Origin of the sequence: Caballeronia humi (assembly GCF_001544475.1) — a bacterium.
GTDB classification, from domain to species: domain Bacteria; phylum Pseudomonadota; class Gammaproteobacteria; order Burkholderiales; family Burkholderiaceae; genus Caballeronia; species Caballeronia humi.
This window is the reverse complement of record NZ_FCNW02000032.1, coordinates 1-56,176: the sequence shown is the minus strand read 5'-3', so window position 1 is coordinate 56,176 and position 56,176 is coordinate 1. Positions and strand designations below refer to the sequence as shown.

Below are 56,176 nucleotides of genomic sequence, written 5' to 3'. Positions count from 1 at the left end.
TGCGATCGACCGGCAGAAGCGGCAGCATCGCGGAGCCGACGAGTGCCTTGCCAAGCTTCGCCATCGCGCCGCGCCGCGAACTGCGTTGCGCGACGCCCCGCGCGGAGTGCTCAAAGAATGAATCCAGCCATTTCATGGACGCTCACCTGTTCGATTGAATGATTGTTGTGCCGCTTCAGGCGTGCTGCCCGGCATGCGCTTCGTGGCCTTCGTGATGGTCATGATGTTCGTGGTGGTCCTGCTTTCCGTGCACGAACTCCTGCAACGAAGCGACGCCACGCTCCTTCGCTTCAAACAGACTTTCCAGATGCTCACGCGTATTGACGAGACCCTTTGCGCGCACCTTGCCTTCGTCGTCGAGCAGTACCGCGTAAGGCAGCTTGCCGATCTGATAGGTGAGCCCCAGTTCCTGCGACAGCACATACGGATACCTGGAGAGACCCGTCTTGCGATAGAACGCCGCGTGTTCGGTGATGTCGCCATCGCTTGCAAGCACGATGTCGGTCGCGTTTTCGCGCGCCTGGATTGAAGGGAGAAGCGGCAGCAGCTTCTTGCAGACGGGGCACGTCGGCGAGAGGAAGAACACCAGCGTGTTGCGTTTTTGCGCGGAGAGACCGCCGACTTTCACCGGACGTTCCGCGATGTCCAGCAATTCGAACGTCGGTGCGATCGTGCCGACAGCCGGGCCTTTATCGATCATCAGCGCGCCCGCGGGCATCATGCGTTCGTAGAGAATCCCGACTTGGCGAACGAGAGCGAGACAGATCGCGCCGAGCGCGAGAAGTGCGGCCCACGAGAGCGCGGCCGAAATCATCAGGGTGGTTTGCATCATGAATTCCTCAGAGAATCAAGCTTGGGAAGATTGACAAGCAGCACGTCGAGCGTGAACCACGCAGCGACGGCGAAGAGCGTGCAGGCGCCTGCACTGACGTAGTCGAACCAGACGAGCGAGCGGCCCGTCGATGGCATCAGGGTGCTTGCCACGAGCAACGCGAGCACCGCCGCGCGACCCGCGTGCCACCAGCCGATAGACTTGGGCGCGGTCTTGTCAGCCTGAGAGGCGAAGAGTCCCGAGCAACCGCAATCGATATCGGTATGCCCGCGCCATACGTTGATCGCGAGCGCCAACGCAAAGCCGCTGAAGACCACGATCAACATGCAGGCGCTCGGCGTGCGCGTACCGGCGAACAAGAGGCCGATGGCGCCCGCCGCTTCGAGCACCGGCAACAGGTAAGACAGAGGCGCGACTGCAAATGAAGGCAGCAGCGCAAACGCCTCCAGCGACTCGCGAAAGCGCGACGGCTCACGCCATTTCGGCGCCGCGCTCGACAGCGCGATGATCGCCGCGAGCGCGATGCACACCATGAGAACAACAGGATCGATCATGGCGTCACCTCAGGGATTGACGATCAGCGTGGACGTGGTGCCTAACTGCTTGCTCACGTGACGCAACTTGCCGGTGGCCGCATCCATCACGACGAGATCCGAAGTCGGCGTGAGGCCGTAGAGCAACGGCTTTTCGTCCGCGCTGACTTCGATAGAGAGAAACGGATCGATCTTCTGCTTGGCGAGCTTCCAGCGCGCAACGCGCTTCTTGCTCTCGGTATCGAAGACCCAGATCTCGGTGGCGGGGTCCTTGTGCGAACCGTCCGCGCCCTGATGCATCGCCACATACAGACGATGGTTCTTCGCGTGCAGTGCCGTTTGCTGCAAGCCGCCCGGACGCCAGCCCGCCTTGCGATCGGCCGCGCCGACCAACGACCAGGACTCACCGAAGACCGCCTTGTCGCCGGAGAAATCAGCGCTGCGAACGTTACCGTTGAACGTGGTGAACACGTAGCCCTGGCCGTTGCGTACGCCGTTGACGAAGGCCGGGTCGTGATCGACATCGATGAAGGCTTCGGACAATTGGCGGCTCGCTTCCTTGCCAGCTGTATCGAGCTTCACGGTCAATGCCTTGCCGCTTTCGCAGAGCGACGTGAACCGGTCGTTGCCGCTCGGGTACGCGAGCACGCAGGCGTCCGTGTCGATTTCGCTGAGGACTTTCTTCGTCGCCGTGTCGATCACCGTGACCGAGGTCGAAGGCGTGATGTTCGATACGTAGAGGCGGCTGCCATCGACGGAAAGCGTCGTGTTGTAGGGCGTCGGCACGGCTTGCGCGTGCTTGGGCGGAATCACGATTTCGCCGGTGACGTCGAGCGTCGTGTTGTCGATGATCTCGACCACGTCGGTGCGCTCGCCGTGTCCGCCGCGCGCGAAGTATGTCGTCGCCACGTAGCTGGTCTTGTGATCCGGCGACACGGCGAAGCCCGGCGCGAAGCCCGCATCGATCTGGCCCAGGAAACGTCCGGCGTCCGCATCGAACACGTGAACGCGCGCATCGGTCATGCTGCCGAACGAGACGTCCGTCACGAAAACGCGATGCGGGCTGTACGCGGGCAGCTTCGCTATGGTGAGTTCTTCCGGCTTTTCCGCGGCGATCGCTTGCGATTGGCTCGCGAGCAATCCGTACGTCAAGGCCAATATCGCGGCCGCCGTCGCAGCGGCCCTCCGTCGATGCTTCATGTGTGCTCCTCCTCGTTTATCGTCGAACCGACTCTAAAGAGGTCAATAAAAAAGAGCACTTCGGAACCGGCAACCCGTGCGTGCCGATTTGGAGTAGTCGAAAGCGCGCAGACAGGCGCTTTCGGAAGGCGTGCGAATACAGCCGCCGGAAAGCAGGAAAACGCTTGTTTTAAGGGGATTTAATACGGGTTAACGAGCGCGCAAGGTCTGCGAAGGAAGCTCGCCGAAATGGCTTTTGTAATCGCTCGCGAAGTGGCCAAGGTTCGAAAATCCCCAGCGCATGGCGGCTTCGCGTACCGGAACTTCCTGTTGCGATGTCGCGATGAGAAGCCGCCGAACCTGTGCAAGACGTACCGCGCGAAGATACGCGACAGGGTTCATCTGCGTGACGGACTGAAAGCTGTTCTGTATCGTGCGCCGGCTCACACGCAGCGCCACGCACAGATCCATCACGGAGACGGGCTGCTCAGGCCGCGACAGTACGAGCTCATGGCTGCGCTGAACGATCTCGGAGCGGCACGCGTGCGTGAGCCGATCCTCCCGATCCGGCACATGGAACATCAGAAGTTCCAGAATGCTCTCTGTGACGGTGTTGGCAAAGCGCCGTTCCGCATCGGGGCCCACATGTTCCAAGGGCCTCGCGAGCGCCGCTTCGACGGCCTCCACGATGCGCCGTCCCACCCGCGCGCCCGCTGCGGCCGGAATACTCAGGACTTGCTGGGCGTGCGCGTCGCGCGGGAAGTCGAAGCCTTGCACGTCGGCCAACGATTCGAGCAAATCCGTATCGACGGCGATGCCGAGCAGCGACATGTGCGGCGGTGTATGAAGCAGGAATTCCTCGGCGCCGTCGCTGAAGATGAGCGCGCTTTGATCGACCTTCACGCCCTGAAACGAGAACGGCGCACCACCGGAGAGCGCGAGGCCGAACGTGGCGCGGCCCGGCGGCAATTGTCCGCGCTGAACGACACGAACGTTCGCGGATTCCTGAAAAACCTGCACGCCGCCTGCTGAAACCTGCTTGACGGTGCTGCGAAAAACGCCCTCGCCGACCTGGTCGTAGCGTTGATCCCAGCCGGACAGCGCATGCGCGTGCCGGTCGGCATCCTCGAAAGTTTCGTAATTGACGTACATGCGTTCTCCAGCAATGCGCGTCGCGTCAGACGGCTTCTTCTTTAGCGCATCGACGCGACGAATCATTGAGTTTTTATATTTCGTAGCGTCAAGCTTGTAAATTTTGCTTTGTATTAGGGTTTGCGCGCAATACCAATAATGCACGATTGCAAAATGTGCGTGAGCGTGTATAGGCAAGTTCAACGCCTGTTGATGGACGCAATTCTGCGACCACGCGTTAGAGAAGGCAAATCAACCAATAAGCGAGCGAATATCCACCGCACTGATAAGCGCCCTGCATTTCGGCGAATTTGACGCCGATATCCGACAACTCGACACTGCCTCCCACGCCCCATACCGGAGACAAGGAATGAACCCGTCGAACGCAGTGAAGCCCGTGGGCAAGCGTTACGCCTACGAATGGTACGTCGTGTTGATCTGCATGCTGGCTTATGTGTTCTCGTTCATCGACCGGCAGGTCCTCGCGCTGATGATCGAGCCCATCAAGCGCGATCTCAATCTCACCGATACGCAATTCAGCCTGCTTCACGGCTTCGCGTTCTCGCTCTTCTATGCGGTGATGGGCATGCCGCTCGCGTATCTCGCCGACCGCTTCGCGCGTCCGCGCATCATCGCGGGCGGCATCGCGCTGTGGAGCATTGCGACCGCCGCGTGCGGCACGAGCCAGAGCTTCGCGCAGATGTTCGTCGCACGCATGAGCGTGGGCGTGGGCGAGGCAGCGCTCTCGCCGGGAACGTACTCGATGCTCGCGGACCTCTTTCCGAAATCGAAGCTCGGACGCGCGGTGGGCATCTACTCGCTCGGCTCATTCATCGGCGGCGGCATTGCGTTTCTGGTCGGCGGTTATGTGATCGCGTTGCTGAAGCACGCGAGCGCGTTCACGCTGCCCGTGCTCGGCGAAGTGCGCGCGTGGCAGATCACGTTCTTCATCGTCGGCTTGCCTGGGCTGCTGATTGCGCTCGTCTTCAGGCTGACCGTACGCGACCCGGCACGCAAAGGCCTCGCGCAAGATGGCGCAGGGCAGGTGAAGCGCGTCTCGATGACCGATTCACTGCGCTTCATCGGCGCGCATCGCAAGACGTTCTCTTGCCATTACCTGGGCTTCTCCTTCTATGCGATGGCGCTCTACTGCCTCATGAGCTGGACGCCCGCGTTCTATATGCGCCGCTTCGGCCTCACACCGGTCGAAGCGGGCTACACGCTCGGCACGGTGATGCTCGTCGCGAACACGGCGGGCGTGTTCTGCGGCGGCTGGTTGAGCGACTGGCTGCTGCGCCGCGGCCACGCCGATGCCCCGATGCGCGCAGCCTGCATCGGCGCTGCCTGCATGTTCCTGCCCGCCATCGCGTTCGCGCAGACCACGAGCCTTGGTGCTTCGCTTGCATGGCTCGTCGCGGCGATGTTCTTCGCATCGTTCCCGCTGCCCACATCGGCCACGGCAATGCAGATGCTCGCGCCCAACCAGATCCGCGCGCAGGTCTCGGCGTTGTTCCTGCTCGTCTCGAACCTGATCGGTCTCGGTCTTGGCACGACCCTCGTCGCGCTTATCACCGACAAGCTGTTTGGCTCGCCGCTCGCCGTCGGCCATTCGATGACCGCCGTGAACGCAGTTTCGACCTTGCTCGCCGCCCTGCTGCTCTTCTTCGGATGCAGGCAGTTCAGTGCGAGTCTAGAGCGCGAAGCGCTTCATGCGCGCGTGAGCGCCGATAGCGTCGAAGCACCGCAAGCGTCTCTGCCGAACGCCCCGCAAACCGCGCAATAAATCCACCGCGCTGATATGTCCCACGATTTTTAATCGATTTCCCTTATCCGTACGACGACGCTAACCTCAGCGCATCGTCCTTTAGCAACGCACTGGAAAGCATCATGCAAGCTCAAACGCTCAGAGTTCGGGTGGACGCCTTGCGCGAGGAAGCGCACGGCGTCCGGTCATTCAGCATCTCGCGCCTCGACGGCCTGCCGTTCGAGCGCTACGAGCCGGGTGCGCATATCGACGTCACGAGTCCGGCGGGCATCACGCGTCAATACTCGTTGTGCGGCGACCCCGAGTGCCGCGACTCGCAAATCTTCGCGGTCAAGAAGGAAGCAGAGTCGCGCGGCGGATCGCGCTGGCTGCATGACGAAGTGAACGTCGGCAGCGAACTTTCGATCGGCGCGCCACGCAATCTGTTCCGGCTGGAAGAAAACGCAAGCGAGCACATTTTGATCGGCGCGGGCATCGGCATCACGCCGCTGCTTTCGATGGCGTATCGGCTGGTCGCAAGAAACGCGCGCTTCACGCTGCACCACTTCGCGCGCGGCGAGAGTCATGCGGCCTTCATGACGCTGCTCACGCAAGCACCGTTCGACCGCCACGTGAGGCTGCACTTCGGCGTGCAGCGCGAGGACCTGTCAGCGGCACTCGATGCCTGCCTGCGCGAAGCAAGCACCGGCGCGCACGTCTACACGTGCGGTCCGGCGCCGTTCATGGATCGCGTGGTCGAACGCGCGGAGAAGCGCTTGTCCGCCGATGCCATTCATCTTGAGCGCTTCAAAGCGGAGCCTGTCACCGCCGCCGATGCCCCGCTCGAAAGCTTCGACGTCAAGCTCGCGAGCAGCGGAAAAACCGTTCGCGTCGATGCAAAGACTTCGATCGTGGATGCGCTCGCCTCCATCGGCATCGAAGTCGATACATCCTGCGGCGAAGGTGTATGCGGCACGTGCATGGTCGATGTGGTCAGCGGCGAACCCGAGCATCGCGATCATTGTCTGAGCAAAGCCGAACGCGCGAGCAACAGCGTGATCTGCTGCTGCGTTTCGCGTTCGCGCTCTCCCGTGCTCGTGCTCGACCTCTGACGAGCCTTAGGGCTCACATCTTTTCGAAGCTTGCGAGGATGTCGGTCATGAGACCGCGCATCCACGCGATGCCTTCGTCTTCATGAAAGTGCTCGTGCCAGTGCATCGTCACGGCGGCTTTCGGCAGCGCTACCGGTAGCGCATAGATGTGAAACGTGTCGCCGCGATTGAGGATATGCGCGAGCCTTTCCGGCAGCGTGGCAAACAGATCCGTCACGGCCAGCACACCCGGTACCGCGACGAAATGCGGCAACGCGAGCGATATGTTGCGGCCGACGCTCTGCGCGCGCAGTGCATCGTCGAGCGCATGATGACTGTGTTCGATCGAGCGCACCTGTAGGTGCGACGCGGCGAGAAACTGATCGAGGCTAAGCGTGTTGCCAGCAGGCAAGCCCTTGCGTTTGCGCGTCATGCACACATACGCCTCTTCAAATAGCAGAGCATGACGCGTGCGCGGCAACAGCGAGGGCAGATTGCCGATGGCGAAGTCGAGCCGGCTGGAACGCAGCGCCTCTTCGATTTCCTCCACGGGCAACGGCTCGACGACGAGCTTCACGCGCGGCGCGGCGTCGTGCAGCGCCGCGCATATCGCGGGCAAATACGCCATCTCACCCGCATCCGAAAGTGAAAGACGAAACGTGCGCGTGCTCGTCGTTGCGTCGAAACGCTCTGCGTAACGCAACGCTTCGCGCACGGTATCGAGTGCGCGCCCGACGATTTCCGCGAGTTCCAATGCAACCGGCGTCGGCTGCATACCGGAGCGCGTGCGGATGAAGAGCGGATCGTCGAACAAGGTGCGCAAGCGTCCCAGCGAATAGCTGACCGCCGGCTGCGACAACGCCAGGCGCTCACCCGCTTTCGTGAGACTGCGCTCTTCCACGATGGCCTGAAAAACGCGCAACAGATTGAGATCGACGTGGTCGATGGATGTCATGGCGAACTCTTCGAGATATCGGCCGGGCTTATTCACTACCCGTTTTTTAATCGATTTGACGCATGATCTTCGCAAAGCGAGACTGATGTCAACGAGAGGATGTGCTGAACATGTCGTCCTCGTGTTGCGCCGATCAACCTACCCCCAAATCGAAGATGAGTACGCCCACTTACCAAACCATCGATACGAGCGCGCTCGGCAGGCGCGCAGAGGCCGACCGCATCGCGCCCTCGCTCTACTACGACCGCGATCTGTTCGAAGCCGAACTCGACCGCATCTTCTACAAGACGTGGATCTGGGTCGCGCACGAAAGCGAATTGCCGAAGCCCGGCGACTTCGTGACGACGACCATCGGCCGCCAGCCGGTGATCGTCGTGCGCGACAAGACCGGCGCGGTGAACGTGCTGCAAAACCGCTGCCGCCATCGTGGCGCGACTGTCTGCGAAGAGCACAAGGGCAACGCCAAGGGCTTCACGTGTCCCTACCATAGCTGGTCTTACGCGCTCGACGGCACGCTGCGCGCGCTGCCCTATGGCGACGGCTACGAAGGCGTCTGCGAGAAAGGCGATCTGCCGCTCAAGAAGCTGCGCGTCGGCGTCTATCAAGGCTTGATCTTCGCGAGCTTCAACGAAACGATCGAACCGCTCGAAGATTTTCTCGGCGGCGCGAAGCCGTGGATCGATCTCTTCATGAAACAAGGCGCGGGCTATCCGATCAAGGCCAACGGTGAGCACAAGTTCAAGTTCAAGGGCAACTGGAAGATTCAACTGGAGAACACGACGGACCTGTATCACTTTCCCGTTGTGCACAAGTCGTGGATGAAATCCATCGACGATGAAACCGCCGCCGCCATCACGAGCTTCATGACGAGCGAAGACGCGTTCTGCCGCTCGCTCGGCAACGGCCATAGCCTCGCGGTGCTCGTGCCCGAGATCGTCGATCTGGACAAGGACGACGGCGCGCCGCTGCCCGAGCGCTTCAACGAGCTCGCCGCACAACTCTCGGAGAAGCACACGCCGGAAGAAGTGCGCCGCATCGTGCGCTCGCTGATGGGCGTCGGCTTCAACCTGAACCTCTTTCCGAATCTCGCGCTTTCGATGGCGTTCTTCCGCGTGCTGCGTCCGATCTCGGCGGAAGAGACCGAGATTCGCCACGTGGCACTTGCAATGGACGGCGGCCCGGAGGAAGCGAATCGCGTGCGTCTTCGCATTCACGAACACTTCCAGGGCCCGTTCGGCTTCGGCAGCCCCGACGATGCGGAAGCCTGGGAGCGCGTGCAGCGCGGCTCACACGCGGGCCCCGACGTACCGATTCTCGTGAACCGAGGACTCAATCGCGAAACGACCGCTCCGAACGGAGAGAAGACCGCGCACGCCACCGACGAAACGGGCATGCGCGAAGCCTACAAGCAATGGCGCGCAATGATGGAGCAGGCATGATGGACGATCGCAACGCACTTTTTTCTCACCAGACCTTCACGCGCGCCATCGAGTTCATCTGGCGCGAGGCCGAACTGCTCGATCGCCGCGACTATCGGGCGTGGCTCGATTTGTGGGAACCGTCGGGCTTCTATGTCGTACCGATCGACCCGGACACGACCGATTTCGCGGCTTCGCTGAACTACGCTTACGACGATCACGACATGCGCGAAAAGCGCGTCCAGCGCATGACGTCGGGATATTCGGCGTCCGCATCGGACGCGGCTCGCACTGTACGGACGGTGTCGCGCTTCACGCTCTCGAGCGACAGCGCGGACCTCGTCGAAGTGAAGTCGTCGCAGATCATCATCGCTTACAAGCGCGGCGTGTCGACCATCTTCGCCGCCGATCTCACGCACAAGATCAGCATGGCGAGCGGCGAGCCGCGTCTCGTCGAGAAGGTCATTCGTCTGATCGATTCGACCGAAGCGCTGAGTGCGATCGGCTTCCTGCTTTAATGGATTCGCGGGCGTGGAAACAGCGGCAACGCGAAGCAGCATTCGAGTCCGTCCGTTTCCGCACGCCGCGCCCAGATGCGCCCGTCATGACGCGAAACGATGTTCTTGCACAACGACAAGCCGATACCGTTGCCGCCTGCCTTCGACGAGGAGAAACCATCGAACAGGCGTTCGAGCGCATCGGCGGGAACGCCGGGGCCGTTGTCGATCACGTGCAGTTCCGCTGTATCGCCGTTGATCGACGTAGCCAGTGTGACCCCGCCCGCAGTCGCACCCGACAAGGCCTCCAGTGCGTTGAAGGCGAGGTTCAATATCACCTGCCCGATCAGGACGCGTTCGCAACGTATCGGCAACGGCTCGGGGCATTGATCGATCTTGACGAGCACCCCTTCGTCGCGCGCGCGCAGTTCGATGAAGTACGCAACATCCGCGAGCACGTCGCGCAAGTCCGCTTGCGTTTCGACAGGATCGCGCTTCACGATGAACTCGCGCACGCTCTTGATGATGTGCGCCGCATGCTCCGCCTGCCGATCCGCGGCGCGCAGGCCCCAGATGGCGCTTTCGACCGCGTTCGGCTGGTTCAGGCGCTGGATCGCGCCTTCGATGAAATTGCGCACGGCCGCGAGCGGCTGGCTCAACTCGTGCGCGATGGCCGTCGACATCTCACCCATCGCGTTGTAGCGGCCCGCGTATTCGAGCATGCGCGCCTCGACGCGGCGCGCTTCTTCCATCGCGTGTTCGTCGCTGATATCGCGGAAGTGTACGAGCACGCCATTCAGCTCGTCGTCGATCTCGACGCGCCTGCATGTGATGCGCAGCCAGCGCTCGACGCCATCGCGACGCACGATGCGATAGCGCTCTGCCGATGTCGATTGCCTGCTCGTCGCGCTGCTCAACTGGGCAACGAGGCGATCGCGATCAGTTGGGGTGCAGTAGTTGAGCACCGTGCCGAGCGGGGCGTCCGATGCGAGGCCGAGCACGCGGCGCCCCGACTCGCTGATATAGCCCACCTTGCCGCGCGGCGTAATGACGGCGACGCCCTCGCCGAGGTCCTGCATGTATTCGCGCAAACGCGTTTCGTAGCCGCGCAGCTTCTGACGCATCGCGTCTTCCGCGCTGATGTCGCGGAACTGCACCATGACGACCGCGCGCTCGCGAAGCGGCACGTACGTAGCTATTGCTTCCGACAGCATGTCGATGCCCGCGCGCGAGCGATAGCACCATTCGTACGACTGCGGCCCTTGCGCGACCGATCGATCCATCGCGCTCACGGCGATCTCGCGGCGGTACTTGAGGTCGTCGCGCGTCATGTCGTGTGCCTTGAGCGGCAGCAGCTCCTCGACCGTAAAGCCCAGCGCGACGCACGCCGCGCGATTGGCCCAGACAATGGCCTTCGTTTGCGCATCGTGCAGCAGCACGCAATGCGTCAGCGCATCGAGCAACAGGCGGAAATCTTCTTGAGCGGGAAATTCCATGATTCGACGGAAAGCAAGCGTGAGTGCGTTGCCTAACCATAGCATCGGCTCGCGTGTCGCGCCCCTAAAGATTTCTTTAGACCACCGGGAGGCTTCACTGATCATCGCGCACGCCTTCCCAATTGTCTTCATATTTTTGCGTTTCTAGACTGGCATCGCCATCCACCGATCAAAGCCATTCGAACAAAACAGGAGACGTCCCATGTCCGCTACCGCCCTCGTACGCAAAGACGAATGCACTCTTCAAACCGACGCGCTCACGCTCGACGACGTCATCGCGGAAATCGCGGAGCGCCGTGAAGAATTCGAGCGCCTGTCGCACGTTCCGCGCGATGTCATCGCCAGGCTCAAGCGCGTGGGCATCTATCGCGCCGCCACGCCGAAGCGCTTCGGCGGTGATGCGCGCGCCCCCGGCGAGTTCCTCGCGATGATTGAACGCATCGCAACCGCCGACGGTTCCGCCGCGTGGGTGGCGAGCTTTGGGTCGGCGAATCTCTATCTCGCGGCATTGCCGGTCGCGACGCAAGCTGCCATCTACGCCGACGGCCCCGATCAGGTGTTCGCGGGTGGACTCTTTCCCGTGCAGAATGCCGCGCCCGAGACCGGCGGATATCGCGTGAACGGCACGTGGAAGTTCGCGAGCGGCTGCAAGGGCGCGGACTGGCTCGGCGTGGGCATTGGCACCGGCAAGCCTGGTGAAGCGCCGGGCAAGCCGCGTACGGCCGTGTTCAGGCCGAGCCAGGTGGAGATCGTGGAGAACTGGAACGTGGTCGGCATGCAGGGCACGGGCAGTCACGATCTGCGCGTGACGAATCAGTTCGTAGCGGAAGACTGGACCTTCGTGCGCGGCGGCGCATCCACGATCGACGAACCGCTCTATCGCTATCCGACCATCGCTTACGCGGCGCAAGTGCTTGCCGTGGTGAACCTCGGACTCGCGCGCGCCGCGCTCGATGTCGCGAACAACATGGCAGGCGGGCGCAAGACAACCACCGGCGCGCCGCAACTCGCGGACCGCGCGTACTACCGCATCGAACTCGCGAAGGCCGAAGCGCAACTGCGCTCCGCACGCGCGTTCTTCTACGAATCGACCGACAGCGTCTGGCAATCGATTCTCGCGGGCAACGACGTGACTCCGGAGCAAGTGAGCCTGTTGCGCCTGTCGGCCACGCAGATCGCGCACGAAGGCGCGGACGTGGTGAATCGCGCCTATCGCCTGGGTGGCACGATGGCGATCTATCGCACGCACCCGCTGCAACGCCTGATGCGCGACGCGATGGTCGTCACGCAGCATGCCTTCCTCGGCGAAGGCAATTACGACGGAGCGGGCGCCGTGTTTGTCGGCGTGCCGCCGATTCCCGGCTATCTCTGATTCAATCTTTAACGCTTGAAACAAGGAGTTTTCTTCATGAACGACAATCGATCCCTGCCCTTGCGCGTGCTGTTCTGCTGCGGCGTCACGCAGAACTTCTTCGACTTGCCGCGCGAGCATATCGGCGAAGTGTGGCAGGCGTACGGCAAGATGCTGAGCGCCATCGAAGCGATGGAAAACGTGCGCGTGCTCGGCGTGATGGACGACGACCGGCTCGTCGTCGGCCAGTCGGACGGTGCGCCGTGGACCTTCTACATCATGGCCGACGTCGCTGATTTCGATACGGCGGTCGCCGTATGCAATCTGTATCGCACGACGCCCGTCGGCGAGTACAACCTGTGGCGCTACGGCAAGATCGAAGCGCGCGTAGGCCGCGCGTTGGCTGTCCCGCCGGCTGCGACGTCATGAACCCGTCGACCATCGAAGCGTTGCAGGCTCGCCTCGATGCGCTCGAAGCGCAGAACGCGGTGCGCGCGACCATTGCGCGCTATATGGCGCTATGCGACGTACCCGTGCATGCGCTCGCTGGTGAAACGCTTGCGGAGCTCTTCGCTGAAGATGCAGTGTGGGAAGGCATCGGTCCGCAATACGCTTCCAAGTTCGGCCGATTGACCGGGCCTGCGCAAATCGTCGGGATGTTGCAGCGATATCTCCCGCCCACGCCGCATTTCGCCACCAACGTGCACTTCCTCACGTCCGAGCATATCGAGGTCGAGGGAAGCATCGCAAAGGGCCGCTGGATCATGTTGCAAGCCTCGGGCTATGTCGATGAAAAGGCCGAGTTGATCGCGGCGCGCCTGCAAATCGATTTCGCGCGTGCATCGCGTGGCATCTGGCTGATCCAGCACTTCCGCACAGAGCGTCTTTTCGATGCGCCGTGGCAAATCAACCCGCGACAAGGAAACACCGCATGAGCGCTTTTATCAGCGAATTCGATCTGCGCACGCGTGCGCGCGAGGATGCGCCAACTATCGCCATCAAGGACAGTATCGACATCGCGGGCTATCCGACGACAGCCGCATGCCGCGCGCTCGCGGACCAACCCGCCGCTGCCGAGCATGCCGAAGTCGTTCAGCGACTGCTCGATGCAGGCTGGCGAATCAACGGCAAGACCAACATGCATGAACTCGCGTTCGGCATGACGGGGATCAACGACTTCACCGGTACGCCGCGAAATCCGCAGGACATGTCGCGTATTCCGGGTGGATCGTCGAGCGGTTCTGCATCGGCGGTCGGCTTCGGTCTCGCTGATGCCGCGCTCGGCACCGACACAGGCGGCTCCGTGCGCGGCCCGGCCGCGTGCTGTGGCGTGATCGGATTCAAGCCGACGTTCGGACGCGTGTCGCGCGTCGGCGTCGCACCGAAGGAGACGACGCTCGATTGCGTTGGCCCGTTCTCGCGCGAGATGCATGTACTGATCGACGTGATGACGGCCATCGATCCCACGTTCGATACTCGTGCTGCGCGCGCGGATGCGTCGAAGGCGCGCGTGGGTATCGTCGCAGTGCAAGCTGATGCGGATATTTTGAGGGCGGTCGAATCGGCTGTGCATCGTGCTGGCTTCGCATCGCGCTCCGTCGAACTCGATGCGATGAACGACGCTTTCGTCGCGGGTCTCGCTGTCATTAACGCGGAGACGTGGCGCGCGTTCGGCCATCTCGTCGATACGGGCAAGCTCGGCGCGGATCTCGTTGCGCGATTGCGCGCTGCGTCGAACACGTCAGCCGTCGACGTTGACGCCGCAGAACGTGTGAGACGCATGTTCACGGCGTCAGTGGATCGCGAGCTCGACGATGTGGATGTGCTCATATTGCCCACGCTCCCAACATTTCCCATCACGCTCGAAGCGGCGCGCGCAGGGACGTCGGTCATCGCCATGTCGTCGCTGATTCGGCCGTTCAATCTAAGCGGCCATCCGGCGTTGAGCATTCCGGTGCCGGTCGTTGGCACCTCGCTCAAGGCGGGCTTGCAGGTCGTAGGACGCAAGGGTGCGGACGAAAAAGTCTGCGCCGTCGCCGCCTGCCTAACGAAACTCAACATGCCCAAAGGAAATTATGTCGAATAGAGTCGTGCTCATCACAGGCGCAGCGCGCGGATTGGGCGCTGTCGTCGCCCGGCGCTTTCACGAAGCGGGGTACAAGGTCGCATTGGCCGATATCGCCATCGAAGCCGCGCAAGCACTGGCGCGCGAGTTGAGCAAGGACGAATCGAGCGCATGCGCGATCAAGCTCGACGTTGCATCGAAAGCGGACTTCGAAGCGGCACGCGATGCGCTGCTCGAACGCTGGGGCGCCATCGATGCACTCATCAACAACGCGGGCGCATCGAAAGTCGTCCCGGCGATGGAGATCACCGCCGAGCAATTCGATCAGGTCATCGATATCAACTTGCGCAGCGTCCTTTTCGGCTGCCAGGTGTTCGGCCAGCACTTCGCGAATCGCGGCGCGGGGCGCATCGTGAACATCGCGTCGCTCGCGGGACAGAATGGCGGCTCGGCGACCGGCGCGCACTACGCGGCCGCGAAAGGCGGCGCGATTACGCTTACGAAAGTCTTCGCGCGCGATCTCGCGGCGCATGGCGTGACCGTCAACGCGATTTCGCCGGGACCGCTCGATCTGCCTATCGTCCACGAAAGCGTACCCGCGGAGAAGCTCGAAAAAGTGATCGCGGGCATTCCAGTGGGCAAGCTGGGTTCGGCCGCGTACATTGCGGACGTCGCGGTGCTGTTAGCCTCAGCGGATGCGTACTTTGCCAACGGCGCGTGCTGGGACGTGAACGGCGGCCTCTACATGCGTTGAGATCAGGCGCGCTCGTCGCCTGGTGGGCTCCACACTTCGAGCACGTCGCGCACGAGCGCCGCGATCGATGCCGCGCCGAGCTTCTCCTTGATGCTCGCGCGGTGCACATCCACGGTCTTTACGCTGATCGACAGGTCGGCAGCGATGCGCTTGCTGCCCTTGCCTTCGATCACACCGCGCAGCACTTCCTTTTCGCGTGCCGTGAGCGACTCGACACGCTCGCGCAGTTCACGCTTGCGCTGATCCTTCGCGTGGCGCTGCGTCGCGAGTTTTATCGCGCGTTGCACACGCTCGAGCATCTGCTGCGAGTTATACGGTTTCTCGACGAAGTCGATCGCACCGTGCTGCAACGCACGCACCGACATCGGAATGTCGCCGTGACCGCTCACGAAGATGATCGGCAGGGTCGCGCCGCGTCGGTTCAACTCGGACTGCACCTCGAAGCCGCTGACTTCGGGCATGCGCACGTCGAGCACGAGGCATGCGGGCTTGTTCACGTCGAACGCGCGCAGGAATTCCGCCGCGCTCGCAAAGCCTTCCGATTTCACGCCCACCGATTCAAGCAGCCACGCAAGCGAGGTGCGCATGCCGTTGTCGTCATCGACGATATACACCACGGGAGCGGGAGGATTCATTGCAAGGACTCTTTCGATTGACATCGGGACCGTGCGCGCCGTGGAGTTCGGCGGTCTCTTGGCAAGGTCGTCGTTTTTCTGGAGCTTCATGATAACCAGCCGGAATCCGCTAGCAAAGGCCTTTCCAACGCTTGCGAGCGAAGGGTCGGTAAAACCTTTAGTGCGCTCGGTAGCGATGCCGGGTACATGGGCCAATCATGCGGATTTCCTTCGTGCGCTTCGCCGCGTACGCTTGAATCGCAATCTGATAAATAACATGGATACGAACAAAACCGGAGACACCGACATGTCCGCCCTGCCCCTTCAAGCATCACGCCCCGACATCGAGCCGGCCCGCCAGCAGTTTCGCCAGGCGATGGCACATCTGGGCGCGGCAGTGAACGTGGTGACCACCAACGGCCCATTCGGGCGCTGCGGCATCACGGCGAGCGCCGTGTGCTCCGTCACCGATGCGCCGCCGACACTGCTCGTGTGCCTGAACCGGTCGAGCTCGATGCACGCAGCGTTCGTGCGCAATCGGCATGTCTGCATCAACGTACTGCCCGCGCATCGCGAGGAAACCGCGCGTCACTTCGCGGGCCTCACGCAGCTTTCGATGGACGAGCGCTTCTCGCTGCCACTGTGGGACGAGGGCTCGCATGGCGTGCCGGTCCTGCGCGATGCGCTTGCGAGCTTGCAGGGCACCATCGTCGAGGCGAAGGAAGTGGGTTCGCATTCCGTGATCTTTGTGCAGACGAACGAGATCAGCGTGCGCGACGAGGGTGACGGGTTGATCTACTTCGGGCGGAATTTTCATCGCGTTCCGCGCGCGGGTGTGGAACGGTAGGCAACGAGAGAGTCGCTTAGATCACGTATTTCGTCGTCGAGAAGATCGGGCAATTCGTGAAGCGCGTTCGGGCCGTTACCGTTATGCACTGACGTCATGATTTCGGAAAGCGCTGCGTTGACGTTCGCGAGTTCATCTCCCGTGAGAGTCGCAGAAGAAGACACGCCTTCCGATTCGATAGACCAGCAAGCGGCGAGAATCTTGTAGCCTAGCCTTTGCGTGGCGACGACGGTTGGCCACATACACTCGTCGGCGGCTGGATCGCGCGCGAAGCCACCGGTACCCGCTTCATAGGATGTCACCAGTCTGAAAATTCGATGCTGAAGTTCGAGCCGCACGCGTAACGCTTCATTCGATGTCACATCGCCTGCGGCAAGGTGATCGAGTGCGGTCTGCGCGGTTGCCAACGTCCGGACGATCTGCTGACGCAACGAGACAGGAGCACCTCGCGGTCCGAAGAGCGCATGAACGAGCAGGCCCACGCCACAACCAATGACGGTATCAATCGCACGTGCCCAGAGCAGAGCCGCCGGATCACGCAATGCGTGGTCGTCGGAGGCGATCACCAAGGCGATACAGGTAACGAACACGACGGCCAACGCGTAGTTGCGCGTAACCAGCATCTCGATGAGAAACTGGAGGCACATCAACGTCGCGACGAGCCACAGGCCTGTGGGATGAATGGCGAGAATCGCACTGGCAAGAACGAGGCCGATCAATGTGCCGACGGTTCGTTCCAGTCCTCGCTGCAAGGTTCGCGCCCAATCGAGGCCCATGTGCAACACGAGTACGGCCGACGCCATCGCCCAGTAAGCGCGCTCCAGACTCAAAGCCGCGCCGATCAAGCCGGCAATCGCCACGGCTATGCCGACGCGCATTGTCACTTTCGCTGCCGGCGAGTGAAGCGTCAGGTTTTCCAGTAGCAAATGCGACGTTCGCAGTCGCCCTAGCGGAAGCTGAACTTCAGTACCATGTTCGTTTGTGGAGTTGATCTCCGAGCCGATCTCGCGCGCTCGCTTAGCCAGTGCCTCCGAGGTCGCGACAAGCGAATCGTCGGCGCTGACGCACGCTGCAAAGATCAAATGCAGTTCGCGATTCTGCGCCCGCAAACGCGTGAGCGCCTTATCCGTGCGTCCGTTCGCAGGCTGAAAAGTGACAAGCGCTGCCCAGGCGTCATGGAGCGCCAACGCTGCCTCATGACGTGCGCGGTCTTTCGCGCCGATGTCCGAAGCCTGCGCGAACCTTGCCACCGCTTGCGCAGCGGCGGCGACTGCCGAGGTCTCCGGTCCCCTCGGCGCAATCAGCGCCCCGGACATGTGAACGAGCCATGACACCCCTCCTCCGCCGAGCACGAGCCAACCGACCCGATCGACGGGAACCGGGATGGCCGTGGCAGCGGCGCACGCCAACGAGAACATGTAGGCGCCAGGCGGGCCTATTCTGAGCGAGTGGCAGACGAAGGTCGCGGCCATCGCGATGACGACGACGAGCGGCACCGCCAGGACGGGCCATTGCTGAGCCCAAACGCCGAGCGTAACGATCACGCTGAACGCGAGTGCTATGCCCGCAAGGAGCCACGCGCGATTCGCATACGGCCGGTCCGATGCGTACAACGACGTGAGCGCACCGATCGTCGCCATCAGTCCGGCCGATACATCGCCAAGCGCCCAGCCGATGGCGACAGGCAACCCGACACTGAACGCAGCGCGGCACGCGACCGGTAAGCGCGGTCCCGACTTGCGAAAGCTGAACAGCGCGCGCGGCTCGAACGAACGCCGAGGCGGCGCTTGCGTGTCCGACGTCGAGCGAAGCGGGTCTTTCATGCGCGGGCACCTGCGAGGATGACGTGCCCCGAGTCTAACCGGACTTCGCGTCCTTCTTCGCCGCCTTCGCTTTGCGGCGCGCGATCGACGCGTTCACCTCCTCATTGACCAGCATGAATTCGTAGAACGGCGTCACCGCCAGTTGCCGGTCGAACGTCGCGAGGACTTCGCATAGCGTCTCGTAGGTTGCCGGGTCCGGCGTCCAGCTCCCCGTCCGCATTCCAGCCAGCCGGCAGCGCACGATCCCGTTCTGTGCCTCGCGAAACACATGCTGCTTCAGCCTGACGCGCCCTTTTTCGCCGATGAGCAGCGTCCTTATCGTGAGTTGCAGCATGCTTCCCAAATGCGCTTCGTTGCCATAGCCACCACGCATGGCTTCCAGAATCACGTGATAGACGAGCGCAAGCTCGGTGGCTATAGCCGGCGCTACCGGCAATGTCATGGCGCGGGCATAGGGCGCAGTTTGCGTGAGTTCCTCCATGGCGTGTTTCACATCGACCTTGGCGCATGCTTACGAGGCCGTTCCCTTGGCGAGCATTCTCTTGACGGTCAGCGCCAGCGGAACCGTAAAGCAAAAGTGCGACATGAACCCTCCGATGATCACGACCGGATCGAGGTAATTCGGATGATTGTCAGAGGCGATGGCGATCGCGACATGCATCACGATCCACGCGAGGATCGCGTAGAACAAAGCGACGAACGTCGCTTCATATCCGCGACGGCGAAAGTACGGCCAGATCATGGCGAACAAGATGCCCCAGCCAATCGCAAAGACAAAGTGAATCCCTGTGCCGATCACATACGCCCAGACGCCGATCGACTCCTGAAACGCCTTCCCGAACACAAGCCCCGTGGCATTGCGCGGAATGCCTGCGAGGGACATCAAGTGTTGCGCGCCCACCCAGATCAGTGCCTCGTAAATCCAGATGATGATCGCGCCTGTCAGTCCGCCCGCCACGCCGGCACGGACTATCGCGTCAAGTCGTGGACTGATGTCTGCACTCGATGCGAAGCGCTTGTCGAAGTCGTTGCCGCTTGTTCTGATGTTGCTGTCCATAGGTATCTCCCTCTGGTGAATCCTGCCTTGATGATGGATGTGTCTTCAGTAGGTTTCGAAGATAGCCAAACGACCTCGGGACTCAATAGAGCGGGTTAACCAGATGGAATGGCAAGAATCTCAGTCAATCAAGGTGACTTCTGTCCGGGATTGAGACAACGAAGGCTTTCCTGCAACAGCGTTGACGTATGCTGACAGGTTATCGAAAGGCTTTCTTCGATGGCTTGATCGATCGCATCGCGATAAGCAAATCAGATACCCCGTGAATGAATTCGCAACAGGAAGGCCTGCAATGCCGGTGCGCGGTGATAGCAAGCAGCGGGGGCCTGCGACACCTCCATTTTTTCGAACGCTTTTCGCACCTATCTAATTTGCTTATCGCCGTAGTCGATCGCCAGTGGATCAGAACCGTCGCCTAAAGGCATCCCGAAGCCCACGCATGCAAGGTGTATCGACCGCCACGCCGGAGGACTCGCCGCCTCCAGTGAAGCTAACTCAATGGTTAACCCTCTCTTTCCCGGCCGTTTGATCCGGGTACGTTCACATCCGCCAGCAGCGAATCGCCCTTAAGCGGAACAGCGTCTCTCAAAAGACCACCGCTAATCGAAACTCAAACATGAGGTCTTCGCAAATCCAGAAATCGAGTGTCAATCCGTTGCAGCCCATAGAAGACTCACTTCAAGGAGACAAGTATGAGAGTTCTGGATTCCATCGCGCGCCTTTCGCGCAGACCCACACGAGCTGGCTCGCTGCTAACACTAGCCGTCATTTGCGTCACGACTGCCATTGTCACCGCGTGCGGCGGCGGTAGCAGCAGTTCGAGCAATACGCCATTGGCCGTGGTCAAGCCCGCTGTCGATTGCTCGAAGCTTGCCGCGTTGGACATCACCGACATCGGCGGGGCCGGCAGTTCGATCACTTCCGCGACGGTGACGACCGCTACCATCAACGGAGCTTCGGTATCCTTCTGCGCCGTCAAGGGCACGCTTGCGCCGTCGAACACATTCGAGGTGGCCCTGCCGGTGAACACCTGGACTCAACGCTTCGCGGAACTGGGCTGCGGCGGCCTGTGCGGCAACCTGAACGACCCGACCAAGCAAACCTCGTTCAGCTTCAGCTACACCTGTCCGCTCGTGCAGCAAGGCGGCTTCGTCACCGCGGCGACGGACATGGGCCACTCGGGCCAGAGTTCAGCGTGGACCACGGACCCGCAAAAGCAGGCTGACTTCGCCTATCGCGGACAGCACATCACGACGCTCACTGCGAAGAAGCTCATTCAGGCTTACTACGGGCAAGCGCAGAAGTATTCGTACTTCGTTGGCTGCTCCGATGGCGGGCGCGAAGGGCTGATGGCGGCGCAACGTTACCCGTCCGACTACAACGGCATCGTCGTAGGCGCCCCAGCCGCGCACTTCCAGATTCAGAACTCGCTGTATCACGGCTGGAGCGTCGAGTCGAACAGCACGACGGGCACGAGCGCAGGTAAAGCCGTGCTGTACGCCGACAAGGCACTGGTGCTTCACAAGGCAGTGGTTGCCGCATGCGGTGGACAGGCCGGCGTGCCCGACGGCCTTCTCGCCGATCCGCGCACCTGCCATTTCGATCCCGCATCGATCCAGTGCGGCGCGAGCGCATCGGACACGAGCAGTTGCCTGACGGCGGCAGAAGTCGCGACGGCCACCAAGATCTATACCGGCCCGACGGATGCCAACACGGGCGTCAAGATGCTCGCAGGCTCGCCGCAGTATGGGTCCGAAGCGAACTGGGTCGGCGTGGAAGTGCCGACGACGAACTCGACGGCCGCCGCTGTTCCCGTGACGAGCCTTTTCAGCTACACGATCGTCACGGGTGCCTACAACCTGATCTTCACGGGTTCGCCGACGATGCCTGACATCGACACATTCGGCTATCGCGATGCGAGTTTTTACGCGAATTATCTTCAAGCGAATCACCCGCTCAACGACGCGACGAGTCCGGATCTTTCAGCGTTCAAGCAGACGGGTGGCAAGCTGATCCTCTGGCACGGCTGGGCCGACCAGCACATCTCGCCGCTCTTCACGATTGCCTATTACCAGGCGTTGAAGAGCACGATGGGTGAATCGGCTGCGGACGAGTTCGCACGTCTCTACGTAGTGCCGGGCGTCGCGCACTGTGGCGGCGGCGAGGGCTTCCCAAACATCGATCTGGTCTCGCAGATCACTGGTTGGGTCGAGCAGGGATCCGCACCGAATGCGGTTACGACTTACCAGACGGATGCGTCGAATGTCGTGACGGCCTCGCGTCCCGTGTATCCGTATCCGGCTGTCGCGAAGTACACCGGTACGGGGGACTGGCATAACAGCGCCAACTACACGCAAGGTGCGCCGTTATACAACGACGTTGCGCCAGCGTGGGCCGGGGCCAGCTTTTACACGTCATATAGCCCGAAGACGCAGGGTGTAGCGGCGCCTTAAGTTAAGCGAGATTCAAACGAAATGCCCTCTCCTCCTGCACTCAAGCAAGCGGAGAGGGCCTATCGCTTTCAGGTGTGCTTTGACGCAATCTCAGGGCTCGGATCTAAACTGCTACGCGATTGAAGCCGTTACTGGCCTGCGGCCGGTGACACCACGCTCGGGGTCGCCAGCGTGTTGTTGCTCTTGGGAGCGCTGTTGCCAGACGTTGAATTGCTGTTCGTGCTCGGCAGCCCCGAGTTCGGCGCCTTGGCGCCCATGCCACTGTCTGAGTTGGTGCCGCTCGGTGCGCCGTAGCCGCCCGTTGCACCTGTTGCTCCGTTCATCTGGTTCGACGGGCTGGCCGTGCTACCCGCCGAACCCGCACCGCTCGAGCCTCCTGCTGACTGCGCATAAGCACCGCCTGAGAGCGCAAGGGTAGCGACGGCTGCAATTAACATGCTCATTGCCTTGCTCATGATCCGTTCCTCCTTTCGGACTGGAATAAAGAGGCAGACGGTCTTCGCCTGCTTGCTCATGAGCGCAGCAAACACCGTGCCGCGTGTCCCTATCCGCTTCGAAACGTTGTGCGCCGCAGCGCGCGGCTTTCCTGATTCGCTAGATACCAAGGACGATGAATACTTGCGCTCAAGCCGGGTGCCGGGCCTTTGACTCTACATCTCTCGCGACCTTTCATCACCCACTCGTTTGGTAAGGTGCGCCTTACCGTCATCATTACGACGCTACTGACACCCCCCGTTCCCGCTGCCAACACCGCAGGCCAAAAAGCGGCACGACCCCATAAGCGTGATCGAGCATGTCCGATTGCAGGCTCTCGTAAAGCTCCCAGCGTATCTCGTCGATATAGAGGCAGATCTCCAGTGCGACGACGGGCTCTCTCGACTGCACTTGCCGGATCACGAGCGGCATGTCGCGCCGCACTGCCGGATGATCCCCGAAGTAGGCGCTCAGGTAGCGCCGATACAAGCCGAGGTTCGTGCGAAGCTCACCTTCGGGCAACACGAGCGGCCGTTGGATCGTTTCATGCAAACGCGCGAGCAACGCTTCGTCGGGAAAGCGGATCGTGTCCGCGTCGAAATGAATCGCGTGCCTCAGACGCCTGCCGCCCGACTCGATCATGCCGCGCCAGTTCTTCACGCTGTTCGCGAGAAGCACCTGGCTTGGCAACATCACGATGGTGTTGTCGAAGTTGCGCACCTTGATCGTATTCAGCGCGATATCGATCACCGTGCCGTCTGCAATGAACCCCGGCACTTCGATCCAGTCGCCCACGCGCAACATGTCGTAGGCCGCGAGCTGGATGCTGGCGACGAAGCCGAGCAGCGAGTCGCGAAAGATGATGATGAGAAGCGCCGTGATCGCGCTTAAGCCCGTGAGGAGATAGACGGGCGAACGCTCCATCAGCAACGAGACGATGGCGATCAGCGCGATTAGATAAACGACGATGGTCGCGATCTGCAGGAAGCTCTTGATCGGCCTTTCGCTTGCGGACGGAAAGTGGCTATAGCGCTCGTCGATGCTGTCACGCAACGCAAGCGCCGCGCGCAGCAGCGTGTAGACCATGTAGCACGCCGCGATGATCGCCAATGGCCGTCCGAGCGCTGCGATCAAGGGAAACGTGAGGCCGGAAAGCAGCGGCGCAGACGCATAGATGATCCCCGCCGGCACGAGCGGTGCGAGCCGGTGGAACACGCGATGCCGCTCGGCGGCGCTCAGCCATTTACGCCCTTGCTTGCGTGCGAGGCGGCTCACGATCAACAACATGACCGAGCGCGTCACGTAATAGCAGATCGCACTTGCCAGAAAGATCGCAAGCAACAGGGCGACCACGAGCAACATCGCAACGAACCAACTATCCGTGTAGACGTAGAAGTGATGCCAGTCCGGGCCGCTTTCGATACGCAAGTACTTGTCGAACATGGACACTCCGGGTTACGGCGAACCGATGTTGGTGACTACGCTGCGGCTATGAAATCGCGAGGTCCGTTCTTCAACTCGTCCGCGATGAATTCGACGAACGCGCGGGCAGCAAGACGGGTGGCTCGCCCCATCGGGAAATACGCATGCACAGGGAGTTGCGCCATGTTCCATTCGGGCAGCAGGCGCACGAGCGTGCCCTCTTCGATTTGCGATCGACATGCCCACGATGTCGTCGAGACGACGCCGAGGCCGGCTGCCGCCGCAGCCAGCGCACCCGCCGTGTCGTTAGTGGAAACGTGCGGTTGCACGTCGATCGACGTCGTCTCGCCCTCGCGTTCGAATTGCCACGACGACACATGCGACCCGGCCGGTCCGCCCACGACACGATGCCTGGCAATGTCCTCCGGCAGCAGCGGCGTGCCATGCCGGTCCAGATAATCACGCGAAGCAACGACCACGCGATGCATCGTTCCGATCAGCTTAGCCGTGCCCGCGGAGTCCGGCAGACTGCCCACGCGGATGCCGACATCGACCGCTTCGCGAATCATGTCCTGCCACCGGTCGTCGAGCATGATCTCGACCTTGAGCAATGGGTGACGCTCAGTGAAGGCCGACAGGCGCGGCATGATCACGCAAATGGCCATCGTCGAAGGCATGGCGAGGCGCAGCACGCCGCGCAGTTCGCCCGTCTCGCGGACGCTGTTCTCCGCGTCGTCGATCGCCGCCAGAATCGGCTCCATGCGCGCGAGAAATTCGAGGCCCGCTTCGGTCGGCACGACGGCGCGCGTGGTCCGCGTGAGCAAGCGGGCGCCGAGGCCCGCTTCGAGTTCAGCGATCATCCGCGACACTTGCGATTGCGCCAGGCCGCATTCCCGCGCAGCCGCCGAAAAGCTGCCGAGCCGGGCGACGCGGGTGTAAAGCCTGAACGTCAGGACGTCCTTCAAGCTCCCTCCTTCTTCCGACGAAACAGCCGGCGAGCCGGCGAGCCACCGCACCGATGCTCGGCCAGCATAAATGTTAGCCGAATTCACCGGCTACCGAAATCGAAGCGCAGACGCCAAATTGTCGGCGTGGTTCGGCATCGATTGCCAAACCTTGATCGGAGTCACGCAAGGGCCCTGATTCCGATGCCTCGACAGCCCTGCAACCGAAGTCAGCCGTTTTTTTTAAGGCCGCGACTTCGTATCCGGAGTAATTGATATGACCACAGTCCTCGTAACCGGCGCGTCTGGTGACACCGGCCGTCCGACCGTCGAACGTCTGCTCGAAAAAGGTTTTCATGTCCGCGCACTGGTGCGCCAAGACGATCATCGCGCGCAACGGCTGCGCGATCTCGGCGCCGAAGTCGTATTCGGCGACATGAAGAGCCTGCGTGATATCCGCCTCGCCATGAATGGCGTCCAGCGCGCGTATTTTGTCTTTCCGCTCGCCGAAGGACTGGTCGAAGCGGCCGTGATTTTCGCGCAGGCCGCGAAAGAGCAGGACCTGGAGCTGATCGTCAACATGTCGCACAAGCAGTCTCGGCCTGCTGCACGCAGCAAGGCGACGCAGAATCACTGGCTCTCTGAGCAGATCTTCAACTGGTCCGGCGTGCCGTCGGTGCATCTGCGCGTGACGTTCTTTGCCGAATGGCTGCTCTACATCGCGCCGCAAATCCGCTACGGCCGTTACGTGATGCCGTACAACAAGGACAGCCGCTTTGCGCCTATCGCGGGCAGTGACATTGCGCGCATCGTCGCGGGCATCGTCGCCAATCCGGCCCCTTACGTCGGCAAGGCGCTGCCGCTGCACGGCCCCGTCGAATACAGCCATGAGGAACTCGCCGCCGAAGTGAGTCGCGTGCTGGGCAAGAACATGCCGTACGAGCATGTCACCGTCTCGACGTTCCTCGAACTGTTCGGCCTCCAGGATGCCGATGCGATGCGCCGGCACTTCGAAGCCGTCACGATCGATCAGCAGGAGGGCCTGCTGGCAGGCACCGACAGCACCGGCACGGAGATCATCGGCCAGCCGCTGACGACGGTCGAGCAATTCATCAAGGCGAATCTCTCGAAGTTCGTCATCGAGCGTTAAGCAAACGCAGCCCGGCCGCCGCTCGACGTTATCCATGCTGTTCCAGGATAAGTCATAGCTGGAAAGAGCGGCTACCGGGCGCTTCGGCGATAGACGATAGTTGAGCCCAAGCAAGCGGAACCACCCCTTACCTCTCTTAACTTCAAAAGGTCATCATCATGAAAATCGCTCAATCCGTCGCTCTTGTTACTGGCGCCAACCGTGGCATCGGGCGCGTGTACGTCGCCGAACTGCTGAAGCGCGGCGCTTCAAAGATTTACGTCGCCGCGCGCGACACCACGTCGCTCAAGGAACTGCTCAAGGATGGCGACCGTCGCCTCGTACCGTTGCCGCTCGATGTCACCGATCCCGATCAGGTCGCCGCAGCCGCCGCCATCGCATCGGACGTGACGCTCCTGATCAACAACGCCGGTTACGCCGCGTTCGAAGGTGCGATCTCGGCTCATTCCATCGACGACGCCCGTCGCGAGATGGACGTCAACTACTTCGGCACGCTGGCGCTGACCCGTGCGTTCGCTCCGATCCTCGCGAGCAAAGGCGGCGGCGCGCTGATCAACATGCTGTCGATGCTCTCGCTGGTCAGCCTGCCGGTCGCCGCGACCTACTCGGCTTCGAAGGCGGCGGGCTTGTCTCTCACGCGCAGCGTGCGCGCGGAACTGGGCGCGCAAGGTACACAGGTGGTTGGCGTGCTCGCCGTTCAGACGGAAACCGAAATGGGCGCGAAGCTGCCCGAGCCACGGATGACGCCGCAGGAAGTCGTTGGTGATGCGCTCGACGCAATCGAGGCTGGCACCAACGACGAGATCGTCGCAGGCAATCAGTCGCGCGGCATTCACGCGGCGTTCATCAAGGACCCGAAGGGCTTGCAGGCGGTGATGTCCCAACGGCTGCCGCAACGCGCCTGAAAATTCAACCAACAGAGGCAATCATGGACTTTCTCGAAACGCTCGCGAGCCGCAATGCCGAGTTCGCGCAAACCGGCTTCTCCGCCGACCTGAAAATGCTGCCGTCGCGCCGCACGATGATCGTCGGCTGCGTGGACCCTCGCGTCGATCCGATGGACGTGCTCAAACTGAAGTCGGGCGAAGCGGCGGTCATTCGCAACGTCGGCGGGCGGGTGAATCCGGCGCTGCTGGAAACGATGGCAATCCTGCGCACCGTATCGCGATCGGCTGGCGAAGATGTGGGCGCCGGCTGGAACCTGGTGGTGCTGCAACATACCGATTGCGGCATCGCCGGCTGCTACCATCACGCGCCGAAGCTGCTGGCGAAGCATATGGGTGTCGCGGAGGACAAACTCGACGACCTCGCGATCACCGATCCGTACAAGGCAGTCGCGCTCGATATCGCCTCGCTCAAGGCGAACCCGAATCTTCCGGCCGCGTTCACGGTGACCGGTCTCGTCTACGATGTAAAGACCGGCCTCGTGGAGACAGTCGTTCCTTCGGCACCGCTGCGCGTCGAAGCGGACTAGCCGCTCATGTGGACGATTGCGTGCCGGCCTGCTCGCGAACGACGAAATCCGCGTACCAGTCCGGCCAGTTCTCATCGTGCTTGCCCGTCAGCTTCTCGTGCTCACCGTGCGCGGCCGCAGCGCGGCGGAGCGCACCTGCGAGTTCCGTCCGCGATGCGAATGTCGTGTTGGCCGTATCGACTCTTCCGGGGAACCGGGTGGTCACTTCCTGGAAGACCCAGCCGTTTCCATCGGGATCGCTGAACGAGGCGAACGAAGCGTAGCTCGCCCGCTCCGGATGCGGGCCGCTCAAGCGTCCCTCTTTGCCGGCATGATGGAACAAGCCGCCAACGTCATGGAACACTTCACTGACGTCGACGCCACGACTCACGAGTTCATCGCGCGCTGCGACAACGTCGGACACGATCAGGTGCAGCCCTTGCACCGAGCCGGGCGTTTCTGTCGTGACGCCCTTGCCGAACAAAAGCGAGCACTGCGATCCGGGCGGCGTGAAATGAACGACCCGAAACTGGGCGTCCTTGTCGATATCGACATCGAGTCGCCAGCCCAGGCTCGCATAGAACTGCTTTGCGCGATCCACGTCCGCCACGGGAATGACGACGACCTCGAGTTTCATGTCGATCTGCGTCTGCGTATTGCTCATGTCGATCTCCTTCTGATTGGCGAATCAGAACGAATGAAATGGCTGGGAGAGACGCTTCGTGTCCAGGCGAAACAGACGCGAGCGGAAGAAAGACCATCGAAGCAGTGTTGTAAGCGCATCGATACGTCGTGCGCTTGGCTTGTATTCGGCACTGTTCTTTTTATAGCATCAGGCACACGGCATTCAACCCAAAACTATCGTATTGGGCGCCTATAGTAGTTTCACCACGCGGTTCGCGTGGATGGAACCACTATTGGACGGAGCGACGACCATGAAAATACTGATGGTGCTTACTTCGCATGACCAGCTCGGCAACACGGGCAAGAAGACCGGTTTCTGGCTGGAAGAATTTGCAGCGCCCTATTTCACGTTCGTGGACGCGGGCGTCGATGTCACGGTCAGCTCACCGAAGGGCGGTCAGCCGCCTCTGGACCCGAAGAGCGACACGCCCGAAGGCCAAACGGCGCTTACCGAACGCTTCAAGGGCGATCCCGCCGCGCAACGTGTACTCGCCACGACCGCCGTGCTCGCCGATATCAAGGCCGACGACTACGACGCCGTGTTCTACCCAGGCGGTCACGGCCCCCTGTGGGATCTCGCCGAGGACCCGCATTCGATCTCGCTCATCGAGCGCTTCTACGAATCCGGCAAAACGGTCGCTCTAGTGTGTCATGCGCCGGGCGTGCTGCGTCACGTCAAGGTGAACGGCGAACCGCTCGTCAAAGGCAAGCGCGTATCCGGCTTCACCAATTCGGAAGAAGAGGCGGTCGGTCTCACCAAGATCGTGCCGTTTCTCGTCGAAGACGAATTGAAGCGGCTCGGTGGCCGCTTCGAGAAGGTGGATGACTGGCAGCCCCTGTCGATCATCGATGGCCGTCTGATCACGGGACAGAACCCCGCATCGTCCGAATCCGTTGCGAAGGATTTACTGAAGGTGTTGCACGGATAGTTGGCGCGTCGCGAACCGAACGGTCGCCGACGCAGCATCAAATTCCCTCTGATCCTGTCGAGATCGTTCTAAAACCAGGAGGCAAGGAGATGCTGAGTGACGGCTAGTTACTTGAGCGCCTGCCCTCGAAGAGATCGCGCTGGCTCGCGAGTCCTTCTCCCACGAGATCGAAGAACGCGCGAACCCTGGCGGTCTTCTTGAGATCGCCATGCGTGACGATCCACAGTTCGCCTTGCAGCGCCGCGACCGGCTCCCCGCTCACGCGGACGACGCCGCCATCGCTGTCGCCGAGATAGCACGGCAGCAGCGCAAGGCCGATGCCCGTGCGGGCCGCGATGAGCTGGTTCACGAGGCTGTTCGTCCGGTACACGACTGAAGCCGACGTCGCCGATCGTGCGAGCCACTCGGCCGCTGCGATAGCCGGCGCCGCCTCGTCCCAGCCGATCAGCGCGTGACCGTCGAGTTCGCCGGATCGCGACAGGCCGCTGTTTTCCGCGAGATACGCGGGAGCGGCATACAGTGCCCATGCGACGCCAGCGAGCTTCCGGCCCCACAGTTCGCCCTCCTTCGGCCGAACCGGGCGCAGCGCGATATCAGCTTCCCGACGCGACAGGCTGAGCACACGATTGTCGATCGACAACTCCACGACGATGCCCGGATGCGCCTGGCGCAAAGCGGCAAGGTGCGCGGTGAGCAGACTGTAGGCCAGCGTCTCGGACGAGGTTACTCGCAGCCGCCCGCTCAACCGATGATCACCACCGGCGACGTCCCGGTTAAGCGCGAGGAATTCATCTTCCATGCGTTCCGCGCCGGCAGCGATGCGCGCGCCCGCCTCGGTTGCCTGATAGACGCCGTTGGGCAGACGCTCGAAGAGACGCACGCCGAGCCGCGCTTCAAGCGCCTTGAGGCGTCGAAAGGCGGTCGAGTGATCGATGCCCATTGCCTCTGACGCGGCCGTAAGACCACCGCCGCGTTGCACGGCGAGTACGAGGCGAAGTTCGTTCCAGTCGTCCATGAAGATAGGCTAGTTCATCGCTTGCATCGCTGCAAGCGCGGCTTTCGCTTCGACAATTGACTTGCCTGGGCGCAATCGCTAACCTGATTTTGTCAAGTCTCCATTCCAAGGGAATTCAAATGAAGATCGAAACCCAGCCGCTCACGCTCGTCAGTCATCCGCTTTGCCCGTACGTGCAACGCGCCGCCATCGTCCTCGCGGAGAAAGGCGCGAACTTCGAGCGGCGCTACATCGACCTCGCGGACAAGCCAGCATGGTTCGAAGCCATCTCGCCGCTCGGCAAGGTTCCGCTGCTGATCGTCCAGCGCGATCAGGTGCTCTTCGAGAGCGCCGTGATCTGCGAGTACCTGTACGAAACCCAGCCCGGCCGGCCGATGCACCCCGCCGACCCATTGGAGCGCGCACGGCATCGTGGATGGGTCGAGTTCGGATCGTCGATTCTGAACGAAATCTGGAAACTGGAAATCGCCACCGATACCGCCACTCACCACACGCAAGTCGAGAGGCTCAAAGACCGGTTCAGGGTCGTCGAACGCTCGCTGGCAGAAGGCCCGTGGTTTGCCGGCCGCGACTTCAGCATGGTCGATGCGGTGTTCGCACCGGTCTTCCGCTATTTCGACGTATTCGACGAAATCGCCGACCTGAACGTCTTCGGCGATACGCCGAAGGTCTCGGCGTGGCGACGGGAACTTGCGCGCCGGGCCAGCGTAATCGCCGCCGTCCCCGACGACTATGCCGAACGCCTTCGCGCCTTTTTGATCGAGCGCAACGCGTATCTCCTTCGCTCTACCGAAGTGAGGCAGCCGTGAGCCAGAGCGTGGCCTGGCTAGTGCTGATCCTGTCGGGTTTGCTCGACGTCGCGTGGGCGGTCTCGATGAAGTTCGCGCAGGGCTACACGCGCCCCGGGTGGACGGCGCTCTCCCTCGTCCTGCTCGGCGCGTTTGTCTTTCTGCTCGGGAAGGTGCTGACCGTGTTGCCGGTGGGCAGCGCGTATGCGGTCTGGACCGGCATCGGCGCACTCGGAACCGTGCTTATCGGCGTCATGCTGTTCGGCGAGTCGCTGAGCGCGCTTCGCGTGGGCGGGGCGGCGCTGGTCGTCGCCGGCATCGTCGCGCTCAAGCAGGCGCCGCCGTGATCTGACATTGCGACCCTCCCGCATTTGCAGATTGCGCATCAATCGGCTAGCCTTCCACAGGTTCATCGCCGACCGGACGCGCCCTGTGAAGGACATCTTTTCGCTCAAGCTGTACACACGCGTCGCGCGGCTCGGCAGCTTTTCGGCGGCGGCGCGGGAGTGCGGTTTGTCGCAATCGCAGGCCTCGCGGATCATCGCCGATCTTGAAAGCGAACTGGGTGTGCGTCTCTTGTCGCGCACCACGCGCGCGGTCGTGCTGACGGAAGCGGGCGCCGAATTCCTTTCGCGCATCGATCCGATTCTGGTCGCGCTCGACGAAGCCGAGCACAGCGTGCGCGACACCGGCGAGTTGCGCGGCATGTTGCGCATGAGCATGCCGAGCAGCGTCGCGATCCGCGAAATCATTCCGCGCCTCGCCGGTTTCGTCGAACGGCATCCCGGCCTGCGCCTTCAATTCCTGCTCGGTGACCGTCCGCAGGATCTCGTGAAAGAAGCCGTCGATGTCGCGATCCGCCTTGGCCGGCTGGCCGATTCCAGTGCCACCGCGACGCTGATGACGCAGATCGAACGCGTCGTCGTCGCGTCGCCGGGCTATGTGCTGCGGCACGGCGAGCCTGCCACGCCTGAAGAGCTGACGCGGCACCGGATCGTCGGCGGTCCGGCATCGGTCGTGCCTAGCGGATGGAAATTCCGGCGGGGCGAACTGGAGATGGCCGTCGATCTCGAAGCGCATTTTTCGACGAACGAAAACGAAGGCGCGGTCGCGGCGGCGGCGGCTGGCTTCGGCATCACGTCGACGAGCGAATGGGCGTGCCGCCGCGAACTGGAGGACGGTTCGCTCGTGCGGCTCCTGTCCGACTGGAAAACCGACGACATCCCCGTACACGCGTATTTCCCGATGGGCCGCGCGACCCGTGCCGCCGGTCGCGCCGTTATCGAACATCTCACCGCCGGGTTTCGCCACCGCGTGATTCATGCATCCGATACATAACAGATAGCGTAAATCGTCAGCTACCGGCCGTCTCGCGGCGGGCCTATCTTTCGTCTCATGCCTCTCAACCTTCAAACGAGACCGACATGAGCACAACGACCCCCGAGCAGACCAAGGCATTCGTTCTGGAAGCCTTCGACACACTCTTCAACCAGCGCGACTACACCGCCGCCGAACGCTTCTGGTCCGACCGCTACATCCAGCACAGCGCCCACATCGCGCCGGGCCGCGACGGCCTGTTCGACCTGATCCGCACGCTGCCCGACACGCTTCGCTACGAAAACCAGTTGATCGTCGCCGAGGGCGATTACGTGATCGCACACGGCCGCTTCTCCGGCAACGGGCGGACGGCCGCGTGGATCGCCGCCGACGTCATCCGTTTCGAAGACGGCAAGCTCGCCGAGCACTGGGACGTGCTGCAGGACGAAGCGACGCGCGCGCAATCCGTCAGCGGCCTGCCGATGTTCGGCGATCGCTTTCCCGAATGAAATCTCCCGCGTTTACCGAAGGAAACATCATGAAACTCACCGGCAACACGATCTTCATCACAGGCGGCGGCTCAGGCATCGGACGCGGACTGGCCGAAGCATTTCATCGACGCGGCAACAAGGTCATCATCAGCGGCCGCCGGCGCGCTCACCTCGACGACGTGATCGCCGCGAATCCCGGCATGGCATCGATCGAACTCGACATCACTGATCCGCAGAGCATCGCGCGTGCGGCGACGCAACTCATCGCGGACTATCCCGACCTGAACGTGCTGATCAACAATGCGGGCATCATGCAGCCGGATGAAGCGGCTGGCCGCATCGACGACGCGTTGATGGTCTCGACCATCGAGACCAACCTGATGGGTCCGATGCGCATGACCGCCGCGCTGATCGATCACCTGAAGTCGAAGGAAGACGCGGTGGTCGCGTACACGAGTTCCGCTCGATGCGTTCATCAAAGAGACCTTCGACGCGCTCGCGACAGATGCCGACGAGATTCTCGTCGACGTGGCTAAGCCCATGCGCGCGAATCCGGGTCCGGGCGAACACGCGTTCGTCGCCAGTTTCAATGCGCAGGCGCTGGAGTTGTTCGCGGGATGAAGACACCCTCGATAATTCCGTATCGTTAGCCGGATGGGGTCGACATTCGCTGATCGACCCCGTTAGCGCATATCGGACAGCCCATGCCTTCGGCATTCGTGCGCCACTCCACACTTACAACGGCAGTGTCATCGTAGGCGCCTGGTGATCGCTTATGTAGACGCTATGGGGGCTGGCGCGATCGGAACAATCGACTTGGTTGAACGGGCGGAAGGCAGCAGGAGTCGAACCTACCAGGGAGCGGCTGACGCCCCCTACTGGGTTTGAAGCCCAGCCGCACCACCGGATACGGATGCCTTCCTGCAATTAGAAATGTGCGCGAGGAGCGAAACTCAACTCAACTCCTGCCATCGACTATCGCTACGCAATACATGCAAATCGCGGTGGAAGCGAGTATACCCAACGCGATCGAAGAATTCCAAAACCTGGATTGCGCGCTTGCGCCCCAGCCCGCTCGCATCGCGAAATGGCGCCGCGCCGAGCCTGCCGCCACGCTGCTCCGCCTCCGACGCAACCAGTCGCGCCAGCTCGCGAATCGCGTCGCGATGATAGAAGAGATCGCGCACAACCTGGAACACCTCGCCCTGTCGCGCGAGCTTGCGCAACAACTGACGCACCCGTTCCTCTTCGACGCCGTGCGTGCCCGCCAGATCGCGCACCCACGGCGGATCGAAGCGTCCCGCTCCGATCGACGCCAGCAGCACGTCAGCCAACGCGCGTTCGGCCGTATCGAGCGTGACGGCGTGCTCCGGCAGATGCAGCCAGCGACCGCTACGCGCGACCCGCTTTTCCTCGACGGAGGAATCAACGAGCGCGCGCCACAACGCGTCCGGAACCAGCGGGGCCGCGATGCGCCGCAAACGCGCCGTATCCGGCCCCTGCTCATCCGGCGAGCGCTGATGAAACACGCGCAACGCTTCGATCAGACGCGTCGTCAGATCGTCCCAGCGCGCGCCGGCCACGTACAGCACGTCATCCGGCAACGGCACCGTATGCGTGTCGGCGGGCATCGCGAGCGACACCGCCGGCATTCCGCTCAAGTGTTCGAGCAACGAGCGCCGCAAGCCGTTCGGCGCCCGCGCGAGCAGGTCATCGATACGATGCGTGTCCAGCATATCGACGAGCGCATCGAGCCACGCGCGCCGCTCCGGCGTGCGCCGCTTCCGCGCGGGACCAAAAGGATCGAGCACGCGCCCGCCGCCGACCGTACGGCTCGCCTGCGCATTGCGCACAATAAAGCGATCGCCCGGCAGCGCGCACACGGCTTTATCGAAGACGAGTTGCACGCGGGCCGTCTCGCCCGGCGCGAGCGTATCGCCGTCGAGCAGCGCAACGTGCGCGACCTGATGCGTCGTGCCGAGATGCACGTGCAGCGGCGCCCAATGTATGAGCGTCGAGCCTGCGTCGGGTAGGAGCGTGAGTTCGGTATCGATACGTTCCGACGTCGCGTTGAGCCGCGCATCGACGATCCAGTCGCCGCGCGCGATCGCGTCCTTGTCGATACCGGCGAGGTTCAGCGCGCAGCGCTCGCCCGCGCGGCCCGTCTGTGCCGCGCGATTCTGCGCGTGGATGCCGCGCACGCGCACTGGCTCGCCTTTCGGCGCGAGCAGCATCGTGTCGCCAACTTGCACGCGACCCGCGAAGACCGTCCCCGTCACGATCGTGCCCTGTCCGGCGAGCGTGAACACGCGGTCGACGGCGAGCCTGAACAACCCGTCGTCGCGACGCATGCGCCAGTGCGCGGCCGCCTCGCGCAGATGCGCATCGAGTGCGGCGACACCGTGGTCGTGCTCCTGCGTTGCGTTGGTATCGAAGAGCGGCGCGTCCTTCAGCCGGCTCGTCGCGAGCCACGCTTTGATCTCCTCGCGCACTTCCTTCAGGCGCTCTTCAGCGACGCGATCGATCTTCGTCACTGCCACCGCGCCGCGTGTTACGCCAAGCAATTCGAGGATCGCGAGATGCTCGCGCGTTTGCGGCATCACGCCGTCGTCGGCGGCGATTACGAGCAGCGCGAAGTCGATGCCGCACGCGCCCGCCGCCATCGTGTGCACGAGCTTTTCGTGGCCGGGCACGTCGATCAGGCCGAGCACGTCACCGTTTTCGAGCGGCACGTACGCGTAGCCGAGTTCGATCGAAATGCCGCGCGCCTTCTCTTCCTTCAGACGATCAGTATCGACGCCCGAGAGCGCGCGCACGAGCGTCGTCTTGCCGTGATCGATATGCCCCGCCGTGCCGACGATCATGCGTCGTTCGCCTGCGCGGGTTGCTCGGGTTGTAGCTGAGCGATGAACGCGGCTTCGTCGTGTGGTTCGAGACAGCGCACGTCGAGGCGCAGCGCATCGTCGGCGATCCGGCCGATCACCGGACGCGGCAAGCTGCGCAGCAGCTTCTCGACGCGATTGATCTGCCTTCCGCCGCGCTTGCCGCTCGCGAGCCGGATCGTGAGACCGTAGCTCGGCAGCACGTCGACGGGAAGCGCGCCGCTGCCGATCTGGCTGAACATCGGCTCGACCTCGATCGCGAACTCCGCGCCGATCGCGTGCTGCAAGGCCGGCGCAACGCGTTCCGCGGTGTGGCGCATGTCGTCGGCGGCGCGCGTGAGGAGGCGCAGCGTTGTGAGCCGCTCGCGCAGGAACTCGGGCGCGCGATAAAGACGCAGCACCGGTTCGAGCGCGGCGAGTGTCAGCTTGCCGACGCGCAGCGCGCGCTTCAGCGGATGCTTCTTGATCTTCGCGATCAGCTCGCGGCGGCCTACGATCAGCCCCGCCTGCGGGCCGCCGAGCAGCTTGTCGCCGCTGAACGTGACGACATCCGCGCCGCCTTCGATCGTCTCGCGCACCGTGGTTTCGCGCGGCAGGCCCCACTGCGTCAGATCGACGAGCGTGCCGCTGCCCAGATCGACTGCGACGGGCACATTACGCGATTTCGCGAGGACCGAAAGATCGTTGAGCGCGACTTCCTTCGTGAAGCCGCTGATCGCGTAGTTGCTGCAATGGACCTTCATCAGGAGCGCCGTGCGCGTGCCGATCGCCTCGTCGTAATCCTTCAGATGCGTTCGATTGGTCGTGCCGACCTCGCGCAGCTTCGCGCCGGCGCGGCTCATGATGTCGGGAATGCGGAACGCGCCGCCAATCTCGACCAGTTCACCGCGCGACACGACCACTTCCTTTTTCGACGCCAGCGCCGACAGCACGAGCAGCACCGCCGCCGCGTTGTTGTTGACCACCGTCGCGGCCTCGGCGCCGGTGAGCTCGCAGATGAGTTCGTCGATCAGGTCGTCGCGATCGCCGCGACTGCCGGTCGCGAGATCGAACTCGAGGTTCGCCGGCCGCGTCATCGCCTCGACAACCGACTGCACCGCATCGTCCGGCAGCAACGCGCGGCCGAGGTTCGTATGCAGGACCGTGCCGGTCAGGTTGAAGACGGCGCGCACCTTGCTGCGCGCGCGTTCTTCGAGCGCCGCGCCGACCGCCTGCGCCAGACGCGTTTCATCGAGCGCATCGACAGATGCGCGGCCCGCCTGCGCTTCCCGGCGCCAGTCGTCCAGGATGCGGCGCAGCGCGGCGAGCGCCTGCGTGCGTCCGTGCTGCGCGACGAGCGGCGCCAAGCCCGCCGACGCCATCACGCGCTCCACCGACGGCACCCTCGCCATCAGCGACTTCAATTCGATACTGGTGACTTCGCTCACTCGGCTTTACCCCGATTTTTATGCGGACCTTTATTCCTGATCCGGCTCTTCGCCGGCTTGTTCCGGCCAGAGCCACGGATTTGGCGATGCCCGCCGATACCCCTCCTCGCCCATCAGCAGATCGAGCGTGAGACTCGCGAGATCGTCGGCGAAGGGTTCGAAATCGTAGGCCTTGCTCTGATAGCCGATCTTGCGATATGTGCCGCACTCGTCGCACGATTCGGCCTTGAGCGGCGCGTCCTTCGCCTGCGAATCGCGGGCTTCCGAATCCGCACCGGCCGCGCCGATCGCGTGATAGGCGATGCCCTTCGTCGAGTCGCAATTCGAGCACTTCGAGCGGACCATGTGCCACTCGGTGGCGCACAGGCCGCATTGCAGATAACGATAATTATCCGATGGGCCGCCGACGCGCACCATGCTCGCGACCGGATGCGAGCCGCAGACCGGGCACAGGCCCGGCGTGTCGATGTACGGCACCTGCGATTTGTCGATGCGGCTCGCGAGGTCGGTCCAGACGACCTGCAGCGCGGCCGTGATAAACGGCGCGCTCGCCGGATCGACCTCGGCGAAGCGCTGCGCGAAGATCGCGTCGGCCTGGGCGTCGAGCGCGGCGGCATCGAGCGCGCGCAGCTTCGCGATCAGTTGCGACAGTGCCGGCGTGAGCGGACCGGCCGCTTCGATCCTGTCGAGCAATTGCAGCAGCACGTCGCGCCAGGCGGGATCGCGCACGCCCGAGAGCGCGGGGATTAGCGGCATCGAATGCTGCTGGGCGTTCGCCAGCAGCTCGGCACTGGGTGGCGTGGCTTCGAACTTCGTCAGCGTTTGGTGCTGCGCATCGGCGAGCACGGCCATCAGGCGCAGATAGCCGGCGATGGGATTGGCGGCATCGGCGAGCTGGCGCAGACGTGCGGCGCGCGCGGGGAACACGGCGTCGCGCTCAGGCATGCGGATGCGCGGAATCGCCGAGGGATCGAGCGACTGGATTTGCTCGGGTTCGAGAATGCGTTGGACCACGGAGTACCTCGGGAGACGGAAGGCGGGCGGTGATGATTGCATTGCAGGCCATCAAACTGATAAAGCGCACGACCTTGCCAGACTTGCTGCGAACGCTCGCAAACACTTGATTCGCACGGGCCGAAAAATGGTTGAAGGATAGCAGTTTCGGTCGTTTATCGTCGGCAGGAAAGCGGCTTGAAATCAAGAGGGCCACTGCCTTCGACAAAGACAGTGGCCCCGATCGCCAGTCAAGGCGAAGCATGCAAATAACTACTTCCCGATAGTCTCCTTGAACCACCTCGGATGATGCTTCCTTGCCCATCCATACGTGACCGTCCCGCGCGTCATCGCTCCGACCGATCCCTTGATCCAGATCGCCGCATAGATATGCACGATGATGCCGATGATCAGCACGAAAGCCGCCACCGCATGCACAAGCGAAGCAAGCCGGATGATCCCGATCGGAAAATAGAACGAGAAATACCGCCGCCAGATCACGATCCCGCTCGCAAGCAACAAGAATAAACACGCGACCATCGTAAAGAACAGCAGCTTCTGCCCGGCGTTATACCGTCCGATCTCGGGCAGCTTCTCCTCGCGATTGGCGAGCACGTCGTTCATCTGCTTCATCCACTGCACGTCGCTCTTGTCGAGATAGTTGTGATGCCAGAACCGCAGCATCAGCACGAAAAACGACAGAAACATCACGACGCCCACAAACGGATGCAGAATCCGCGTCCACTGCCCGCCGCCGAGCACGATGTACGCCCACGACATCGCCGGATGAAACATCGCCAGCCCCGACAGCGCGAGCAGCACGAACGTGATCGCCGTGATCCAGTGGTTGCTGCGCTCGTTCGGCGTATAGCGGACGATCAGACGATTACCCTCGACGTCTCTCAGTTCATGCTTCAAGTCATCGTGCTTCATCTGAACGCTCCTCTTTACGCCCGGTCAGCGCTTCTTCGGCTTCGCGCTGCGCTTCCCGTTCCTCTTCCGCCGTCACCTCGTTCGGACCGACACGCGTGTAATGGAAGAAGCCCGCCACCGCCGCGACCGCCATGCCGGCCAGCGCGAGAGGTTTTGCCAGCCCCTTCCACAGCGACACCATCGGGCTGATGTGCGGATTCTCGGGCAAGCCGTGATACAGCGTCGGCTTGTCCGCGTGGTGCAGCACGTACATGACGTGCGTGCCGCCGACGCCCGCCGGGTCGTACAGCCCGGCGTTCTGGAAGCCGCGTTCCTTCAGGTCCTCGATGCGCTCGGACGCCTGCTGCTTCATGTCCTCCTTGGTGCCGAACATGATCGCGCCGGTCGGACAGGTCTTCACGCAGGCCGGTTCCTGCCCGACCGCGACGCGATCGGAGCAGAGCGTGCACTTGTATGCGCGATGATCCGTCTTCGAGATGCGCGGCACGTTGAACGGGCAGCCCGTCACGCAGTAGCCGCAGCCGATGCAGTTCTCTTCATGAAAATCGACGATGCCGTTCGTGTACTGCACGATCGCACCCGGCGACGGACACGCCTTCAAACACCCCGGGTCCTCGCAATGCATGCAGCCGTCCTTGCGGATCAGCCATTCGAGGTCGCCCGCCTGATTCTCGTATTCGGAGAACCGCATGACGGTCCACGAATGCTCGGTCAGGTCGCGCGGGTTGTCGTACACGCCGATCGAATCGCCTACTTCGTCGCGCAGGTCGTTCCATTCCATGCAGGCCGTCTGGCACGCCTTGCAGCCGATGCACTTCGATACGTCGATCAGCTTCGCGACCGTCCCCGTCACCGGTTCGCGAACCTGCGGGGCAGGCGTCGTGGTCGCGGAGACGCGCTTGATATCCAGTGATTGCAGAGCCATCTCTCTCCCCTTATGCCTTCTCGACCTTGACCAGGAACGACTTGAATTCCGGTGTCTGCGAATTCCCGTCGCCCACGGAAGGCGTCAGCGTGTTGATGAGATAGCCCGGCTGCGTGAGGCCCTTGAAGCCCCAGTGCAACGGAAGCCCGACGGTCTGCACCTTCTTTCCCTCGATCATCAGCGGCTTGATCCGCTTGGTCACGACGGCCACCGCGACGATATGCCCGCGATTGCTCGATACCTTCACGCGATCGCCCGCGACCACGCCCACTTCCTTCGCCAGATCCTCGCCGATCTCCACGAACTGCTGCGGCTGGATGATCGCGTTGAGCTTCGCGTGCTTGGTCCAGTAGTGGAAGTGCTCGGTCAGGCGATAGGTCGTCGCCGTGTGCGGAAAGTCCTTCGCCACGCCGAACGCCGCGCGGTCGTCCGGGAACACGCGCGCCGCCGGGTTGCTGACGGCGAGCTTGTTGTCCGGGAACAGCGGGTTGTAGCCGAGCGGATTCTCGAACGGCTCGTAGTGCGACGGGAACGGCCCTTCGTTCATGCCGTCGCGGGCGAAGAAGCGCGCCACGCCTTCCGGATTCATGATGAACGGATTCATGCCGTTTTCCGGCGGTTCGTCGGCCTTGAAGTCGGGGATGTCGGCGCCCGTCCACGACTTGCCGTTCCACGCGATCAGCTTGCGCGTCGGGTCGAACGGCTTGCCGCTCAGGTCGCACGAGGCGCGGTTGTACAGGATGCGCCGGTTCGCCGGCCACGCCCACGCCCAGCCGAGCGTCTGGCCGATGCCGGTGGGGTCGGAGTTGTCGCGCCGGCCCATCTGGTTGCCCGCTTGCGTCCACGATCCGCAGAAGATCCAGCAGCCGGAAGCCGTCGAGCCGTCGTCGCGCAACTGCGCAAAACTCGACAACTGCTCGCCCTTCTTCGCGAGGACCTTGGTTTTATCGACGGCGTCGGTGACGTCGGCGAGCGCTTTCCCATTAAACTCCATCGCGATTTCTTCGGGCGTCGGGCTTTCCGGGTCCGCGTACGGCCAGGTCATCTTGAGGATCGCGTCAGGATACTTGCCGCCCTTCTCCTTGTAAGCCTTGCGGATGCGCAGCCACAGCCCCGACATGATCTCGAGGTCGCTCTTCGCTTCACCCGGCGGCAGCGCGCCTTGCCAGTGCCACTGCAGCACGCGGCTCGAACTCACGAGCGAGCCGCGCTCTTCCGCGAAACACGACGTCGGCAGGCGGAACACTTCGGTCTGGATCTTGGCGGGATCGACGTCGTTGAATTCGCCGTAGTTCTTCCAGAACTCGGACGTTTCGGTCGCGAGCGGGTCCATGATGACGAGCCACTTCAGCTTCGACAGCCCGAGGCCGATCTTCGCCTTGTTCGGCGCCGCCGCGAGCGGATTGAAACCCTGCGCGATGTAGCCGTTCATCTTGCCCTGCGCCATCAGCTCGAAGACCTGGAGCATGTCGTAGGACTTGTCGAGCTTCGGCAGGAAATCGAAGCCGAAGTTGTTCTCGGCGGTGGCGTTGTCGCCCCACCACGACTTCATGAAGCTCACATGGAACGCGCGATAGTTCTTCCAGTAGCTCAACTGGTTCGGCCGCAACGGCTGCGCGGCCCGCTTGGTGATGAACGCCTCGTAGTCCTGCTCGGGTTCGTTCGGCAGGGTCATGTAGCCAGGCAGCAGGTTCGACATCAGGCCGAGGTCGGTCAGGCCCTGGATGTTCGAGTGCCCGCGCAGGGCGTTCATGCCGCCGCCCGCGATGCCAATATTGCCGAGCAGCAGCTGCACCATCGCGCCGGTGCGGATGATCTGCGCGCCGACCGAGTGATGCGTCCAGCCGAGCGCGTACAGCACGGTGCCGGCGCGCCCCGGAACTGCCGTCGATGCGAGCATCTCGCAGACCTTCAGAAACTTGTCCTTCGGCGTGCCGCACGTCTTCTCGACCTGCTCGGGCGTATAGCGCGAGTAGTGTTGCTTCAGGAGGTTGTAGACGCAGCGTGGATGCTGCAGCGTCGGATCGACCTTGGCGAAGCCGTCGTCGCCGCGTTCGTAGTCCCACGACGATTTGTCGTAGCGGCGCTTGTCGGCGTCGTAGCCGGAGAAAATGCCGTCATTGAACGCGTAGTCCTCACGCACGATGAACGCGAAGTCTGTGTAGTTCTTCACGTACTCGTGCTGGATCTTGTCGTGCGTGAGCAAATAGTTGATCACGCCGCCCAGGAACACAATGTCCGAGCCGGTTCGAATCGGCGCGTAAAAATCCGCCACCGATGCCGTGCGCGTAAAACGCGGGTCGACGACGATCAGCCGCGCCTTTCGGTGCGCCTTCGCCTCGGTCACCCACTTGAAGCCGCACGGATGCGCTTCTGCAGCATTGCCGCCCATCACGAGAATCACGTCCGCGTTCTTGATGTCGACCCAATGGTTCGTCATCGCTCCACGGCCAAACGTCGGGGCAAGACCTGCCACCGTCGGGCCGTGTCAGACACGCGCTTGATTGTCGAATGCGAGCATGCCAAGACTGCGGACAGTCTTGTGCGTCAGGTAACCGACTTCATTGCTACCGGCCGATGCCGCGAGCATGCCGGTGGTCAGCCAGCGGTTGACCTTCTTGCCGTCCGGCGTCGTCTCGACGAAATTGGCGTCGCGGTCTTCCTTCATCAGCTTGGCGATGCGGTCGAGCGCGTCTTCCCACGAGATGCGTTTCCATTCGTTCGATCCCGCCGCGCGATACTCGGGATACTTCAGACGGCTCGGGCTGTGAATGAAGTCGATCAGCGACGCGCCCTTCGGGCACAGCGTGCCGCGATTGACAGGATGATCAGGGTCGCCTTCGATATGAATGATGCTCGACTTCGCGTTCTTGGCGTTGTCGCCGAGGCCGTACATCAGGATGCCGCAGCCGACGGAGCAGTACGGACAGGTATTGCGTGTTTCAGTTGTGCGCGACAGTTTGTACTGGCGGACTTCAGCGAGCGCGGGCGCCGGCGAGAAGCCCATCAGGGCCAGGCTCGATCCGGCGAGCGTGCTCGCGGAAACCTTCAGGAACTGGCGCCGGGACATTTGCAGCATGGTCGCCTCGGGCTTTATGTGTGGGGGGTGGCTGAATTATAGGGAAATCGATTACGGTTCGCCGACGCACTGGCAGGGGGATTTGCCCGCATGCGTGGTGCCTCAAGCGCGCGGCGGCGGCATTCTACGGCAAGTGACTTGTGCTGCTGAAGCGCTACCTCTATTAATAGGAAAGATGCATGTCCGACTGGAACGGATCGTGCTCGAAGCAGGCAGGCTGATAAGACGAACATCAGACAAACGTCCAACTATCGAGAAACTGAGGTCCGAAATGAGCACGTTGTCCACGCAAAAAATTCAGGCCGTCGTCAAAAAGGATGCTTCCTGGGTCGTCGGCGCGCTCAAGCAGTTCGGCGAGGACCGCTGCGCCGCGATGGCCGCGAGCATCGCCTTCTATTCAGCGTTCTCGCTGGCGCCCACGCTGGTGATGGTGATTGCCGTCGCCGGCTGGGTGTTCGGCGCCGAGGCCGCCCGCGGACAGCTCTTCCATCAGGTCAATGGCCTGATCGGCGATCAGGCGGCGGCAGGCGTGCAAAGCATCGTCGAGAATGCGCATCGTAGCGGCGGGACCGGCATCGCCGCGATCATCTCGTTCGTGCTGCTGGCCGTTGGCGCGTCAGCGACGTTTTCTTCGCTCAATACCGCGCTCAACCTGGTATGGCCGATGACCGGCGACCAGAAGTCGAGCGTCTTCGCGATGGTGCGTGTGCGGCTGATTTCGTTCGGGCTCGTGCTGGGCGTGGCGTTCCTGCTGATCGTCTCGCTCGTCCTCGATACCGCGATTCAGGCGGTCGGCCTGTGGCTCTGGGGCGATTCGCCGTTCGTGATCATCGGCGACATCGTGCAATTAGTGGCCGGGCTGGCGATCTTGTCGGTGGCGTTCGGCGCGCTGCTCATGTTTTTGCCGGACGCGAAAGTCGAATGGCGCGATGCGCTCGTCGGCGGCGTGATGTCGGCGGTGCTGTTCTCGGCGGGCAAAAAACTGTTCGCCTTCTATTTGACGCACGCGGGTACGGCGAGCGCGTTCGGCGCGGCCGGGTCGCTTGCGGTCCTGCTGATGTGGCTCTATTTCTCAGCGGCCGTTTTGCTGCTGGGCGCCGAGTTCTCCGCTGCCCGCGCCCGCATGCACGATCCGCGCGGCGCGTGGGGCCAGCAAAACGGCAATGTGCCGCCCGGCAGCCGCGCGAAGATCGGTTCGCTGCTGGCGGGATCTACGCGCGCCAACGGCAATGCCGTCGCGCCGGCCGTTCCCGATAGCGCCCGCCGCTCGATCGGATCGCGCGCCGAGCGCTCGCAGCAACTGACGCAGCAGGCGCGCATGAAGGTTTCCGCGCTGAGCCGTGCGCTGACGCTGTCGCGCAAAGTGGTGAGCGTCGAGACGACGGCGACGCGCGCCACCGCCGAGGCGCTGATCGGCGCGAGCCGCAAGGCGACGCAGGCGAACGCGATGGTGCGCCGGCATCCGTGGCGTGCCGTGCTGCTTGCGGCATCCGCTGGGATGGCAGTAGCGATGCTGTCGGAGCGCGCTTCGCGCCGAACGCCTGACAACGACGCTAACGTCTGATGAAATCGACCGGAAGCGACCGCGGCGCTTTTCTCTTTGTTACCAAAAGTAACTGCAATCCGCGTAAGCCGTTAGTAAAAGGGGTTGCGCCGAGGCTCCACTTGAACGCGGTCCGGAACTTTTCCGAGACAGTTGAGTCTCGCAACGAACCGCCCCAAACCCTTTATTGACGGCCTTCTGACCGAGTGTCTGTTTTTCGAGACAGTCTATTTTTTTCATTTCTGGAAATTATGAGACAGCGTTATTCTCTGCGCCGGCAACAACGATTTTAATCATTCGCGTGGAGAATTCGATGAAACGACTCGCACTGACGTCCCTCTCGCTGGCCCTGCTCGGCGCAGCTGGTGCGGCACAAGCACAATCCAGCGTGACGCTGTACGGCGTGATCGACGCAGGTCTCGGTTATGTCAGCCGCGCCAACACGAATGGCGACCATTTGTACGGCATGATCAACGGCAACCTGTCGGGCGACCGTTGGGGCTTGAAGGGTCAGGAAGACCTGGGCGGCGGCCTGAAGGCGATTTTCCAGTTGGAAAGCGGTTTTGACGTGGGCACGGGCCGTCTGAACCAGGGTGGCCGCGAATTTGGCCGTCAGGCGTTCGTCGGTTTGACGGGCGACTCGTGGGGTACGGTCACGCTGGGTCGTCAGTACGACCCGTCCGTCGACATGGTGCAAGGTCTCACGGCTGACAACTACTTCGGCAGCGTGATGGCAACGCCGGGCGACGTCGACAACTACGACAACAGCCTGCGCACGTCGAACGCCGTGAAGTACGTTTCGCCGAACTACGCTGGCTTCCAGTTCGAAGGCTTGTACGGCTTCAGCAACACGGCAGGCGCAACGGGCCAAGGCCAGACGTGGTCGGGTGCAGCAACCTACAACAACGGCCCGTTGGCTCTCGCGGCCAGCTACCTTTACGTGAACAACCCGACGGCTAACCGCGCGACCGGCTGGAACAGCCCGTCGTCGGATTCGCTGTTCAACAGCCCGGTCAACATCGGCTACCAGACGGCGCACTCGATCGGTATCGCCCGTGCCGCCGGTCAGTACGCACTCGGCCCGGTGACGTTCGGCGCTTCGTACAGCTTCGCGCAGTACAAGAGCGACGGCAGCTCGACGTTCGCGTCGCAAGAAAAGTTCAGCACCGGCAACGCGTTCGTGAACTACCAGTTGACGCCGGCGGCGCTGCTCGGCCTTGGCTACACGTACACGAAGGCAAGCGGCGACACGGGAGCCCACTACAACCAGATCAGCCTGGGTGCAGACTACTCGTTGTCGAAGCGCACGGACCTGTACGCCGTCGGCGCCTGGCAAAAGGCAAGCGGCACGCAGAAGAACGCAGACGGCGTGACGACTTCCGATGCACAAGCTTCGGTCGGCTCGTATGGCTACTCGAGCGGCGCGGACCACCAGGAACTCGTGATCGTCGGTATCCGTCACAAGTTCTAAAGCGGCTTGATGGCGCGGCACTCCGGTGGCGCGCCTGCTGCTCGCAGGATCTGAAACAGCCATCGGCTCTGGTCGATGGCTGTTTTTTTATGCGCGTGCGGTTCTGGTGTGCGTCATAAATGGTGTCAGCCCAGCCCGCCGGTTTCAGTCAAAGGGCCAGAATCGTCGATCCCGAATTGTTCACGGAGATCCACGATGCGCCTTCGCTTCTTCACGTCAGTCTTCGCTCTTCTCGCGACTGTTGCTTGCGGTCCCGTCGATTCCTCCTTCGCCGACGATACCGCCCGCCTGCCGCTGATCGTCGCGCATCGCGCGGGGGCCGGCGACTATCCCGAAAATACGCTCATCGCCATCGAAGGCGCGATCCGTAATCGCGCCGACATGATCTGGCTCACGGTGCAGCTGAGCCGCGACGGCGTGCCGGTGCTCTATCGCCCCGCCGATCTCGTCGCCAACACGCAGGGCACGGGACCCGTCGCTTCGAAAAACTTCGCCGAATTGCAGGAGTTGAACGCGGGCTGGAATTTCGAGCGCATCGATTCGAACGGGGCGAAGACGCGGCCGTATCGAACGCAATCGCTGCCGGTTCCGTCGCTCAAACAGGCGCTCCGGGCGATTCCCGAGTCGATTCCGGTGATTCTCGACATGAAAGCGCTGCCCACCGAGCCGCAGGCTCAGGCGGTCGCGCGGGTGCTCGACGAGGCACGCGCGTGGGAGCGCGTGCTGATCTATTCCACCGAAGCCGCGTATCAGAACGCGTTCGCGGCCTACGGCCAGGCGCGTCTGTTCGAATCGCGCGACGTCACGCGCGCGCGGCTCGCGAAGACAGCGCTCGCGCACGAATGCGCCGAGCCGCCGCAGACGGGCGTCTGGACGGCGTTCGAGTACCGGCGAAAGATGGAACTGGTGGAGACGTTCACGCTCGGCGAGGCGCGCTCGGCGGTGACGGCTAGGCTCTGGACACCCGAATCGGTGGCGTGCTTTCGCGCGAAGGCGCCGGCGAAAATCCTGGCGATCGGCATCGACAGCCCGGAGGATTACCGCGCTGCCGCGTGTCTCGGGATCGATGCGGTGCTCGCGGATTCGCCGCAGAAAATGCGGGCAATAAAGACGGGGATGACGGCGCCGCTGGAATGTGCGCAGCGGGAGGCGCTTTGAGAGGGATTTGAGCAGCGTGGCGCCTTGCGCGGCTCGACACGTCAAGCGGCGCGGCGCTTTGAGCGGCGGCTTGGTCTGTGCCCCGCCTCCGGCGCCGCACGGACGCGGGACCGCACCGCCTCCACACCCTTATTATTGCTGCGTCGCGCCGCGGTCGGTCTGCGCCAGCGTCTGCGCGGGCGCCTCGGGGCAAGGCAAATCGCCGATCACGAGCCGCGGCACGGTCGAAGCCTGCTCGCGCGGACGACGCGGCACGTCGGCGGAATCGGTCCACGACGGATTCGGAATCTCCCCGAAAATTTGCCGCAGCCGCTCGCCCCACGTCCGATGGATCATCTGAAAATACTCGCTGTCGTTGTCGAGCGACGCGAAGCGCGTTACGCGCAGCGAATCTTTCTCGTAGACCAGCAAGTCGAGCGGCAACCCTACCGACAGATTCGAGCGCAGCGTCGAATCCATCGAAATCAGCGCGCACTTCGAGACCTCGTCGAGCGGCGTGGTCGGCGTAATCACGCGGTCGATGATCGGCTTGCCGTATTTCGATTCCCCAATCTGGAAATACGGGCTCACGCGCGTCGATTCCACGAAATTGCCCGCCGCGTAGATCATGAAAAGGCGCGGAGCCTGCGTGCCGATCTGGCCGCCGAGAATGAAGCTGCAATTGAAGTCGACGCTGAATTCCGCGAGCGAGAGCGCATCGCGCTTGTGCACCTCGCGCACCGCATCGCCGACGATGCGCGCCGCTTCCGCCATGTTCGCGGCGTTATAGAGCGTCGGTTTGGAAGGATCGGCCGGCGCGGCGAGCAGATGCGTGACGGCCTGCGTCAGCGCGAGGTTGCCGGCCGCGAGCAGCACCAGAACCCGCTCGCCCGGTTGCTCGAAAACGGCCATCTTGCGCGCGGCGCTCACATGGTCGACGCCGGCGTTGGTGCGCGTGTCGGACAGAAAAACGAGCCCGTCGTCCACGCACATGCCCACGCAATAAGTCATGACTTTCTATTCCGGAAAATGCAAAGGCGCCATTGTACTGGGGCCTTCGCGAGGCGGCATTCATGGGCCGCGATACACGGTGTTTCGCACGTCAATGAGCCTTTTCCTAACTTTACGGCAGATTCCGGCGATGTCCTGAGTATCGAAGGCAATTATTGGTCGAGTTGTGCGTCCACGGACACATGCACGCTCAGGTGCTCCTCCTTGCCGCCGACGCGCGAGCCGCGCACCGGCGCCGCCGCCTCGTAGTCGCGGGCGACCGCGAGCCGGCAGTAGCGGTCGCTCGCGAAGCGCGTATGCGTGACGTCGACCGACACCCAGCCCTCGTCGATCCACACGTCGACCCACGCATGGCTCGCGGCGTGATCGACCGCGCCCGGCTCCACGTAGCCGCTCACATAGCGCGCCGGCACGCCGCGCGCGCGGCAGCACGCGAGCATCAGATGCGCGTGATCCTGGCAGACGCCGTTGCCCAGTTCGAGCGCCTGCGCGGCCGTGCTCGTGACCTCGGTCACGCCCGGCTGGAAACTCACGCGCGCCGCGATGCGCTCCGCGAGCGCCATCAGCGAAGCGGGCGAATCGATCGACGGCACTTGATGCGCCAGTTCGCGGATCGCTGCGTCGGGCTCGGTCAGGGCAGTCGGGCACGTGTAGTGTTCGAGCGGGATCGGGCCGGGATCGTCGTAGAGACGGCCGTCGTCGAGCGGCGTGGTTTCGACTTCGCCCGCCACCGTCAGGTGGATTTCGCTATGCGCCTTCGTCAGCACGAGCGTGTGCAGCGTATTGCCGTAGGCATCGCGGGCGACGTCGAGCTTCGCCGGCGCCTCGATGTGCCAATGCCGCACGAGCTGCGACGAGCCGTTGCCCGGCGTGAGCCGCAGTTGCTGGATCGAATACTGGACGGGCGCGGCGTAGCGGTAGTTCGTGTCGTGGCGAATCGTCAAGAGCATGGTCAGTCCTTACTTGTTCGTGCCACGTCAGGCAAGGGGAAGCATGAGGAACGCGCGCATCACGCGCACGCCGAGTTCGTCGACGCGCTTCAAAAACTGCGTGAGGTACGCGTGCACGCCGGTCTCCAGGATCTGGCGGATATCGGCGTAGAGCACGTCGGCGCGCAGCTTGCCCGCGAAGCGTTCGCACTCATTTGAATTGCTCGTGCGCAGCTTGACGAGCGTCTCGCAGACGCCATCGAGCGATGCGAGCAGCGAGCGCGGCATCGCCTCGTTCAGGATCAGCAATTCGACGACCCGCGACGGCGTCACCACGTCGCGATACACCTTGCGATAGATTTCGAGCGCGGAAACCGAACTCAAAATGGACGTCCAGTAATAAAAATCTTCCAGTTGACGCGCCGCTTCGCGTGAATTCGGCTCGGCATCGGCGAAACGCACGTCGAGAATGCGCGCCGTGTTGTCCGCGCGTTCCAGGTACGTGCCGATCTGCATGAAATAGAACGCGTCGTCGCGCAGCGCCGTGCCGACCATCACGCCGCGACACAGGTTCGAGCGGTATTTGACCCACTCGAAGAGCGTATCGGGGCTGCGCTGCAACTCGCCCGACGCTAGCCGCTCGTTGAATTCGAGCCACGTGAAGTTGATCGTCTCCCAGCCTTCAGTCGTGAGCGTGCCGCGCACGGCTCGGGCGTTCTCGCGGGTCGCGTGCAGGCACGCGATGATGCTCGACGGATTGCCCGCGTCCGCGACCATGAAATCGAGCATGTCGGCGCGCGAATCGGAATCGGGATGGCGCGCCGCGAAGCTCTCCTCCAGCTCCGAGATGCGCAGCACCGAACGCTGGGCGCGCGCTTCCTGTTCGGGGGTCTGCGGCAGCAGGAGGCCCTGCGAATTGATGTCGAGCATGCGCGAGGTGTTCTCGGCGCGCTCCATGTAACGCGCCATCCAGAACAGGTGATCGGCGGTGCGGCTTAGCATGATGAGGTTCCGTTCATTCTGTTTGCGGTTTCTTGCCGTACATGCGCGACGTCAGTCCACCATCCAGGTGTCTTTCGTGCCGCCGCCCTGCGACGAATTCACCACCAGCGACCCTTCTTTCAACGCAACACGCGTCAATCCGCCCGCGCACATCGTCACTTCGCGGCCGGACAGCACGAACGGACGCAGGTCGATATGGCGCGGCGCCACGCCCGATTCAACGAATGTCGGACACGCGGACAGCGCGAGCGTCGGCTGCGCGATATAGCCGCTCGGCCGCGCGAGGAGCCGCGCGCGGAACGACTCGATCTCGGCGGCGCTCGCCGCGGGCCCGACCAGCATGCCGTAGCCGCCCGCGCCGTGCACTTCCTTCACGACGAGTTCCGGCAGGTGCGCGAGCGTGTACGCGAGGTCGTCGGCCTTGCGGCACTGGTAGGTCGGCACATTGTTCAGAATAGGCTTTTCGCCGAGATAGAACTCGATCATGTCGGGGACGAACGGATAGATCGATTTGTCGTCGGCGATGCCTGTGCCCATCGCGTTCGCGAGCGCCACGCGTCCCGCGCGGTACGACGTCAAAAGCCCCGGCACGCCGAGCGCCGAGTCGGCGCGGAAGGCGAGCGGATCGAGGAAATCGTCGTCGAGGCGCCGGTAGATCACGTCGACGCGGCGCGGGCCTTGCGTCGTGCGCATGAAGACGTAGTTTTCGTCGACGAAGAGGTCCTTGCCCTCCACCAGTTCCACGCCCATCTGCTGCGCGAGAAACGAGTGCTCGAAGTACGCCGAGTTGTACATGCCGGGCGTGAGAACGACGACGACCGGATCGTCGACGCCTTCCGGCGCGATCGAGCGCAGCGTATCGAGCAGCAGGTCCGGATAGTGCGCGACCGGCGCGACGCGGTTCTGCACGAAGAGCTCGGGGAAGAGCCGCATCATCATCTTGCGGTTTTCCAGCATGTACGAAACGCCCGATGGCACGCGCAGGTTGTCCTCCAGCACGTAGAACTCGCCCGCCTCGCCCGCGCGCACGACGTCGACACCCGCGATGTGCGCGTAGACGTCGAGCGGCACGTCGACGCCCTGCATCTCCGGCCGGTACTGCGCGTTCGTGTAGACCTGCTCGGCGGGCACGCGGCCGGCGCGCACGATGTCGTGATCGTGATAGATGTCGTGGATGAAGAGGTTCAGCGCCCGCACGCGCTGTCGCAATCCGGCTTCGAGCGTGCGCCATTCGTCGCCGGGAATGATGCGCGGGATCATGTCGAAGGGGATCAGCCGCTCGGTGCCCGAGAGGTCGCCATTCACCGCGAACGTGATGCCGACGCGGCGAAACAGCAGGTTGGCTTCCGCGCGTTTTCGCGTGATTGTCTCGGGCGTCTGCGCGGTCAGCCAGCGGGAAAAGCGCGCGTAATGCTCACGCACGGCCTGGTCTTGACGCATTTCATCGTAGATCTGCATCGTGTGCGTCCTATTCTGAGCGCGGTTGTTTACGCCGCCTGTGCGACAGCGCGGAGGCCGCCGGGATTCGACGCGAGGTCTATCTCAGTATCGTAGGAAAAAGCAAAGCGTATGCCATTTTTTTGGCATTGTGCGAGCGGGATTTTTTGAACGGCGTGATGACGCTGCTTCAAACGAGTGCGCGGGGATGCGCTTTTCTGGTGCGTGAGATGGCGATTGCCGAGGGGCAATCGCCGTTGCGTCCATATCAGGCGAGACCGCCGTTGGCCCGCAGGATCTGCCCGTTCACCCAGCCCGAGTCGGGGCTCACGAGGAACGCCACTACCGACGCGATGTCCTCCGGCTGCCCGAGGCGTTGCAGCGGCGGCATCTTTGCGAAGGCCTGGATCTGTTCGTCGGTCTTCCCGTCGAGAAAGAGCGACGTCGCGATCGGCCCCGGCGCCACGGCGTTCACCGTGATGTTGCGTCCCCGTAGTTCCTTCGCGAAAACATGGGTAAACGCCTCCACGGCCGCCTTCGTCGCGTTATAGACCGCATACCCGGGCATATTGAGCGCGAGCGTCGTGCTCGAGAAATTGACGATGCGCCCGCCGTCCGCGAGACGCGCCGCCGCCTCGCGAAGCGTGTTGAAAGTGCCGCGAACGTTGATGTCGAAGGTCTGGTCGTAGAGCGCGTCGGAGGTCTCAGCGAGCGGCACCGTCTTCAGAACGCCCGCGTTGTTCACGAGCACGTCGATCTTGCCGAGTTGCGCTTCCGCCGTCGCGAACATCGCGCGCACTTCGTCGGGCTTTGCTACGTCCGCCTTCACCACGATCGCCTTCGCGCCAGAAGCCGCGAGTTCGGCGACGAGCGCATCCGCTTCCTTTGAACTCGACGCGTAGTTCACCACGACGGCGAAGCCATCTTCTGCAAGCCGCTTCGCGATCGCCGCGCCGATGCCGCGCGACGCTCCGGTGACGATTGCAACCTTGCCGTTTGTGCTTGTGTTCATGATTCGTGTCCTCTTCGATGAGTGAGTCGATGAGACGAATCATGAAGCAAGTTCGCGCCGGGATAATCCCCCGGTGCGCGGCAAGTTCATTCCATTTGCTTTAACAATGTCGATTTCAGTCGATCGCCGTGCCCGCGCCTTCGCGCATGAACGCCACGCCGATCAGGCTCAGAAGGCCGCACGCGATCACGTACCAGGCCGGCGCGAGCGCGCTGCCCGTCACGACGATCAGCGAGGTCACGAAGAACTGCGCGAATCCGCCGAAGATAGCGACGCCCACGCTGTACACCACGGCGGCGCCCGTCGCGCGGACTGCCCGCGGGAACAACTCGCCGAGCATCGCACCGACGCCGCCGATGTTGATCGCGTGCACGCAGGAAAGCGCGGTGACGACGGCGAGCAGCGTCCCCGCCGACGGCCAGCGGTTCAGCGCGACAAACGCCGGATAGATCGCGAGCATCAACACGATGCGCGTCGCCTGGGCCATGCGCTTGCGTCCGAAACGATCCGACAGATAGCCGCCGATCGGGCACAGCGCGAACAGGATCGCGCCCGAGACGCAGCCCGAAAGCATCGCCGTCCATGCGGGCAGCGCGAGCATCTTGACGCCGTAGATCGACAGATAGAAGACGATGATGAAATGCGCCGCCGTCCCGCCGATCGTAAGGCCGAGGCCGGTGAGCACGGCGCGCCGGTGATCGCGCAGCACGTCGATCAGCGGCAGTTTCGGCGCTTTCTCGACTTTCGCCGCGGGCGGTTCTTCTTCGAGCGTGCGGCGCAGCCACCAGCCGACCGGCACAATCAAGGTGCCGATCACGAACGGCACGCGCCAGCCCCAGCTTTCCAGTTGCGCGGGCGAAAGCGACGCCGTCAGGCAGACGCCCGTCAGCGCGCCGGCCAGCGCGGCAAGACCTTGACTCGCGAACTGCCACGACGCGTAGAGACCTCGCCGGTTCGCGGGCGCCTGTTCGAGCAGGAGCGTCGTCGAAGCGCCGACTTCGCCGCCCGCCGAAAAGCCCTGAATCAGCCGCGCGACGACCAGGATGATCGGCCCCGCGATGCCCGCCTGTGCATAAGTCGGCGCAATCGCGATCAGCGCGGTGCCGAGCGCCATCAGGAGCAGCGTGAGGACCATCGCCTTCTTGCGGCCCGCGCGATCGGCGTACATGCCGATCAGCAGCCCGCCGACCGGCCGCGTGAAAAACCCGACGCCGAAGCTCGCGACCGCCAGCAGCAATTGCCCGATCGGATCGTGCACCGGGAAAAACAGCTTGCCGATCAACAGCGCGAAAAAGCCGTAGACGGTGAAGTCGTAGAACTCGAGCGCATTGCCGACCGCCGCCGCCGTCACGAGCCGCGTACGGCTTTGCTTGCGACTGAGCGGCGGGACGGGTGTTTCAGGAATCGTTGCCAGCGTGGATGTTTCCATGATTTGTCTCAGTACGCGGTGCGGCGGAAGGGAAAGGCTTTGAGAATCAGTCGGCCAGACAGGCTTCGGCAAGGCGCACCCAGTAGCTTGCGCCGATCGCGAGGATGTCGTCGTTGAAGTCGTAGCCCGGGTTGTGGACCATACAGCCGCCCTTGCTGCCGATGCCGTTGCCGATCCACGCGTAGGTGCCCGGACAGGCTTCCAGCATGAACGCGAAGTCCTCGCTGCCCATGAGCGGCGCGGCGGCGGCATCGACGCGTTGCGCGCCGAGCATTTTCGTCGCGACGTCGGTTGCGAAGGCGGTCTGCTCCGCGTGGTTCACGAGCACTGGATAGCCGAGTTCGTAGTCGATGTCCGCCGTGCAACCGTACGCCGCGGCCTGCGCGTGGACCAGTGCCGTGATGCGTTCCTGCAGGAGTTTTCGCACGCCGGCATCGAGCGCGCGCACGGAGAGCTTCATCAGCGCGGTCTGCGGGATGACGTTGTGCGTATCGCCGGCCTGCACGCTGCCTACCGATACCACCGCCGGCTTCTGCGCATCGACCTCGCGCGCGACGATGCTGTTCAGCCCGAGCATGATCGACGCGACGGCGGGCATCGGATCGCGGGCGAGGTGCGGCATCGCGCCGTGGCCGCCGTGACCGCGCACGGTGATCGTCACCCGGTCCGACGACGCCATGCCCGGCCCCGGGCAGAAGCTCATGTCGCCGGCCGCAAAGCCGGGCATGTTGTGCAGGCCGAAGACGGCGTCGCACGGAAACTTTTCGAAGAGGCCGTCCTCGATCATCGCGCGCGCGCCGGCCTCGCCTTCCTCGGCGGGCTGGAAGATCACGTTGAGCGTGCCCGAGAACTGGCGGCTTTCCGCGAGATAGCGCGCGGCGCATAGGAGCATCGCGGTGTGGCCGTCGTGACCGCAGGCGTGCATCGTTTTGGGCGTGGCGCTCGCGTACGGGAGGCCGGTCGCTTCCTCGATCGGCAGCGCGTCCATGTCGGCGCGCAGGCCGATGCGGCGCGCGCCACTGCCTTCGCGCAACACGCCGACGACGCCCGTCCGCCCCAGCCCGCGATGTACTTCGTAGCCCCACTCAGCGAGCAGACCCGCGACGAGGTCGCTCGTTGCGGATTCCTGGAACGCGAGTTCCGGGTTCGCGTGGATGCGGCGCCGCACCGCGACGAATTCGGGCGCGATTGCGGTGATGCCGGGGATGACGGGTTCGACTGACAGCATGAAGACTCCTGACTTTTATGGCGTGGGTGACGTCGTGAGATCAAGCATATAAAGTCGAAAAGAAAACCAGAAGACTGTAAATTTAATTTGTGAACACGTCTGGTTGTCGGTAATAACCCTTGGGGTTCGCTTATGAAGTACCACCAATTGCGTGCTTTCCTGACTGTTGCCGAGCAGGGCAGCATTCGCGCGGCGGCCCGCAGCCTGCATCTGTCGCAGGCCGCGTTGACCAAGGCCCTGAAGGAGCTTGAGCAGGATCTCGGCGTGCCGCTTGTCTTGCGCACCGCGCGCGGCGTGCAGTTGACCGCGTTCGGGCAGCAGTTACGCATCCGCGCGCAATTGATCGTGAGCGAGATGCGGCGAGCCGAGGACGATATTGCCCAGATGAAGGGCGCCGCCGACGGCAGCGTGTCCGCGGCCGTGACGCCGGCGGCGGCGCTGTCGATTCTGCCGCAGGCGTATCGCGCTTTTCGACGCAAGATGCCGAATGCGCGGGTGAGTTTTATTGAAGGCTTTCCGGGTGTCGCGTTGCCGAGGCTGCGGGACGGATCGCTGGATTTTGTCGTCGCGGTGATCGTGCCTGAGCATCTCGGGCCGGAGTTCGATCACATTGAGCTATATGAGAGCCGGTCGGTGGTTGTTGGACGAGCGGATCATCCGTTGCGCGATTGTGAGTCGCTTGCGGAACTGGCAGAGGCGGAGTGGCTGATGAATCCGTCGCCGGAGAGTTCGACGCGGGCGTTGCTCGACGTGTTTGGCGAGATGGGGTTGCCGGTGCCGCAGCGGGTGATTGAGTGTCCGAGTTTTGTGATTGCGCATGGGTTGTTGCGCGGGACGGATACGCTCGCCGCGATGCCGGCGCCGCTGCTCGAACATCAGTGGGTCGGAGACGGGCTTGCGGTTCTTCCTATCTCGGATCGGCTGCCGGCGATTTCTGTTGGCGTCGTTACGAGGAGGGATAGCCCGTTGACGCCTGCGGCCTCGCTGCTGCTGGATTGTTTGCAGGAGGCTGTGAAAGGGTGACAAGCGTCACTAGGCGGACAGTGCCACGCGGCACCGCGAACCTCGGTTTCGCCCGATGCACGGGACGTGTGAGCGCGTAGCGCGAGGACGGAGGTATGACTGCTGCGCCAATCCGGTGTACTGCGAGTTGCCACAGTGGGTCCGCGAGCCAAGCCCGGTTCCACCGTGAGGGCGACACTTACTCTCCAGCGCCAATCCCAATCAAACG

Annotated in this window: 52 protein-coding genes, 1 tRNA gene and 1 pseudogene (1 of these 54 cut by a window edge); 24 read left to right on the top strand and 30 right to left on the bottom strand. The window is 62.9% G+C overall.

Going from position 1 to position 56,176, the window contains the following annotated elements; genetic code table 11:
• The 5 genes from AWB65_RS23875 to AWB65_RS23855 form a co-directional block, all read right to left on the bottom strand.
• On the bottom strand, positions 1-136 hold the 5' portion of the coding sequence (locus AWB65_RS23875) for a methylamine dehydrogenase light chain (RefSeq protein ID WP_087669495.1). 386 nt of this gene lie to the left of the window's left edge; 136 of the gene's 522 nt are visible here — the first part of the coding sequence; the start codon lies at positions 134-136; the stop codon falls past the left edge of the window.
• 39 nt (positions 137-175) lie between these two features.
• Positions 176-832 (bottom strand): methylamine dehydrogenase accessory protein MauD, encoded by a 657-nt coding sequence (gene mauD, locus AWB65_RS23870; protein WP_087669494.1) that lies wholly within the window; start codon positions 830-832, stop codon positions 176-178.
• Entirely contained in the window at positions 829-1,386 is a 558-nt protein-coding gene (locus AWB65_RS23865) for a MauE/DoxX family redox-associated membrane protein (protein ID WP_087669493.1), read from the bottom strand. The genes mauD and AWB65_RS23865 overlap by 4 nt, the downstream gene beginning before the upstream one ends.
• Positions 1,387-1,395: 9 nt before the next feature.
• On the bottom strand, positions 1,396-2,565 hold the full coding sequence (locus tag AWB65_RS23860) for an amine dehydrogenase large subunit (RefSeq protein ID WP_087669492.1): 1,170 nt from the start codon (positions 2,563-2,565) through the stop codon (positions 1,396-1,398).
• 189 nt (positions 2,566-2,754) lie between these two features.
• Positions 2,755-3,696: a helix-turn-helix domain-containing protein gene (locus tag AWB65_RS23855; RefSeq protein WP_087669507.1), complete on the bottom strand. Its 942-nt coding sequence runs from the start codon at positions 3,694-3,696 to the stop codon at positions 2,755-2,757.
• Between the two features lie 349 nt (positions 3,697-4,045).
• Between AWB65_RS23855 and AWB65_RS23850 the strand changes: the two genes are divergently transcribed.
• The gene (locus tag AWB65_RS23850) at positions 4,046-5,458 is read left to right on the top strand and encodes a spinster family MFS transporter (protein WP_087669491.1); all 1,413 of its coding nucleotides are present in this window, start codon (positions 4,046-4,048) and stop codon (positions 5,456-5,458) included.
• Between the two features lie 104 nt (positions 5,459-5,562).
• Positions 5,563-6,531, top strand: a complete 969-nt coding sequence (locus AWB65_RS23845) for a PDR/VanB family oxidoreductase (RefSeq protein ID WP_087669490.1) — start codon at positions 5,563-5,565, stop codon at positions 6,529-6,531.
• A 13-nt stretch (positions 6,532-6,544) separates the two neighbouring features.
• Here the strand turns inward: AWB65_RS23845 and AWB65_RS23840 are convergent, their stop codons facing one another.
• On the bottom strand, positions 6,545-7,465 hold the full coding sequence (locus AWB65_RS23840; RefSeq protein ID WP_087669506.1) for a LysR family transcriptional regulator: 921 nt from the start codon (positions 7,463-7,465) through the stop codon (positions 6,545-6,547).
• Between the two features lie 155 nt (positions 7,466-7,620).
• Between AWB65_RS23840 and AWB65_RS23835 the strand changes: the two genes are divergently transcribed.
• Positions 7,621-8,904 (top strand): aromatic ring-hydroxylating oxygenase subunit alpha, encoded by a 1,284-nt coding sequence (locus AWB65_RS23835; protein WP_087669489.1) that lies wholly within the window; start codon positions 7,621-7,623, stop codon positions 8,902-8,904.
• Positions 8,901-9,401, top strand: coding sequence for an aromatic-ring-hydroxylating dioxygenase subunit beta (locus AWB65_RS23830; protein WP_087669488.1), 501 nt, complete (start codon positions 8,901-8,903; stop codon positions 9,399-9,401). Before AWB65_RS23835 ends, AWB65_RS23830 begins: the two co-directional genes overlap by 4 nt.
• On the opposite strand, the gene AWB65_RS23825 is transcribed toward AWB65_RS23830, so the two are convergent.
• Entirely contained in the window at positions 9,398-10,876 is a 1,479-nt protein-coding gene (locus tag AWB65_RS23825) for a PAS domain-containing sensor histidine kinase (RefSeq protein WP_087669487.1), read from the bottom strand. The two genes, AWB65_RS23830 and AWB65_RS23825, sit on opposite strands and share 4 nt — an antisense overlap.
• A 202-nt stretch (positions 10,877-11,078) precedes the next feature.
• On the opposite strand from AWB65_RS23825, the gene AWB65_RS23820 reads away from it, so the two are divergent.
• Genes AWB65_RS23820 through AWB65_RS23800 form a run of 5 tightly spaced genes read left to right on the top strand, consistent with a single transcriptional unit; the run spans position 11,079 to position 15,046 of the window.
• Entirely contained in the window at positions 11,079-12,248 is a 1,170-nt protein-coding gene (locus AWB65_RS23820; protein WP_087669486.1) for an acyl-CoA dehydrogenase family protein, read from the top strand.
• 36 nt (positions 12,249-12,284) lie between these two features.
• On the top strand, positions 12,285-12,656 hold the full coding sequence (locus AWB65_RS23815; RefSeq protein ID WP_087669485.1) for a hypothetical protein: 372 nt from the start codon (positions 12,285-12,287) through the stop codon (positions 12,654-12,656).
• A complete protein-coding gene (locus AWB65_RS23810) occupies positions 12,653-13,162 on the top strand; it encodes a nuclear transport factor 2 family protein (RefSeq protein WP_087669484.1) in 510 nt (169 codons plus the stop codon). The genes AWB65_RS23815 and AWB65_RS23810 overlap by 4 nt, the downstream gene beginning before the upstream one ends.
• Positions 13,159-14,313, top strand: coding sequence for an amidase (locus tag AWB65_RS23805; RefSeq protein ID WP_087669483.1), 1,155 nt, complete (start codon positions 13,159-13,161; stop codon positions 14,311-14,313). The genes AWB65_RS23810 and AWB65_RS23805 overlap by 4 nt, the downstream gene beginning before the upstream one ends.
• A complete protein-coding gene (locus AWB65_RS23800) occupies positions 14,303-15,046 on the top strand; it encodes an SDR family NAD(P)-dependent oxidoreductase (protein ID WP_087669482.1) in 744 nt (247 codons plus the stop codon). The genes AWB65_RS23805 and AWB65_RS23800 overlap by 11 nt, the downstream gene beginning before the upstream one ends.
• Positions 15,047-15,048: 2 nt before the next feature.
• On the opposite strand, the gene AWB65_RS23795 is transcribed toward AWB65_RS23800, so the two are convergent.
• Positions 15,049-15,681 carry a response regulator transcription factor gene (locus tag AWB65_RS23795; RefSeq protein WP_087669505.1) on the bottom strand — a complete coding sequence of 211 codons (633 nt, stop codon included), beginning with the start codon at positions 15,679-15,681 and terminating at the stop codon, positions 15,049-15,051.
• A gap of 286 nt (positions 15,682-15,967) precedes the next feature.
• On the opposite strand from AWB65_RS23795, the gene hpaC reads away from it, so the two are divergent.
• A complete protein-coding gene (gene hpaC, locus AWB65_RS23790; RefSeq protein WP_087658301.1) occupies positions 15,968-16,507 on the top strand; it encodes a 4-hydroxyphenylacetate 3-monooxygenase, reductase component in 540 nt (179 codons plus the stop codon).
• On the opposite strand, the gene AWB65_RS23785 is transcribed toward hpaC, so the two are convergent.
• Genes AWB65_RS23785 through AWB65_RS23775 form a run of 3 tightly spaced genes read right to left on the bottom strand, consistent with a single transcriptional unit; the run spans position 16,474 to position 19,387 of the window.
• A complete protein-coding gene (locus tag AWB65_RS23785) occupies positions 16,474-18,330 on the bottom strand; it encodes an FUSC family protein (RefSeq protein WP_087669481.1) in 1,857 nt (618 codons plus the stop codon). The two genes, hpaC and AWB65_RS23785, sit on opposite strands and share 34 nt — an antisense overlap.
• 34 nt (positions 18,331-18,364) lie before the next feature.
• Positions 18,365-18,823 carry a Fis family transcriptional regulator gene (locus tag AWB65_RS36700; RefSeq protein ID WP_200821780.1) on the bottom strand — a complete coding sequence of 153 codons (459 nt, stop codon included), beginning with the start codon at positions 18,821-18,823 and terminating at the stop codon, positions 18,365-18,367.
• 18 nt (positions 18,824-18,841) lie between these two features.
• Positions 18,842-19,387, bottom strand: coding sequence for a hypothetical protein (locus AWB65_RS23775; RefSeq protein WP_200821779.1), 546 nt, complete (start codon positions 19,385-19,387; stop codon positions 18,842-18,844).
• 692 nt (positions 19,388-20,079) lie between these two features.
• Here AWB65_RS23775 and AWB65_RS23770 point away from each other — a divergent pair.
• Positions 20,080-21,840: a tannase/feruloyl esterase family alpha/beta hydrolase gene (locus AWB65_RS23770; protein WP_087669479.1), complete on the top strand. Its 1,761-nt coding sequence runs from the start codon at positions 20,080-20,082 to the stop codon at positions 21,838-21,840.
• Between the two features lie 128 nt (positions 21,841-21,968).
• Here AWB65_RS23770 and AWB65_RS23765 read toward each other — a convergent pair whose 3' ends face one another.
• The 3 genes from AWB65_RS23765 to AWB65_RS23755 form a co-directional block, all read right to left on the bottom strand.
• Positions 21,969-22,295 carry a hypothetical protein gene (locus tag AWB65_RS23765; RefSeq protein ID WP_087669503.1) on the bottom strand — a complete coding sequence of 109 codons (327 nt, stop codon included), beginning with the start codon at positions 22,293-22,295 and terminating at the stop codon, positions 21,969-21,971.
• Between the two features lie 256 nt (positions 22,296-22,551).
• Entirely contained in the window at positions 22,552-23,757 is a 1,206-nt protein-coding gene (locus AWB65_RS23760) for a mechanosensitive ion channel family protein (protein ID WP_087669478.1), read from the bottom strand.
• A 35-nt stretch (positions 23,758-23,792) separates the two neighbouring features.
• On the bottom strand, positions 23,793-24,701 hold the full coding sequence (locus tag AWB65_RS23755) for a LysR family transcriptional regulator (protein ID WP_087669477.1): 909 nt from the start codon (positions 24,699-24,701) through the stop codon (positions 23,793-23,795).
• Between the two features lie 256 nt (positions 24,702-24,957).
• Here AWB65_RS23755 and AWB65_RS23750 point away from each other — a divergent pair, with 256 nt between their 5' ends.
• The 3 genes from AWB65_RS23750 (at position 24,958) to AWB65_RS23740 (ending at position 27,304) form a co-directional block, all read left to right on the top strand.
• Positions 24,958-25,830, top strand: a complete 873-nt coding sequence (locus tag AWB65_RS23750) for an NmrA family NAD(P)-binding protein (protein WP_087669476.1) — start codon at positions 24,958-24,960, stop codon at positions 25,828-25,830.
• A gap of 158 nt (positions 25,831-25,988) precedes the next feature.
• Positions 25,989-26,735 carry an SDR family NAD(P)-dependent oxidoreductase gene (locus tag AWB65_RS23745; RefSeq protein ID WP_087669475.1) on the top strand — a complete coding sequence of 249 codons (747 nt, stop codon included), beginning with the start codon at positions 25,989-25,991 and terminating at the stop codon, positions 26,733-26,735.
• A 23-nt stretch (positions 26,736-26,758) separates the two neighbouring features.
• Entirely contained in the window at positions 26,759-27,304 is a 546-nt protein-coding gene (locus AWB65_RS23740; protein WP_087669474.1) for a carbonic anhydrase, read from the top strand.
• A gap of 4 nt (positions 27,305-27,308) precedes the next feature.
• Here the strand turns inward: AWB65_RS23740 and AWB65_RS23735 are convergent, their stop codons facing one another.
• Positions 27,309-27,947: a VOC family protein gene (locus tag AWB65_RS23735; RefSeq protein ID WP_087669473.1), complete on the bottom strand. Its 639-nt coding sequence runs from the start codon at positions 27,945-27,947 to the stop codon at positions 27,309-27,311.
• A gap of 271 nt (positions 27,948-28,218) precedes the next feature.
• On the opposite strand from AWB65_RS23735, the gene AWB65_RS23730 reads away from it, so the two are divergent.
• Entirely contained in the window at positions 28,219-28,896 is a 678-nt protein-coding gene (locus tag AWB65_RS23730) for a type 1 glutamine amidotransferase domain-containing protein (protein ID WP_087669472.1), read from the top strand.
• A 103-nt stretch (positions 28,897-28,999) separates the two neighbouring features.
• Here AWB65_RS23730 and AWB65_RS23725 read toward each other — a convergent pair whose 3' ends face one another.
• Entirely contained in the window at positions 29,000-29,911 is a 912-nt protein-coding gene (locus AWB65_RS23725; RefSeq protein WP_087669471.1) for a LysR family transcriptional regulator, read from the bottom strand.
• 119 nt (positions 29,912-30,030) lie between these two features.
• Between AWB65_RS23725 and AWB65_RS23720 the strand changes: the two genes are divergently transcribed.
• The 5 genes and pseudogenes from AWB65_RS23720 to AWB65_RS23700 all read left to right on the top strand — a co-directional run bounded on the left by AWB65_RS23720 (position 30,031) and on the right by AWB65_RS23700 (position 33,128).
• Positions 30,031-30,720, top strand: a complete 690-nt coding sequence (locus AWB65_RS23720) for a glutathione S-transferase family protein (RefSeq protein WP_087669470.1) — start codon at positions 30,031-30,033, stop codon at positions 30,718-30,720.
• Positions 30,717-31,046, top strand: a complete 330-nt coding sequence (locus tag AWB65_RS23715) for a DMT family transporter (protein WP_087669469.1) — start codon at positions 30,717-30,719, stop codon at positions 31,044-31,046. The genes AWB65_RS23720 and AWB65_RS23715 overlap by 4 nt, the downstream gene beginning before the upstream one ends.
• 85 nt (positions 31,047-31,131) lie before the next feature.
• The gene (locus tag AWB65_RS23710; RefSeq protein ID WP_087669468.1) at positions 31,132-32,037 is read left to right on the top strand and encodes a LysR family transcriptional regulator; all 906 of its coding nucleotides are present in this window, start codon (positions 31,132-31,134) and stop codon (positions 32,035-32,037) included.
• A gap of 86 nt (positions 32,038-32,123) precedes the next feature.
• Positions 32,124-32,525 (top strand): nuclear transport factor 2 family protein, encoded by a 402-nt coding sequence (locus AWB65_RS23705; protein ID WP_087669467.1) that lies wholly within the window; start codon positions 32,124-32,126, stop codon positions 32,523-32,525.
• A gap of 29 nt (positions 32,526-32,554) precedes the next feature.
• Positions 32,555-33,128, top strand: a pseudogene (locus AWB65_RS23700) (SDR family NAD(P)-dependent oxidoreductase).
• Between the two features lie 208 nt (positions 33,129-33,336).
• Here the strand turns inward: AWB65_RS23700 and AWB65_RS36410 are convergent.
• The 7 genes from AWB65_RS36410 to fdnG form a co-directional block, all read right to left on the bottom strand.
• Positions 33,337-33,429, bottom strand: a tRNA-Sec gene (locus AWB65_RS36410).
• 31 nt (positions 33,430-33,460) lie between these two features.
• Positions 33,461-35,371 (bottom strand): selenocysteine-specific translation elongation factor, encoded by a 1,911-nt coding sequence (gene selB, locus AWB65_RS23695; protein ID WP_087669466.1) that lies wholly within the window; start codon positions 35,369-35,371, stop codon positions 33,461-33,463.
• Entirely contained in the window at positions 35,368-36,780 is a 1,413-nt protein-coding gene (gene selA, locus AWB65_RS23690; protein WP_374729761.1) for an L-seryl-tRNA(Sec) selenium transferase, read from the bottom strand. Before selA ends, selB begins: the two co-directional genes overlap by 4 nt.
• Positions 36,781-36,846: 66 nt before the next feature.
• Positions 36,847-37,830: a formate dehydrogenase accessory protein FdhE gene (fdhE, locus tag AWB65_RS23685; RefSeq protein ID WP_087669464.1), complete on the bottom strand. Its 984-nt coding sequence runs from the start codon at positions 37,828-37,830 to the stop codon at positions 36,847-36,849.
• A gap of 252 nt (positions 37,831-38,082) precedes the next feature.
• Positions 38,083-38,742 (bottom strand): formate dehydrogenase subunit gamma, encoded by a 660-nt coding sequence (locus AWB65_RS23680; RefSeq protein ID WP_087669463.1) that lies wholly within the window; start codon positions 38,740-38,742, stop codon positions 38,083-38,085.
• Positions 38,729-39,667, bottom strand: coding sequence for a formate dehydrogenase subunit beta (gene fdxH / locus AWB65_RS23675; protein WP_087669462.1), 939 nt, complete (start codon positions 39,665-39,667; stop codon positions 38,729-38,731). The genes AWB65_RS23680 and fdxH overlap by 14 nt, the downstream gene beginning before the upstream one ends.
• 10 nt (positions 39,668-39,677) lie before the next feature.
• Positions 39,678-42,746, bottom strand: a complete 3,069-nt coding sequence (gene fdnG / locus AWB65_RS23670) for a formate dehydrogenase-N subunit alpha (protein WP_143281809.1) — start codon at positions 42,744-42,746, stop codon at positions 39,678-39,680.
• Between the two features lie 271 nt (positions 42,747-43,017).
• Here fdnG and AWB65_RS23660 point away from each other — a divergent pair, with 271 nt between their 5' ends.
• The 3 genes from AWB65_RS23660 (at position 43,018) to AWB65_RS23650 (ending at position 46,918) form a co-directional block, all read left to right on the top strand.
• Positions 43,018-44,310: a YihY/virulence factor BrkB family protein gene (locus AWB65_RS23660; protein WP_087669459.1), complete on the top strand. Its 1,293-nt coding sequence runs from the start codon at positions 43,018-43,020 to the stop codon at positions 44,308-44,310.
• A 292-nt stretch (positions 44,311-44,602) separates the two neighbouring features.
• The gene (locus AWB65_RS23655; protein ID WP_087669458.1) at positions 44,603-45,760 is read left to right on the top strand and encodes a porin; all 1,158 of its coding nucleotides are present in this window, start codon (positions 44,603-44,605) and stop codon (positions 45,758-45,760) included.
• 195 nt (positions 45,761-45,955) lie between these two features.
• Complete coding sequence (locus AWB65_RS23650) at positions 45,956-46,918, top strand: glycerophosphodiester phosphodiesterase family protein (protein WP_087669457.1); 963 nt, start codon at positions 45,956-45,958, stop codon at positions 46,916-46,918.
• 132 nt (positions 46,919-47,050) lie between these two features.
• Here the strand turns inward: AWB65_RS23650 and AWB65_RS23645 are convergent, their stop codons facing one another.
• From AWB65_RS23645 to AWB65_RS23615, 7 genes are all read right to left on the bottom strand, one after another.
• On the bottom strand, positions 47,051-47,908 hold the full coding sequence (locus AWB65_RS23645) for a proteasome-type protease (RefSeq protein WP_087659715.1): 858 nt from the start codon (positions 47,906-47,908) through the stop codon (positions 47,051-47,053).
• 152 nt (positions 47,909-48,060) lie between these two features.
• Positions 48,061-48,858, bottom strand: coding sequence for a transglutaminase family protein (locus AWB65_RS23640; protein ID WP_087669456.1), 798 nt, complete (start codon positions 48,856-48,858; stop codon positions 48,061-48,063).
• Positions 48,859-48,885: 27 nt separating this feature from the next.
• A complete protein-coding gene (locus AWB65_RS23635; protein ID WP_087669455.1) occupies positions 48,886-49,839 on the bottom strand; it encodes an alpha-E domain-containing protein in 954 nt (317 codons plus the stop codon).
• Between the two features lie 51 nt (positions 49,840-49,890).
• The gene (locus AWB65_RS23630) at positions 49,891-51,297 is read right to left on the bottom strand and encodes a circularly permuted type 2 ATP-grasp protein (RefSeq protein WP_087659711.1); all 1,407 of its coding nucleotides are present in this window, start codon (positions 51,295-51,297) and stop codon (positions 49,891-49,893) included.
• Positions 51,298-51,544: 247 nt separating this feature from the next.
• Positions 51,545-52,288 (bottom strand): SDR family oxidoreductase, encoded by a 744-nt coding sequence (locus AWB65_RS23625; RefSeq protein ID WP_087669454.1) that lies wholly within the window; start codon positions 52,286-52,288, stop codon positions 51,545-51,547.
• A 115-nt stretch (positions 52,289-52,403) separates the two neighbouring features.
• A complete protein-coding gene (locus AWB65_RS23620) occupies positions 52,404-53,717 on the bottom strand; it encodes an MFS transporter (protein ID WP_087669453.1) in 1,314 nt (437 codons plus the stop codon).
• Between the two features lie 46 nt (positions 53,718-53,763).
• Positions 53,764-54,945, bottom strand: a complete 1,182-nt coding sequence (locus AWB65_RS23615; RefSeq protein ID WP_087669452.1) for a M20 aminoacylase family protein — start codon at positions 54,943-54,945, stop codon at positions 53,764-53,766.
• Positions 54,946-55,077: 132 nt separating this feature from the next.
• Here AWB65_RS23615 and AWB65_RS23610 point away from each other — a divergent pair, with 132 nt between their 5' ends.
• The gene (locus AWB65_RS23610; RefSeq protein ID WP_087669451.1) at positions 55,078-55,968 is read left to right on the top strand and encodes a LysR substrate-binding domain-containing protein; all 891 of its coding nucleotides are present in this window, start codon (positions 55,078-55,080) and stop codon (positions 55,966-55,968) included.
• Positions 55,969-56,176 lie beyond the last annotated feature (208 nt).

Excerpts from the sequence above, each read along its gene's own strand:
- mauD (WP_087669494.1), bottom strand. The coding sequence starts at position 832 with ATGATGCAAACCACCCTGATGATTTCGGCCGCGCTCTCGTGGGCCGCA.
- AWB65_RS23865 (WP_087669493.1), bottom strand. The coding sequence starts at position 1,386 with ATGATCGATCCTGTTGTTCTCATGGTGTGCATCGCGCTCGCGGCGATC.
- AWB65_RS23860 (WP_087669492.1), bottom strand. The coding sequence starts at position 2,565 with ATGAAGCATCGACGGAGGGCCGCTGCGACGGCGGCCGCGATATTGGCC.
- AWB65_RS23855 (WP_087669507.1), bottom strand. The coding sequence starts at position 3,696 with ATGTACGTCAATTACGAAACTTTCGAGGATGCCGACCGGCACGCGCAT.
- AWB65_RS23850 (WP_087669491.1), top strand. The coding sequence starts at position 4,046 with ATGAACCCGTCGAACGCAGTGAAGCCCGTGGGCAAGCGTTACGCCTAC.
- AWB65_RS23845 (WP_087669490.1), top strand. The coding sequence starts at position 5,563 with ATGCAAGCTCAAACGCTCAGAGTTCGGGTGGACGCCTTGCGCGAGGAA.
- AWB65_RS23840 (WP_087669506.1), bottom strand. The coding sequence starts at position 7,465 with ATGACATCCATCGACCACGTCGATCTCAATCTGTTGCGCGTTTTTCAG.
- AWB65_RS23835 (WP_087669489.1), top strand. The coding sequence starts at position 7,621 with ATGAGTACGCCCACTTACCAAACCATCGATACGAGCGCGCTCGGCAGG.
- AWB65_RS23830 (WP_087669488.1), top strand. The coding sequence starts at position 8,901 with ATGATGGACGATCGCAACGCACTTTTTTCTCACCAGACCTTCACGCGC.
- AWB65_RS23825 (WP_087669487.1), bottom strand. The coding sequence starts at position 10,876 with ATGGAATTTCCCGCTCAAGAAGATTTCCGCCTGTTGCTCGATGCGCTG.
- AWB65_RS23820 (WP_087669486.1), top strand. The coding sequence starts at position 11,079 with ATGTCCGCTACCGCCCTCGTACGCAAAGACGAATGCACTCTTCAAACC.
- AWB65_RS23815 (WP_087669485.1), top strand. The coding sequence starts at position 12,285 with ATGAACGACAATCGATCCCTGCCCTTGCGCGTGCTGTTCTGCTGCGGC.
- AWB65_RS23810 (WP_087669484.1), top strand. The coding sequence starts at position 12,653 with ATGAACCCGTCGACCATCGAAGCGTTGCAGGCTCGCCTCGATGCGCTC.
- AWB65_RS23805 (WP_087669483.1), top strand. The coding sequence starts at position 13,159 with ATGAGCGCTTTTATCAGCGAATTCGATCTGCGCACGCGTGCGCGCGAG.
- AWB65_RS23800 (WP_087669482.1), top strand. The coding sequence starts at position 14,303 with ATGTCGAATAGAGTCGTGCTCATCACAGGCGCAGCGCGCGGATTGGGC.
- AWB65_RS23795 (WP_087669505.1), bottom strand. The coding sequence starts at position 15,681 with ATGAATCCTCCCGCTCCCGTGGTGTATATCGTCGATGACGACAACGGC.
- hpaC (WP_087658301.1), top strand. The coding sequence starts at position 15,968 with ATGTCCGCCCTGCCCCTTCAAGCATCACGCCCCGACATCGAGCCGGCC.
- AWB65_RS23785 (WP_087669481.1), bottom strand. The coding sequence starts at position 18,330 with ATGAAAGACCCGCTTCGCTCGACGTCGGACACGCAAGCGCCGCCTCGG.
- AWB65_RS23775 (WP_200821779.1), bottom strand. The coding sequence starts at position 19,387 with ATGGACAGCAACATCAGAACAAGCGGCAACGACTTCGACAAGCGCTTC.
- AWB65_RS23770 (WP_087669479.1), top strand. The coding sequence starts at position 20,080 with ATGAGAGTTCTGGATTCCATCGCGCGCCTTTCGCGCAGACCCACACGA.
- AWB65_RS23765 (WP_087669503.1), bottom strand. The coding sequence starts at position 22,295 with ATGAGCAAGGCAATGAGCATGTTAATTGCAGCCGTCGCTACCCTTGCG.
- AWB65_RS23760 (WP_087669478.1), bottom strand. The coding sequence starts at position 23,757 with ATGTTCGACAAGTACTTGCGTATCGAAAGCGGCCCGGACTGGCATCAC.
- AWB65_RS23750 (WP_087669476.1), top strand. The coding sequence starts at position 24,958 with ATGACCACAGTCCTCGTAACCGGCGCGTCTGGTGACACCGGCCGTCCG.
- AWB65_RS23745 (WP_087669475.1), top strand. The coding sequence starts at position 25,989 with ATGAAAATCGCTCAATCCGTCGCTCTTGTTACTGGCGCCAACCGTGGC.
- AWB65_RS23740 (WP_087669474.1), top strand. The coding sequence starts at position 26,759 with ATGGACTTTCTCGAAACGCTCGCGAGCCGCAATGCCGAGTTCGCGCAA.
- AWB65_RS23735 (WP_087669473.1), bottom strand. The coding sequence starts at position 27,947 with ATGAGCAATACGCAGACGCAGATCGACATGAAACTCGAGGTCGTCGTC.
- AWB65_RS23730 (WP_087669472.1), top strand. The coding sequence starts at position 28,219 with ATGAAAATACTGATGGTGCTTACTTCGCATGACCAGCTCGGCAACACG.
- AWB65_RS23725 (WP_087669471.1), bottom strand. The coding sequence starts at position 29,911 with ATGGACGACTGGAACGAACTTCGCCTCGTACTCGCCGTGCAACGCGGC.
- AWB65_RS23720 (WP_087669470.1), top strand. The coding sequence starts at position 30,031 with ATGAAGATCGAAACCCAGCCGCTCACGCTCGTCAGTCATCCGCTTTGC.
- AWB65_RS23705 (WP_087669467.1), top strand. The coding sequence starts at position 32,124 with ATGAGCACAACGACCCCCGAGCAGACCAAGGCATTCGTTCTGGAAGCC.
- selB (WP_087669466.1), bottom strand. The coding sequence starts at position 35,371 with ATGATCGTCGGCACGGCGGGGCATATCGATCACGGCAAGACGACGCTC.
- selA (WP_374729761.1), bottom strand. The coding sequence starts at position 36,780 with ATGGCGAGGGTGCCGTCGGTGGAGCGCGTGATGGCGTCGGCGGGCTTG.
- AWB65_RS23680 (WP_087669463.1), bottom strand. The coding sequence starts at position 38,742 with ATGAAGCACGATGACTTGAAGCATGAACTGAGAGACGTCGAGGGTAAT.
- fdxH (WP_087669462.1), bottom strand. The coding sequence starts at position 39,667 with ATGGCTCTGCAATCACTGGATATCAAGCGCGTCTCCGCGACCACGACG.
- AWB65_RS23660 (WP_087669459.1), top strand. The coding sequence starts at position 43,018 with ATGAGCACGTTGTCCACGCAAAAAATTCAGGCCGTCGTCAAAAAGGAT.
- AWB65_RS23655 (WP_087669458.1), top strand. The coding sequence starts at position 44,603 with ATGAAACGACTCGCACTGACGTCCCTCTCGCTGGCCCTGCTCGGCGCA.
- AWB65_RS23650 (WP_087669457.1), top strand. The coding sequence starts at position 45,956 with ATGCGCCTTCGCTTCTTCACGTCAGTCTTCGCTCTTCTCGCGACTGTT.
- AWB65_RS23645 (WP_087659715.1), bottom strand. The coding sequence starts at position 47,908 with ATGACTTATTGCGTGGGCATGTGCGTGGACGACGGGCTCGTTTTTCTG.
- AWB65_RS23640 (WP_087669456.1), bottom strand. The coding sequence starts at position 48,858 with ATGCTCTTGACGATTCGCCACGACACGAACTACCGCTACGCCGCGCCC.
- AWB65_RS23635 (WP_087669455.1), bottom strand. The coding sequence starts at position 49,839 with ATGCTAAGCCGCACCGCCGATCACCTGTTCTGGATGGCGCGTTACATG.
- AWB65_RS23630 (WP_087659711.1), bottom strand. The coding sequence starts at position 51,297 with ATGCAGATCTACGATGAAATGCGTCAAGACCAGGCCGTGCGTGAGCAT.
- AWB65_RS23625 (WP_087669454.1), bottom strand. The coding sequence starts at position 52,288 with ATGAACACAAGCACAAACGGCAAGGTTGCAATCGTCACCGGAGCGTCG.
- AWB65_RS23620 (WP_087669453.1), bottom strand. The coding sequence starts at position 53,717 with ATGGAAACATCCACGCTGGCAACGATTCCTGAAACACCCGTCCCGCCG.
- AWB65_RS23615 (WP_087669452.1), bottom strand. The coding sequence starts at position 54,945 with ATGCTGTCAGTCGAACCCGTCATCCCCGGCATCACCGCAATCGCGCCC.
- AWB65_RS23610 (WP_087669451.1), top strand. The coding sequence starts at position 55,078 with ATGAAGTACCACCAATTGCGTGCTTTCCTGACTGTTGCCGAGCAGGGC.